Raw genomic sequence first — 56,001 nt, 5'->3', positions numbered from 1 at the left:
TGCCGCTGATGCCGGAGAGCTGATCCTCGATGGGCTTGGTGACCTGGCTCTCCATCACCTCGGGGGCCGCCCCCTCATAGGTGGTGGTGATGGAGACGGACGGAGTCTGCACATCCGGCATCTCCCGCACGGTGAGTTTGCTGAAGGCCACCACGCCGAACACGGTGAGCAGGGAGCTGATGACCACCGCCACCAGGGGACGGCGTACTGAGATATCGGAGAGCCACATCAGCCTTTCACCTCGCCCAGATCACGTACTTGGGCGCCGTCGCGCAGATTGACCAGCCCCTCCACCGCGATGCGATCGCCGACGTTCAACCCCTTGAGCACCCAGACGGCCTCGCCATGGGTGTCGCCAAGCTCCACCGGCACGCGCTTCACCCGTCCGTCCGCCTCCAGGCGATAGACGAAGCGCTGCTCGCCGGCATACTCCACCGACTGGGCGGGGATCAGGGTCATCTTCTGGGGCGGCAGAGAGAGATCCACGTTCATCAGCATGCCGGGCCGCAGCTGGCCACCGGTGTTGGGCAGGATGACACGGGCCTTGATGTTCTGGGTGTCGCTGGAGATCCGGCTGTCGAGGGTCTCCAGCACGCCGGAAAAGGATTGATCCGGCCAGGCCGAGCTGGTTGCCGTCACCGCCATGCCGGGGCGCAGCAGGGAGAGGTAGCGCTCGGGCACCGCCAGATCGAGCCGCAGTTTTGCCAGCTCGTCCAGATGCAAGAGCACGTCGCCGCTGTTGACCAGGGCTCCTTCGCTGAGATCGATGAGGCTGACGGTGCCGTCGAAGGGGGCCGCCAGGGTGCGCAGGGAGAGCTCGTAACGGGCCGCATCGACCCGGGCCTGGGCCTGGGCAACAGTCGCCTCTTGCCCCTCCAGCTCCGAGGTGGTGACGGCGCCTCGCGCCACCAGCTTGCGCATGTCCCGCAGCTTGCGAGCCTCGTCGCGCACGCTGGCGCTCTGCTCGGCCAGCTCTGCCTGCTGCTTGCCCGCATCCAGGGCGATCAGGGTCTGCCCCTGTGTGACCTGCTGGCCGGAGCTCACCGCGATGGTGGCAATGCGGCCGGTCACCTCGGGGCTGATGGCCACGGAGCGATTGGCCGCAAGCTTGCTCACCAGCTTGATGGAGGGCTCGGCCAGACTCTGCCTGACGGTTTCGGCCCTGATGTTGATCTCTCTTGGTGCTGGCTTGCTGGCGGGTTCAGCCTGCCGCAGATGCCAGGCGCCCGCCGCCAGCAATAGAAGAAGAGGGAAAAGCCACAGCCACACGCGCGTTTTCATCACAAGATCCATGCAGTCAAAGAGAGAGGAAGAAGAGATAGCTTCATCAAGGATGGCACCATGTTACCCCCTGACTATGCCGTGACTATGTATAAATGTGACAAAACGTAACAGTCCGGTGAGAAGATCATCAAAAACGCATCTTGTCGGCACGCGCGTCAGGGTTCTGCCTTACACTGATGCCGACTCTCGCCATCTTCCGGTACGCCCATGTCCATTCCCTCCCCCGCCTTTGCCAGATACCGATTGCAGTGGCTGCTGCTGGGCCTCGGCCTGCTGCTGTTGCTGCTCGCCCTGCAACATGCGTTTCGCCAGGTTACCGAGATCAACAAGCGTGACACCATCAACGCCGCGACCCAGCTCAGCAGCCAGCACCAGCGGATGGAGACCTTCCTTGAGGCCATGCGCGGCCAGGCGGAGGAGCGCCTGCGCAGCAATCCCCAGTCCGTGCTCTCTCGCCAGCTCTATCAGGCGCTGCAATCCGACGGGGAGCACGGCATCAATCTGGATCGCATCCCCGTCGATCTGCCCCCCGCCCTCATCGGCAACCTGACCGGGCAGGGCCCGCTGCCCCATGACGGCAGCGAGCGGCAAGCCAGAATACATCTCGCCCTCAGCCTCTCCCCCCTGCTCGCCACGGCCAGCAAGCTGCTGGACAGGGACGTGGCCTGGATCTACTTCACCGGTACGGACAATTTCATCTACCTCTATCCCTGGGTGCCATCCAGCCAGTTTCGCTTCGATCCCGTGATTTACAGCAAGGCCTACTGGCAGGAGGCGATGGCCAGGCATCCCCACCTGGAGCACGCCATGCTCTCGCGCCCCTACCAGGATTTTGCCGGACGGGGGCAGATGATCACCCTCTCCCAGCCCATTACCCAGGGCGGCCAGATCATTGGCCTGCTCAGCATCGACATCCAGACCGTCACGCTGGCGCAGACCCTGCACCGCCTCGCCCCCCGGATTGGCACCCTGTTCCTGCTCAACGCCCATCAGCAGATCCTTGCCAGCAGCCAGTCCGGTACCGCGCCGCCCCCGGTCAGGACGGCGCAGTCAGCGGAATATGAGTGGCAACAGGGCGCCTTGCAGCTCGTCTATCCCATCCCGGAGACACCGCTCTCCCTCATCCATCGCATCCCGCTGCTGCCTCTGCTGCAGACGCTGTTGTGGCAATCGGCGACGGCGCTCATCACCATTCTCTGTCTGGTGGTGGCGACCGTCTCCAGCCTGCGTGCCCAGCGCCTCAACCGGCGCCTCAACTACCTGTCGCGCCACGATGCCCTGACCGGCGCCTTCAACCGCCACTACTTCGATGCCTTCGAACACCGCCAGGCCCTGGCAGGCCGCCAACGCATCGGCGCCATCATGTTTGACTGCGATCACTTCAAACAGGTCAACGACCGTTTCGGCCACGGGGTGGGCGATCAGGTCCTCATCCGTCTGGTGCAGCTCTGCCAGTCCCTGCTGACACGGGAGTGCCACCTGATCCGCTGGGGCGGCGAGGAGTTCCTGCTGCTCGTCGCCGATGAAGCGATCCCTCTGGCCCCCTTGGCCGAGCGGCTTCGCCTGTGCATAGCAGAGCATCCCTGGAGCGCCATCGCGGCCGAGCTGAAGGTGACCGTCAGCCTGGGCCACTGTCGCCAGTCACCGGCCATCTCCTTGCAGGAGGTGATCCGCCGCGCCGATATCGCCCTCTATCAGGCCAAGGCCAACGGCCGCAATCGCAGCGAAGCGTGGCGGGATGACGGACAGGAGAAGCCGGAGTAAGCTGGACTCCCACTTCATGTCAGGAGACGCAACTGTGTCACGAAAACCCCGTCTGGGATTGGCCCTGGGCAGCGGTGCGGCCCGAGGATGGGCCCACATCGGCATCATCCGTGCCCTGGAGCGACTCGGCGTCAAGCCGGATCTGGTGGCTGGCTGCTCCATCGGCAGCTTTGTCGGCGCCGCCTATGCCGCTGGTGAACTGGACAAGCTGGAGAGCTGGGTGCGCGGCTTCAGCCGCCTGCAGGTCATGGGGCTGCTCGATCCTGCCCTCTCCGGCGGCCTGTTTCGCGGTGACAAGGTATTTGGCATCGCCGCCGGCCATCTGGGGGATCCCGTCATCGAAAGCCTGCCGCTGCCCTTTGCCTGCGTCGCCACCGAACTCGATACCGGTCGCGAGATCTGGTTGCAGGAAGGACCGCTTCGCCAGTGTGTGCGCGCCTCCTGCGGTATGCCCGGCCTGCTCACCCCGACCCGGGTGGAGGATCGCTGGCTGGTGGACGGGGCCGTGGTCAACCCGGTCCCCATCTCCCTAGCCCGCGCCATGGGAGCCGAGGTGGTGATCGCCGTCAACCTCAACACCGACATGCACCAGCCCTGGACCGACGAACCGGACGAGCCCGTGCAGGGGGGGCTGCTCAGCCAGTGGTTGAACCGGGGCGAGCGCGAACCCAGTACCCCCGGCATGTGGGGGGTGATGACGGGCTCCATCAACATCATGCAGGAGCGCATCACCCGTGCCCGTATGGCCGGGGATCCCCCCGAGATCCAGCTCTGCCCGCGCCTTGGCAACCTCTCCATCATGGATTTCCACCGCGCGAGCGACGCCATCAACGAGGGGGAAGCCTGTGTCGAGCGCAACCTGGAGCAGCTCAAGGAGGAGCTGTCACGACTCTGCCTGATATGAAGGCATATCGGGGTAAAAGACAAAAAGAGCGCCAATAGGCGCTTTTTTGTTTCGGGCGACGCGGCTCAGAACAGCCCCAGCCCCTTGAGCATCACCACCAGGATCAGCAGCGGCGACACATAGCGGATGATGAAAAACAGGGGGCTAAGGATGGGCAGCGCCAGCTTGCCTCCATTGGTCAGCGCCGTCGTCATCCGCTCGAATCCCCATACCCAGCCCACAAAGAGGCAGAGGAAGATGCCGCCAAGGGGCATCAGCACGTTGGAAGAGACGAAGTCGAACAGATCGAAGAAGGTTTTCCCGCCAACCTGCACATCCGCCAGCGTGCTGCTCGAGAGCGCACAGGTCGAGCCGACCGCCCCCAGCACCAACAGGTTGATCAGGGTCGCCCTTGTGCGGCTCATGTGAAAGCGCTCGGAGAGCACCGAGACCGGCACCTCCAGGATGGAGAGCATGGCCCCGGTGGCTGCGATGGCGGAGAGCACGAAGAAGAGCACCATGAAGAGGTGTCCAAACGGGATGCTGGCAAAGACCGCGGGTATGGTGATGAACAGCAGGGAGGGGCCTGCGCTCGGCTCGAAGCCAAAGGCAAACACCGCTGGGAAGATGGCGATCCCCGCCAGCATGGAGACGAAGAGATCCGCGCACATCACCCGTACCGTGGTGAGAGGGATGTGCTGATCGTCCCGAAAGTAGCTGCCATAGGTCATCATGCAACCCATCCCGATGGAGAGCTTGAAGAACGCCAGCCCCATGGCCGTCAGCACGACGCCTGCGGTCACCTTGGAGAAATCCGGCGAGAACAGGAAATGCAGTCCTTCGCTCGCTCCGGGCAGAGTCAGGCTGCGCACGCCTATCACCAGCAGCAGGATGAAGAGCAGTGGCATCAACCGCTTGGTGACCGCTTCGATCCCCCTGGAGACCCCCATCAGCAAGATCCCCCCCATCAGGGCCAGCACCAGCCACTGCCAGAGCAGACTCTGCAAGGGATCCGTGATGAGCGAATTGAAGGCAGCACCCGTGACGGCGGGATCGGTGGAGAGGATCTCGCCGCTGGCCGCCTTGAAGATGTAGGCAAACACCCAGGCCGCCACCTCGGAGTAGAACGACATAATGAGGAAGGCCGCGCTCACCCCCATGGCGGCGATCAGCCACCAGGGTTGCCCCTTCGGAGCCAGCTTGATGAGCCCGCTGACCGCATCCGTCCTGGCCTCGCGCCCCAGCATGATCTCGGAGATCATCACCGGCAATCCCACCAGCAGGGTGGCGATGACATAAACCAGCAGAAAACCGGCGCCACCGTTCTCACCGGTCAGATAGGGAAACTTCCAGATATTGCCGAGCCCGACGGCAGACCCCAGGGTCGCGGCCAGCACGCCAAAGGTGCTGGTAAACCCATCTCTGGCTTTGGTAATGGATTGGCTCATCGTTGTCTCGCTGTGTGGATCACCGCCTGAATTAAAAGGGTCGGAGTGTTCCGTGGATTAATCCAGCCCGACAAGATGATTTAGTGAAAATCGCCGCTGGCCGCACCCAACGCATTATTTAATTAAATAATTTTCCATTTTGACAAATAAAAAATGCCGCCTCGAGGGCGGCATTTTTATCAAGGTTGAACTGAATCAAGCCTTGGCAATATCGTCCGGACCGATCTGGCCGATTTCGGCGACTTTCTTGTCAGCCAGCAGCCAGAGGGTGAACTTGTGCAGATCGGGGTGGTGGGCCAGGGCAACCAGGAAGGCGCCTCCGACTTCACGGTAACCCAGTTCATAGTTCTTCAGGGTGGTTGGGGGGACGCCCAGCAGATCGGCAAACTTGGGACGGCTCAGGCCTACCGCTTCGCGGATCTGACGGATCTTCTTGCCAACAGTTACGATATTTGAATTCATGTGTTCCATACTCCGTTCGGCGGATTGACTCCACCTTTATTTTTCGCGACGACTCGTAGTCAAGTGTATCAGTTTTGAACGGACTCGTTATGGTCGAGCCTCTATCTATAATCAGCGTCTTTCGACGACAACCCTTCACAAACCTCGGGGATGGTAATCGCTGCGTCGCCTCAGGTAAACAGTCTCGAAAAGAAACCTTTCTTGTTGCCCGGCCATCCCTCGTATAATTCGCCGGTTATTTCCAAGAGAGTCATCAACATGGCATTTCCCGGCATCATTTCCCGTCTTCATTCCGACCCGGACTCCCTCCCCCGTCAGCTCGCCCAGGGTCTGCAGACCCGGGCCGAAGCGTTCTGGCTGCCTATGGCCATGCAGGGGGACGCCGCCACCGTGCTGGCGGCCCTCCCGGACAGCTGCAGCCTCTATCTTGAAGGCCAGACGACGCTTCCCCTGCGCAGCCACGACGGCGTCGTGGCAGAAAACGGCACCCTGGCACTGGGCAATGGTCACACGATGACGCTGGCCAGGGAGAAAGGCGATGGCGGCATCGTGCCGGAAGAAAGCCTCGCCGAGATGGCCCAATGGCTGGAAGCGGGTCATCGGCACTTCATCTGCTCCACTGCCGTCCAGCCCGTGGCGCGGGCCATCCTCAACATCTGGCCTCTCGATCCCTACCTCGCCCGTCACTTCTTGCTCAGTTTCATACCCTTGCTGTGCGAAGCAACCGAGGCGGACTATCTTGCGGTCCTCTCGGTCAGGGCGGGTGACGCCATCCCGCGGCACGCTTGGGCTGAGGCTTATATGAAGCTTGAGAAGAAACTGCATCGCGCCTACTTGGATCACTAATAAATCCCAAGAAACAGCCAGTTATCCCTACGACACAATTTGCCCCATCCCTTATCTGTGAGCTTGATCATGTTTTGAAATGGGCATAAAGTGCGCCACGTCATCGGAATGACGTCGGCTGTTCGTGGCGGAGTATGCATTGTCGACAGTGCAACCCGCACACTTGTGCACCCAGATACGTGCCTCCTGGATGGATCTAGGATCCCTGTTCGCACCAACGTCGTTGGTCGACAGAGCCAGCAGCTTACATAAATTACAAAGTGCGAAGCACGTGAACAACGTGCCATCTCAACGAGGATTATTTTATGATGAAAATGGCTCCTTCCCTGATCGCCATCGCTATGGCCACCATGGGTGCAACTGCAGCTCACGCCGCTGACGACATCTACTTCGGCGCCGGTGTTGGTGCAACTCACTTCAACGGTCTGAACAAGATCGAAGGCGTGAACGTTGGCGAAGAAGATGCGGCTGCTGCCAATGCCTTCGTTGGTTACAACTTCAACGAATACTTCGGTTCCGAGCTGGGCTACCAGTACACCGGCCGTGGCAACACCGACGGCAACCGTTACGAGAGCCAGGGTGCCACCCTGTCCGGTATCGCTCGTCTGCCGCTGGGCAACGATTTCTCCCTGTTCGGTGAAGCTGGCGCCTACTGGGGCCACACCGACGGTCTGGGCACCAGCGATACCAAAGTATCCCCGCTGGCCGGTGCCGGTGTGACCTACAAGGTCAACGACGCGCTGGATCTGCAAGCTCGCTACCGCTACATGTGGGACGTGGCTGACCTGCACGCCGACAACGTACGCTACAAGTCCAACCAGAGCGTTGCGACCCTGGAAGCCGTTTACCACCCGTTCCGTACTTCCTACGTAGCGCCTGCTCCGGCCCCGGTTGTTGAAGAAGCACCGGCCCCGGCTCCGCAAATCGTTGAGAAGAACTTCGCCCTGAACTCCGACGTGCTGTTCGCCTTTGGCAAAGACAGCCTGAAGGCCGAAGGCGTGCAAGCCCTGAACGCTCTGTACCAGCAAATCGTTGAGTTCCAGCCGAAAGACGGCAACGCCGTTGTTGTTGGTTACACCGACCGTATCGGTTCCGACGCTTACAACCAGAAGCTGTCTGAAGCTCGTGCCCGCACCGTTGCCAACTTCCTGGTCAGCAAGGGTATGGCTGCCAGCAAGGTTGCCATCGAAGGTCGCGGCGAAGCCAACCCGGTCACCGGCACCAAGTGTGACGGCGTCAAGGCCAAGGCTCAGCTGATCTCCTGCCTGGCTCCGGACCGTCGCGTAGAAGTTCGCGTATCCGGCGTACAAGAAGTTCAAAAGTAATCTGACTTCGCTCAGGTAACGTAAAAAAGGGGATGCAACGGCATCCCCTTTTGCTGTCTCTCTCCTCCCCCCAGCGACTCTCTCTGTCTCACCTTTTCTCCCCTTTACCCCCGTATTACGGCCCCGCGACACCGGTGTCGGCGCTGCATATCTGTGCAGAAACTTGATCACGCTGATTCAAAAGAATACAGTAGCAACGCTTGTAAGACATTGGATGAACTATTAAAAGTGCTCAGTGCCCGGTTAGTTGTCCATGGAGAAACAGCTTCATGAGAATCCAGGTTTCCATCCATTTTTTATTCAAGCCGTCCGTGATCCGCTCACGGTGTCGCACATGAAGTGTCATCTGCGACCGGTATAACAAAGAGTGCGCAGTACGCCCATAGCACGGCAACTCAACGAGGATAAAACGATGAAAATGAAAATGGCACCAACCCTGATTGCTCTGGCCATTGCAGCCATGGGAACCACCACCGCTCAGGCGGCCGACGACTGGTACACGGGTATGGGTGCAGGTTGGGCCTATGGCCACGACCTGGATACCTTCGGCCAGGATGCTGACAAGGACGCCACCGCGCTCTCCCTGTTCGGCGGTTACAACTTCACCGAGAACTTTGCCGCCGAGCTCGGCTATCTCTATGCCGGCAAGGCTGGCGTCGATGGCGTCGACTTCAAGACCCAGGGTGCCACCCTGTCCGGTATCGCACGCCTGCCCATGAATGACATCTTCTCCGTCTTCGCCGAAGGGGGTGCCTACTTCAACCACGTCAACGGCAATGGCCAGAGCGACAACGGGACCTCGCCGCTGGCGGGTCTGGGTCTGACTGCCAAGCTCTCCGACCTTATCGACCTGCAGGCCCGCTACCGCTACATGTGGGATCTGGGTGACGATCAGAAAACCTGGAAAACCGACATGAGCGTCGCCACCCTGGAACTGGTGATGCACCCGAACCGCACCACCTATGTGGCACCGGCCCCGGCACCGGCTCCCGAGCTGGTTCCCGAACCCGTCATGGTCGACAAGAACTTCTCCCTGAGCTCGGACGTGCTGTTTGCCTTCGGCAAATCCACCCTGAAGCCGGAAGGGGCTGCTGCGCTCAATACCCTGTATCAGCAGATCGTCGACGTCCAGCCGAAAGATGGCAGCGCCGTGGTGGTGGGTTACACCGACCGCATCGGCTCCGATGCCTACAACCTGAAGCTGTCTGAAGCCCGTGCCCGCACCGTGGCCGACTTCCTGGTTGGCAAGGGTCTGCCGGCTGGCAAGGTATCCATCGAAGGTCGTGGTGAAGCCAACCCGGTCACCGGTACCCAGTGTGACGGCATCAAGGCCAAGGCTCAGCTGATCGCCTGCCTGGCACCGGATCGCCGCGTCGAAGTCCGCGTCACCGGCGTACAGGAAGTGCAGCAATAAGAGGTTGACCACCTGTTGCAAAAAGGGGCCATTCCGGCCCCTTTTTTAATGCCCGCACGGCACCACCAACGCGGGCCGCCCACCTGCCTGCCCCACCGATTCTCCATACAGATGCGTCACTTAAATGGTTAAAGCGCTCACATCGCCTATACATAATGTTGGCTATACATAGCAAAGGGCTGGGAGCCCTATAACACCCAACATCGACGAGGATACGCGATGAACATAAGACTGAAACCTGTGTGGATTGCATTGGCACTGGCGACGAGTGCCGCCCAGGCGGCACCTGTTCACGACTGGTATGTGGGGGCTGGGGGTGGCTGGGCCTTTGCCCATGACATCGATGATTTCAGCCAGGACGTCGGCAAGGACGCAACCGCCATTAACGCCTTTGTCGGCTACAACTACAACGAGAATCTGGGGGCAGAGCTCGGCTACCTCTCCACCGGTGACTGGGATATTGCCGGCCAGGACTTCAACAGCAAAGGGGCCACCCTGTCGGTCATTGGCCGTTTGCCGCTGGGGGACATCTTCTCTGTCTTTGCCGAAGGGGGCGGTTATCTCTATCACGTCGACTCCGTCAACGGGGGAGATGACAATCTGGCTCCCCTGGCGGGTCTGGGACTGACCGCCAGACTGAGCGACTGGGTAGACATCCAGACCCGCTACCGCTACATGGTGCGAGTCGGGGACGATCCTGACAACGACAAGGTGGGCAGCGGTAGCAAACGCTGGGTCAGCGACATCAGTACCGCCACCATCGAGCTGGTGCTTCACCCCAATCGCACCGTCGCCGCAGTGCCGGTGGCCGCGCCTCTGGTCGTGGCACCGCCGCCCCCGGCTCCCGAGCCGGTGGATCAGACCTTCAACCTGAGTTCGGATGTGCTGTTTGCCTTTGGCAAGGCGGAGCTCAAACCGGAGGGGATGCAGGCACTCGACGCCCTCTACCAGCAGATCGTCGACGTCAAACCCAAAGATGGCAACGCCATGGTGATGGGCTACACCGACCGCATCGGCTCGGATGCCAACAACCAGGCACTGTCGGAGGCCCGTGCAAGCACGGTCGCCAACTTCCTGATTGGCAAGGGGCTGCCCGCCGACAAGGTGAGCATTCAGGGCAACGGCGAGAGCAACCCGGTCACCGGCACCCAGTGTGATGCCATCAAGGCCAGGGCTGCCCTCATCGACTGCCTGGCCCCGGATCGCCGGGTCGAAATCCGGGTCACCGGTGTCAGCAATCCCGCCGAGCCCGCCCCCGCCGAGCAACCGGCACAATAACCTCCTCTTCCTTCACAGCCGTGCACAAAAAAGGGATGCCGAGGCATCCCTTCTGCGTGTCTGTCCCCTTGGGATCAGAAGGAAGTACGACGATAGCGGCGGTACTCGGGGCGCCAGAAGTTCGCCTCGATGGCCTGATCGATCACATCATCGGGGGTCTGCACCGCCTTGCCCTGCAACATGGCGGTCTTGGCCACCATCTTGGCGATGTAGCGGGAGACCTGATGGATGTCCGCCAGATCCGGCAGCAAGGAGCCCTCTTCCCCCTTCACCAGGGGTGAACAATCCGCCAGAGCGCGGCTGGCCGACATCAGCATGGCATCGGTCACCCGGTTGGCACCGGAGGCGATCACCCCAAGGCCGATACCCGGGAAGATGAAGGAGTTGTTGCACTGGGCGATGACGTAGCGCTTGCCCTTGTACTCCACCGGTGCGAACGGGCTGCCGGTGGCGACCAGCACCTGGCCGTCGGTCCAACGAATGAGATCCGCCGGGGTGGCTTCCACCCGGGAAGTGGGGTTGGAGAGCGGGAAGATGATGGGACGGGCACAGTGCTTGTGCATGGTCTTGACCACTTCTTCGGTGAAGAGGCCGGGCTGGCCGGAGACCCCGATCAGGATGTCCGGGCGACCGTGTTCCATCACCTCCAGCAGGGAGATGTTGTCACCCACCGGCCACTCCTTGATCCGCTCGACCGGCTGGGAGAGCTTGCGCTGGAAGTCGAGCTGGTTGGGGATCTTGTCGGTAATGAGACCGAATCGGTCCACCATGAAGACCCGGCCCCGCGCCTCGGCGTCGGTCAGCCCTTCGGCCTTCATCTGCGCCACGATTTGCTCGGCAATGCCGCACCCGGCACTGCCCGCCCCGAGGAAGGCGACCCGCTTCTCGGAGAGCTTGGCACCGGAGGCCTTGCAGGCGGCGATGAGGCTGCCCAGGGTCACCGCGGCAGTCCCCTGAATGTCATCGTTGAAGCAGCACAGCTCATCCTTGTAGCGGTTGAGCAGCGGGGTGGCATTGCCCTGGGCGAAATCCTCGAACTGCAGCAGGATGTCCGGCCAGCGGCGCTTGACCGCCTGGATGAAGGCATCGACGAACTCGTCGTACTCTTCGCCGGAGATGCGCGGATGGCGCCACCCCATGTAGAAGGGGTCGTTCAGCAGCTGCTGGTTGTTGGTGCCCACATCCAGCACCACCGGCAGGCAGTAGGCCGGGGAGATGCCGCCACAGGCGGTGTAGAGGGAGAGCTTGCCGATGGGAATGCCCATGCCGCCGATGCCCTGATCCCCGAGGCCCAGGATGCGTTCGCCGTCGGTGACCACGATCACCTTGACGTTCTGCTTGGTGGCGTTTTGCAGCATGTCATCGATCCTGTCCTTGTCCGGATAGGAGATGAAGAGGCCGCGAGCACGACGATAGATGTTGGAGAACTCCTCGCACGCCTTGCCGACCGTCGGGGTGTAGATGACCGGCAGCATTTCGGTGAGGTGGTTGTTCAGCAGGCGGTAGAAGAGCGTTTCGTTGGTATCCTGGATGTTGCGCAAATAGATGTGCTTATCCATGTCATTGCCAAACGCCATGAACTGGCGATAGGCACGCTCTGCCTGCTCTTCGATGGTTTCGATGTTCTGGGGCAGCAGACCTTCCAGATTGAAGCTGCTGCGTTCTTCGCTGGTGAAGGCGCTGCCCTTGTTGAGCAACGGCGTCTCCAGCAGGGCTGGACCTGCGTAGGGAATGTAGAGGGGACGTTTCTGATTATTATCTTCAAACATGGATCTGTACCTTGACTGTGTGGCCCGTCGATCCTATGGGCTTGAGCCAACAATTTCAAAGGGTTTGCACCTCCCTTGCGAAAGGTTTGCGACCCAGTCGACGAAAGGCCCCCGGAGTCTGACCCGTCAGACGCCGAAAACGGTTGGCAAAGTTGGCGCCGTCGCTGTATCCGACCCGGGCCGCCAGCTCGGCCAGCGGCCAGTTGGTGTAGAGCAGCAACTGGCGCGCCTTGTTCATGCGAAGCCCTGTGAGCCAGGCCATGGGGCCCATGCCGAACACCTGCTGGCAGAGCCGGTGCAGATGGGGCACCGAGCAGGCCATCTGGTCGGCCAGCAGGGCCACGCTCCAGGGCTCGTCCAGACGTGCCTCCACCCGCCGAAACAGCGCCTGTAGCCGCAACTCCGGCGTGCCGCGCACCTCCCCCTGCAGGGTCCGCTCCAAGAGCGCCAGCAGCAGGCTCAGCAGCTGGGGCTGGAGCGGCGAACGTATTCCCTCCCCCTGCATCAGGCTGAGCAGGTGGTAGAGCTGCTCCCCCTCCTCCCCCTGCCAGATGCGATGGCCAAGCCGGTGCAGATGCTGCCAGCGCGGCACGTCGTCCAGCAGGATCCAGCTGGTATGCCAGGCTTCCCCCACCAGCCTGAGGCCCCCCGGCACGGCGGCCGGGAGAAAGACCAGGGCTCCCGCCGGGATGGGCTGCTCCCCGCCATCGGTGAGCAGGGCGCCCCCCTCGTCATGGCTCACCATCAGGATATGAAACTCCGGTCGGTTGCGGCGGATAAGGTAGTGCTCCCGTATCGTCGAGAGGCCGGTCAGGAAGACGCCTGCCTCCCCAAGCAGGGGCAGCCCTTCGCGTCCCAGCATCCGCTCTTCGCAGGCCGGGGCGATTTCCAGACACTCGCTGATAAATGGCATAGCACCTCAACAGGATAGTTTTGCACAAGAAAGCCGAGAGAGGCTCACAGTGAAGCCTCCCGATATCACCCCTATCATACCCACGACAAACCCTGATTTTTACCAACCCGGTTAACATAAATGAATTATTGGCAAGCGATTTTAAAACAAACCACCGATCGCGAGTTCATGACGCGACTGTGGCGACTGGCCCTGCCGGTTTCGCTGCAATCCATGATGTTCTCCCTGCTCGGCCTCATCGACATCATTATGGTGAGCCAGCTCGGCACCACGGCTGTGGCGGCGGTCGGCTTGGGCAACCGGGTCTTCTTCTTCAATCTGCTGGTGATAGCGGGGCTCTCGGGCGGGGTCTCGGTGTTGGCAGCACAATATTTCGGCCGTGGCGAGATGGCCGGGGTGCGCCGCTCCCTAGCCCTGGCCCTGGTGGGCGCCCTGGCGGTGAGCCTGCCCTTTGCCCTCGTCTATGTGTTCTCACCGGGCAGCGTGCTCGGGTTTGCCAGCCAGGAGCCCGCGCTGCGCGAGCTGGCCGACGAGTTCCTGATGATCACCGGCGCCACCATCCTCTGCACCGCCGTGGTGGTGCCCCTGGAGTCGGCCCTGCGCTCGGTGGGCAATGCCGCGGCGCCGACCCGTATCGGCATCATCGCCATCATCGCCAACGTCATCCTCAACTATGCCCTCATCTTCGGCCATTTCGGCGCCGAGGCCATGGGAGTAGCCGGCTCCGCCTGGGGCACCACCCTTTCGCGCCTGCTACAGACCGCGCTGCTGCTTGCCTATGTGTGGCGTGCAGAGCCCCGTCTCATCCCGCGCAAGCAAGACTGGCTCGCCGCCTTCAGGCGCAAGGAGGTGGTGCGCTTCACCCTGATCGCCCTGCCGCTGTTGCTGCACGACGGGCTCTGGGCCTTCGGCATGCTGCTCTACGGCTTCCTCTACGCGCACCTTGGCACCGACGCCCTGGCCATCATGACCACCCTCGGCACGCTGGAGAGCATCCTCATCTCCCTCTTCTTCGGGCTGGCGGTGGCCTGCTCCACCCTGCTCGGTCACCGGCTCGGGGCAGAGGAGTATGACGAGGCCTGGCAGCACTCCCAGCTCTTCCTGCTGCTTGCCCCCGTCGGCGCCCTGCTGGTGGGGACCGCCGTCTGGCTGATGCAGGGCAGCCTGCTGCAATGGGTCGGCAACCTGCCGGGCGAGCTGATGACTGAGGCCGGCCAGGTGCTCGCCATCATGTGTCTGGGCATGCTGCTCAAGGTGTTCAACATGGTGGGGATCGTCGGGGTGCTGCGCTCGGGGGGGGACGTCAACTACAGCATCTTCATCGACATCGTCGGCATGTGGTGCATCGGCCTGCCGCTGGCCTGGGTGGCGGTCAGCCTGCTGGGCTGGCCCCTCTCCTGGGTGGTGGCGGTGGTCCTGCTGGAGGAGCTCTCCAAGGTGCTGCTGGTGCAGCGCCGCATTCGCCAGCGGCGCTGGCTGCGCAATCTGGTGCTGGGATAAGGGAAGAGCGCAAAGCGGGAAAATGCGGGGTCATATCAATGACAGAAAATCCCGCTTTGCAGTATGCTGGCCCCCTCTTCAATCAGAGGCGGGGTGCGCCGGCCATGCCGACCCTTGTGCCCCTGCCCAGTAGTCGTTTAAGGAGACGAGCATGCAACCACAAAAAGAGCGGATCACCGAGACTGCCCTGCTGGAGATGGCCAACAAGATCATTCGTGAACACGAGGACTTCATCCACGGCATGCGCGCCGACTCGGTGGAGCAGAAGGGGGACATTCTGGTGTTCAAGGGGGAGTTCTTCCTGGCAGAGGACGGCACCCCGACCGGCAAGACCATGGCGGTGTTCAACATGTTCAAGCTGCTGGCCCAGCAGCTCTCCGGCAAATACACCCTGGCCTGACGCCAGCCCCGTCATCACCGGATGCCGCCCTCAGGCGGCATCCGTTTTTGTGCGCCCTGCATCGCCCGCGGGTTTCCCTGCCTCGGCCACCACGCAGTTACGACCCGCCATCTTGGCCATGTAGAGGCACTCGTCCGCCCGGTTGAGCAGATCCGCCACCCCCTCGCCACGCTGGGCCAGGGTCAGACCGATGCTCACCGTCACCTCCAGCAGCTCGTCGGAGGTGGGGCTTTTCACCAACCTCGCCTCCACCGCGACCCGCAGCCGCTCCGCCACCCGCTTGGCCTGTGCCAGATCCGTGCAACCGGGCAACAGGATGGCAAACGCCTCCCCGCCGTAACGCCCGAGCACCATGCCGGGCTCCAGCTGCTCCGACAGGGTGGCCGCCACCTCCTTGAGCACCGCATCCCCCGCCAGATGGCCGAAGGTGTCGTTGATGCGCTTGAAGCGGTCCAGATCCAGCAGCAGCACCGCGAAGGGAGCCTGTTTGCGGATCATGGCGGCCCTCGCCTTCTCGAGCTGCTTCATCAGCAGGCGGCGGTTCATCATGCCGGTCAGCTCGTCCGTGGTGGATTCCCGATAGAGTTGCAGCAGCATGTTGAGCTGGCCGCACTGCACCCAGGCGCTGGCGATGGCAAAGAGCCCCAGCAGCCAGACCTGGTTGAGGGTCTGCACGCTCCAGAGAGGCTGGCCCACCAGCAACCAGTTGCCCGCCAGCATGGTGGCCAGGATCCCCCCCGCCAGTTGCAGGCTGAGGGAGAGGGGAATGGGAAAGATGGCGAACAGGCTGATGAGCAGATAGGGGAAGGCCATGTAGCCCGCCTGCATCTCCTGATCCGCGCCGAAGCTGTGCAGGCAGATGAGGGAGAAGAGCATCATCACCGCCATCAGGTAACCGAGCGCCAGCTTCATGCGCTCGCGCTTGAAGTGGATGAGATAGGAGAGGGGGATGAGGGGCGAGAGGGCCAGCAGGCAGAAGATCCTGACCTGGAACAGCGCCTCGAACTGGATGGCTGGCAGGGTCAGCCAGTCCACCAGGGCCCAGCTCGGGAGCCCCGCCATCAGCAGACAGGTGAGCAGCCGCAGCCGCACCGTCATGAAGCCCATCCGGGTCAGGGTAAAATCTTCGGAGTGGGCGCGGGCACTCCAGAACTCCGACAGCTTCAGCATCCAGAGTCTCCATCTTCGAACCGAGGGCTCATTCTACACCGTCCCCATCCTGATGCATCAGCCTCCCTCCCCTTTGTGAGGGATCGGTCTCACACAAACCGGCGGATCTTAATCGCCACAGGAAAACGTTTCAACCCATCAGGAAATAAACGAGTTTGCGCTCAATTAGCGCTGGAAAGCGCGATGCCAATCACTAAAATAGCGCCCAATTTTCTCCCCTCCCCCCACACATTCGAGGTATTTATGGAACAGGCTGCCGCCCCAAGCGCCATCCGAGAGGCCCATCCCCCCAGTCGAGCCCACAGCGAACTGGTCTACGGCATCGAGGATGTCCCCCCCCTGCCCCAGACCCTGTTCGCCGCCCTGCAGCATATGCTCGCCATGTTTGTCGCCATCATCACCCCGCCCCTCATCATCGCCAATGCCCTCGGCCTCCCCGCCGACGACACCCGCTACATCGTCTCCATGTCCCTGGTCATGTCCGGCATCGCCTCCTTCATCCAGACCCGCCGTTTCGGCCCCCTCGGTTCCGGCCTGCTCTCGGTACAGGGCACCAGCTTCAACTTCCTCGGTCCCATCATCGCCTCCGGCCTCGCCCTCAAGCAGGCGGCCATGCCCACCGACGATCTGCTGGGTACCCTGTTCGGCACCATGCTGGCAGCGGCCCTCACCATCGTCGTCATGAGCCGCTTCCTGCACCTGGTCAAACGGATCATCACCCCGCTGGTGACCGGCATCGTGGTATTGCTCATCGGCCTGACTCTCATCAAGGTAGGGCTCATCAGCATGGGGGGCGGCTACGGCGCGCTGGCGGACGGCAGCTTCGCCAGCCACACCAACCTCTTTCTCTCCCTGCTGGTGCTCGGCCTCATCGTGCTGATGCAGCGCAGTCGCAACCCCTGGCTGCGCCTCTCCGCCATCATGATCGCCATGCTGGCGGGCTATGCGGTGGCGCTGCTGCTGGGCAAGGTGGCGGCCCCCACCTTCGACGGCCCGCTGCTGATGGTGCCTGTTCCGCTGCACTACGGGCTCGGCTTTGACTGGCAGCTGTTCGTGCCGCTCGCCATCATCTTCGTGGTGACGGCGCTGGAAGCCATCGGCGACATGACCGCCACCTCCGACATCTCCGGCGAGCCGCTGGAAGGGCCGGTCTACATGGCGCGGATCAAGGGGGGCGTGCTGGCCGACGGCGCCAACTCCATGCTGGCGGCGGTCTTCTCCACCTTCCCCATGTCCACCTTCGCCCAGAACAACGGCGTCATCCAGCTGACCGGGGTGGCCAGCCGCCATGTCGGCCTCTTCATCGCCGCCATGCTGGCCCTGCTCGGCCTGTTCCCGGCGGTGGCGAGCCTTGTGCAACAAATACCTGAACCCGTGCTCGGCGGCGCCACCATCGTCATGTTCGGCACCATCGCCGCCGCCGGGGTGCGCATCATCTCCCGCGAGGAGCTGGACCGCCGCGCCCTGATGATCCTGGCGGTGTCGCTCGCCATGGGTCTCGGAGTGGCCCAAGTGCCCGAGGTGCTGCAACACCTGCCGGAGCTGGCCAGGAGCGTGCTCTCCTACGGCGTCGCCACCGGCGGCCTCACCGCCATCCTGCTCAATCTGCTGCTGCCCAGGCGCGCCGCCGCACAGGCCTGACACTCCGCCATCCTTGCACCAATGCCCCGCCACGCGGGGCTTTACCTTGTTTGCCCCCGCGCGTACTGTGCTTGGCAGCCTCTGCCAAAGGATGCCTTTCATGCCTTATACCCTGCTGCCCCCGCCGCTCGCCCACCAGACACCCGACCAGATCCTGGCCGAGGAGCAGCGCTGGCTACGGGAGTGCGCCGGTGACGGCGAGCCCAGAGCCCTCCTCTGGCAGGGCCCCCAATGCCTCATCGTCACCCGCAAGGACACCCGTTTGCCTCGCTACCAGGCCGCCTGCGAGCAGCTTGCCGCCGAGGGCTGGCCGGTGTTCGTGCGCGACAGCGGCGGCACCGCCGTGCCCCACGGCGCCGGCATCCTCAACCTCTCCCTCATGCTGCCCCGCACCACCACAGATCTGGCCCACTACTACCGGCTGCTGGGGGCCCCCCTGCTCGCCCTGCTGGGGGAATACGGTCTTGCGGGCAGCTACGACTTCGTGCCCGGCTCGTTTTGCGACGGCCAGTACAACCTGGTGATCGGAGGGCGCAAGGTGACCGGCACCGCCCAGCGCTGGCTGGCGCCGGGCCGGGATCACGACGGCGCCGTGCTGGCCCAGGCCATGCTGCTGGTGGCGGGTGATGTGGACGAGGGCACCCGGATGGCAAGCCGCTTCTACGAACTGGCCGGGGGCGAGCTGCGCTTTGCTCGGGGCACCTCCACCACCCTGGCCCACGCCATTGGCTGGCAGGGGGATGAGGCGGCCCTGGTGAGCCGGGTGAGCAGTGCGCTGGCGCAGCGGCTCACCGGAGATATTCCCTCCCCCTGACCCCCTGAGGGCAACAAGCGCCGCCATTCATTGCGTAAAATGCAAAAAAGCCACGATGAGCGTCGTGGCTTTTGCGTATTTCGCACAGATATTGTCAGAGGAGCCGGGATCAAGCCCCGGGTTTTGCCATCCCAGCCCGGATCCCGGTTGACGCCATGGACAGGGGCCCGGTGACAGGGCCGCCCGCAGGCCCGCTTCTCATCAGGCCGTCTGCGGCTCGGGCTCGGCTTCCGTATCCCGGTCCCGACTGAAGTAGGCGCGGGTCTCGGCAATCACCACGTGGCGCAGGCCGATGAGGCCGATGAGGTTGGGCACCGCCATCAGGCCGTTGACGATGTCGGCCAAGAGCCAGATCAGGTCCAGATGGAGGAAGGCACCGCTCGCCACCAGCACCAGATAGATGAGGCGGTAGGGTTTGATCGCCTTCACCCCGAACAGGTACTCGGTGCAGCGCTCGCCGTAGTAGTTCCAGCCAAGGATGGTGGTAAAGGCGAAGAACAGGAGGCCGATGCTCACCAGATACTGGCCCACATGGGCATCCAGCCCCTGGGCAAAGGCCAGACTGGTCATGGCCGCACCGCTTGCATCGCCGCTCCACACCCCGGTCACCACCAGCGTCAGGCCGGTCATGGTGCAGATGATGAGGGTGTCGATGAAGGTGCCGGTCATGGAGACCAGCCCCTGCTCCACGCAGGAATCGGTCTTGGCCGCCGCCGCCGCGATGGGGGCCGAACCCAGCCCCGACTCGTTGGAGAAGACCCCGCGCGCCACCCCGGACTGGATCGCCAGCATGATGCCGGCGCCGACGAAACCGCCGGTGGCCGCATGGCCGGTGAAGGCGCTCCCGATCACCAGCATGACCGCATCGGGCAGGGCGCCTGCATTGTTCACCAGCACCCCGGCACAGGCGACGATGTAGAAGATGGCCATGAAGGGCACCACCTTGCTCGACACACTGGAGATGGACTGGATACCCCCCAGGGTCACCAGCGCCACGATCAGGGTCAGCACCACGGCGGTCACTTCACGGGGTACCGAGAAGGAGAGGCTCATGGCATCACTGATGGCGTTGACCTGGGGGAAGGTACCGATGCCGAAGAAGGCGACGCCGATGCCGAACAGGGCAAACAGCCTGGCTAGCGGCCTGGAGCCGAGCCCCTTCTCCAGATAGTACATGGGGCCGCCCGCCATTTGGCCGTTGGCGTCCTGCTGGCGATATTTGACCGCCAGCAGACACTCGGCGTACTTGGTGGCCATGCCGAACAGGGCGGCCATCCACATCCAGAACAGGGCGCCGGGGCCGCCCAGCTTGATGGCGGTGGCGACCCCGACGATGTTGCCGGTGCCTATGGTGGCGGAGAGGGCGGTGCAGAGCGCGCCGAAGCTGGAGACATCCCCCTGCTTGCCCTGTCCCTGATCGCGACCAAAGACCAGCTTGAGGGCGAGCGGCAAACGCACAATCTGAAGCAGACCCAGACGCAGGGTGAGGTAGATACCGGTCCCGACCAGCAGGATCAGCAGGGGGGGACCCCAGACAAAGCTATCGATGGCGGCGAGCGCCGATTGAATTGATGACATGCATCCTCCTTAAAAAAACAACGATTAAGGAGGAGAAGGATGATCTTCCCATAGGTGTCGCGATCGGCCAGAGGCGATCGGATGCAGGCCAAGAATGTGTTCACACTCTTACTGCGAGGCCGTGATCAAGGCTCATGCGCAGCTCGCTTATGTGGGACCGAGAGGCTCATGTACTCACATACACCCCGGTTCCTGCGCGGCGCTTTACCTTGCTGACGACCTCTCGTGACAGATTGTGAACAGTTCCAAGCTCAGGTACAACCATCCCATCCCCTCTGTCCTTTTGCCTGAGAGTTTCCGGCGCCAGATTGCGATGCAATCGTGGTGCCTTGCTCCTTCGGCGCCCGATCTAACGGGTCTCTCCAGAGTATCGTCCAGTAGCAGTCCACACCGGTTGCCCGGTACCTGAAAGATTCACTTCTTCGGTGGATGGTTGCCCATCGCTCTCCTGCTACCTTCATCCGAACTAGTTTGGATTAGGAAGCGGGCATGGTAATCCAAAAACTGTGAGCTGTCTCGCACTCCCTGGCCCCGGCGCCCCCTTTTTACATGGCCGCAACACCCAGGCCTGATGTTATTAGTTCGTTAACTATCAACAGCTTATCAAGCTCCCTTCGGGGGCGATCCCCATCACGGCCCTGAACGCTCCCCGTATCAAGAGCCTGTTTCGTCTCGACCAGAAAAACTTGCCAACATATCCAATCAAAATGCTTGCACACAAACTCAATAAGCCGATAATCCCGCGCATAACTAAGCACTTCGCAAGGGAGTTATGCATTGTGCCTGGTTGGTCCCTCCGGACCGCTCGCCTGAGCCGGCCGTCGCCGGTTCAATCGCATATGGCTTGGGCATATCACGCCCCCTAAGGATTTTCAAAAGAGAATGAACGAGACCCTGGTCGCACAAGATTACCGTCAGTTGGTTGAACAATTCGGCTCCCCCCTGCTGCTGCTCGACAAGGCAGCCGTCCGCAAACAGTATCGGGCCCTGGCGGCCGCCCTGCCCGATGTGCGCTTGCATTATGCACTCAAGCCCCTGCCCCACGAGGCGGTGGTCTCTGTCTTGAAGGAAGAGGGGGCCTGTTTCGATCTGGCCACCAATGGCGAAGTGGATCTGGTGCGCAGCCAAGGGGTTCGCCCGGGGCGCTGCATCCATACCCATCCCATCAAGCGCGACAGCGACATCCGTTATGCCCTGGAATTCGGCTGCACCGTGTTTGTCTATGACAACCCGCTGGAGCTGGAGAAATTCCTGCCCTACAAGGACGAGGTGAAACTGCTGCTGCGGGTCAGCTTCCCGAACCCCGAGACCAAGGTCGATCTTTCCAAGAAGTTCGGCTGCACCCCGGAGCAGGCACTGCCGTTGCTGCAACTGGCCCAGGCCAAGGGGATCAAGGTGATGGGGCTGTCATTCCACGTCGGCTCCCAGGTGCCCCATGCCCGTCGCCACGTGCAGGCCATCGACGCCTGCCGCGAGATCATGGAGCAGGCCTGGGAGCTAGGGCTCAAGCCCTGGGTGCTGGACATCGGCGGCGGCTTTCCGGTGGACTATGACGGCGGCGAGTTCGACATCGACGGTTTCTGCGCCCCGATCCGCGAGGCCCTGGCCAAGCTGCCCGCCACGGTGCAGAAGATTGCCGAGCCGGGCCGCTTCATCAGCGCGCCGGCCATGACCTCGGTTTCCAGCGTGATGGGCAAGGCCCACCGCGGCGACAAGATCTGGTACTACCTGGATGACGGTCTCTACGGCAGCTACAACGGCCAGCTCTACGACCACGTTACCTACCCGGTGAGCACGCCCTATGCCCACGGCGAACTGCACAATGCGGTGCTCTCCGGCCCCACCTGCGACAGCGTGGACGTCATCCGCGACAGCATCATGCTGCCGGATCTCGAGATCGGCGAGCTGGTGGTGGGTCGGGTGATGGGGGCCTACACCTGGGCCTCCGCCTCCACCTTCAACTTCTTCCCCAAGGCGAGCATCCTGATCCTGGACAGCGCCCAGAAGCAGAAGCTGGTTGCCGTGGCCTGAGACCAGGACCCGCGCACAAAAAAGAGGGGACGCCGCGGCGTCCCCTCTTTCATTTCATCACCAGACTAGATGAACTGGCTCGTCAGCAGCCAGCCGGTGTAGGCGACGAAGCAGGCGAGCAGCACGCCCCCCTCCAGCCGGTTGATGCGCCCCTGCCCCTTGCGGCCCAGACACATCACCAGCAGCAACAGGGTCAGCCCCATCATGATGCTCCAGTCGCGGGAAAGCACTTCGGGCGCCACCTCGAGCGGGTGGATGCCGGCGGCGATGCCCACCACGGCCAGGGTGTTGAACAGGTTGGAACCCAGCACGTTGCCAAGGGCCAGATCGTGCTCGTTCTTGCGAATGGCGATGAGGGACGATGCCAGCTCCGGCAGGGAGGTCCCCACCGCAACTATGGTCAGGCCAATCACCAGATCGCTGATGCCAAAGCCCTGGGCGATGGTCACCGCCCCCCACACCAGCAGACGGGAAGCCCCGATCAGCAGCACCAGGCCGACGATGAGCCAGAGGATGGCGCTCTTGAGAGACATGCCCTCGGAGACGATGTCCTCCTCAGTATCAGTATCCAGCGCATCCCCCTTGCCGTTCATGCCGGCCCAGATGGACCAGCCCATCAGCACTGCGAACACAGCCCCCAGAATGGCGGCATCCATCCGGCCCAGATTGCCATCGATGAGCAGGGCGCCGGAGAGCAGGGTGATGCCGAGCAGGATGGGGATCTCCTTGCGCACCACCTGGGAGGCGACGGCAATGGGGCTGATCAGGGCGGTCAGACCCAGGATCAGGGCAATATTGGTGATGTTGGAGCCATAGGCATTGCCGAGCGCGAGCCCGGGATTGCCCTGGGAGGCCGCCAGCGCGGAGACCACCATCTCGGGGGCCGAGGTACCAAAACCGATGATCACCATGCCGATCAGCAGCGGCGGCATACCGGCGTAACGGGCGGTGGCGGCGGCGCCGTCCACGAACTTGTCGGCACTCCAGACCAGCAACGCCAGTCCGGCAATCAGGGCAACAAAAGCCAGGGTCATATTGTTCTATCTCATCCACGGCAAACACGAGAGCCAGGCAAGTTGCCTGGCTCCATCCAAACGCGGCCTCAGTGTAACGGGGTCGCTTGCTATTTCAAGGTGTAATCAAACGCCGATTAATCTTTCACAGCGCCGCCAGCAGGCTCTGGGCATCCGACACCTCGAACTTGCCTGGCGCCTCCACGAAGAGCCGCTCCACCACACCGTCGTTGGCGATGAGGGCAAAACGCTGGGCCCGCACGCCGCCGAAGGCGCCGGTCTCCTTGGCCAGACCCAGTGCCCGGGTCCAGCTGCCGTCACCGTCCGCCATCATGGTGATGGCAGAGGCGTTCTGGGCCTCTTGCCACGCCTTCATCACGAAGGCGTCGTTGACCGACAGACAGCACAGTTCCACCCCCTTGGCCTTGAACTGATCGGCCAGCACCACGTAGCCCGGCAGGTGAGCGTTGGAGCAGGTGGGGGTGAAGGCGCCGGGCACCGCAAAGAGCACCACCCGCTTGTCGGCAAACAGGGCCTGGGTATCCTTCACCTGCTTGCCCTCGGCGGTGATAAAGGTAAATTCCCCTGCGGGCAGGGATTGACCGACCGTGATCATGATGACGCATCCTTCTGTGGTTCAAAGAGGCCCAGTCTACCCCATTCCACCAGAAGGCGAAGGGGTCCATCGAGCAGCAACCAAGCGATCGGGGAGCGAACGCCTGTCGCCCCTATTTCTGGCCTGATGGCAGGCGCCTTGCCTGCCAGGTGGCGATGGCGAGCAGGGAGTCAGGCGTGAACTCGTCCGCCCGATCGGCTATCTCGCCCAGGCTCATCCAGTGCACCTCGCTCACCTCTTCGGCCTGCAGTTGCAGCGGCCCCTGATAGTGACAACTGAACAGGCCGCCCCAGACCCGGTAGCGGCTGCAGCTCGCCTCCCCTTCGGCATAGAAGGTGCCGTAATCCTGCAGGGGCACGTCGCGGATCCCCAGCTCCTCGGCCAGCTCTCGCCGGGCGGAAAGGGCCATGGCCTCCCCCGTGGTCACCACGCCACCGGCGCAGGCATCCAGCATGCCGGGGCAAAAATCCTTGCTCGGGGTGCGCCGCTGCACCAGGATGCGCTCAGCCTCATCCAGCACCAGGATGTAGCTGGCACGATGGCGCAGGTTTTCCTGACGCACCCTGGCGCGCTCGGCCACCCCGATCACCCTGTCCTGCTCGTCTACTATGTCCACCCACTCCACGTGCGGCACCTTTGTCATGTCTGCAATGGCCGCAGTATATCGGGCCCCGGACCCGGACTCTCACTACTTTTTCAACGCCGGGGCTGCACGCCAGCCGATCACAAGACAGATTCATACAAATCTTTATCAAGTGTCACATCAGTGTCACGGTCCGTCGGCATAGTGTGCCCTGTCCAAACAACAGGGTCTCTTGCCATGAAGGTGTTCAAGCAGTGGTCTCCCCGTCGAATTGCTCGATATATCAAGAGCTTCCATCATGGAAGTTTCATGGTTGAAGCACTGGGGCGGTTTGAGTTTCAAGGGGGGATCATCGATGTGAAGCCGTTGAGCTGTCATCAGGCGCTGAGCCTGGCCCGGCAGATCAACCTGGCCGTGCGCGATCTGCGCACCACCACCCTGTTGCCGGGCTGACATACTCCTTTCTGTCTGTCGTCGACTTCCATGTACACATTTGCCCGCCGCTCATTCGAGCGTGCGGGCTGTTTTTCTGAAGGTTGTGCCCTGCCTCAGTGCTGCAGGATCTGGGAGAGGAAGAGCTTGGTCCGATCGGACTGGGGGTTGTCAAAGAACTGATCCGGCACGTTCTCTTCGATGATTTGCCCCCGGTCCATGAAGATCACCCTGTCCGCCACCTGCTTGGCAAACCCCATCTCGTGGGTGACGCAGAGCATGGTCATCCCCTCGTGGGCCAGCTCCACCATCACATCCAGCACCTCCCGCACCATCTCGGGATCCAGCGCTGACGTCGGCTCGTCAAACAGCATGACCTGGGGATTCATGCACAGACTGCGGGCGATGGCGACCCGCTGCTGCTGGCCACCGGAGAGCTGCCCCGGATACTTGAGCGCCTGTTCGGGGATCCGCACCCGGCGCAGGAAGTTCATGGCGATCTCCTCGGCCTCCTTGCGCGGCAACTGCTTGACCCAGATGGGTGCCAGGCAACAGTTCTCCAGCACGGTCAGATGGGGGAAGAGGTTGAAGTGCTGGAACACCATGCCCACCTCCCGGCGCACCGTCTCGATGTTCTTGAGATCCGAGGTCAGGGCCGTGCCCTTGACCAGGATGTCTCCGCTCTGGTGCTCTTCCAGCCGGTTGATGCAGCGGATCATGGTGGACTTGCCCGAGCCCGATGGTCCGCAGATGACGATCTTCTCCCCTCTGCCCACCTGCAGGTTGATGTTGCGCAGCACGTGAAACTCACCGTACCACTTGTTGACCTCTTTCAGTTCGACAACTGCGTCCGTTTTCATATCAGAACGACTCCTAATGCTTGTGGCCCGTGTTGAGTTTGCGCTCCAGATAGATGGAGTAGCGGGACATGCCAAAACAGAACATCCAGAAGATCATGGCGATAAAGACATAAGCTTCGGTGGAATACCCCAGCCAGGCCGGATCCGCCAGGGCCACCTTGGAGATGGCCAGCAGATCGAACAGCCCGATGATCAGCACCAGGCTGGTGTCCTTGAACAGGGAAATAAAGGTGTTCACCAGGGAAGGAATGGTGATCTTGAGGGCCTGGGGCATGATGATGAGGCCCATCACCTTCCAGTAGGAGAGCCCGAGGGCATCCCCAGCCTCATATTGCCCCTTGGGGATCGCCTGCAGCCCCCCTCTCACCACCTCGGCCACATAGGCCGCCTGGAACAGGATGATGCCGATGAGCGCCCGCAGCAGCTTGTCGAGCTCCACCTCGGTACTCATGAACAGTGGCAGCATGACGGACGCCATGAAGAGCACAGTAATGAGCGGCACCGCCCGCCAGAACTCGATGTAGACGGTACAGAGGCTGGAGATGACCGGCATGTGGGAGCGGCGCCCCAGTGCCAGCAGGATGCCGAACGGCAGTGCGACCACTATGCCCACCACCGCCAGCACCAGGGTGAGCATCAGCCCGCCCCAGCGGTTCGTTTCCACCACCTCCAGCCCCGCTCCCCCATGGATGAGGAAGAAGGCGATGACAGGGAACACCAGCAGGGTGAAGAGCGCCAGCCACCCCTTGCGCGGGGTCTTTGGCCAGATGAGCAAGGCCAGCAGCGCCGCCAGACCGGCGAAGGTCAGGTTGATGCGCCAGTACTGATCGGCCGGGTAGAAGCCATAGAGATACTGCCCCAGCCGGCTCTCGATGAAGATCCAGCAGGCACCGCCCTGGACGCAGGCCTCGCGGCTGCTCCCCTGCCAGGTGGCCGAGAACAGCGCCCAGTCCAGTGCAGACCAGATGAGTGGCAGCAACAGATAGGCCAGCACCAGGGTCAGCAGGCCGTTCCACCAGTTGGGGAAAAGGTTCTGCCTGATCCAGGCGAGCGGCCCCCGACGGTGGTTGGGAGGCGGCAGCGCCTCCTGCAATTCATTCACGAACATGACAGCTCCCTAGCGCTCAACCAGCGTCATTCTGCGGTTGTAGATGTTCATCAGCACCGAGGTGGTGATACTGATGACGAGATAGACCCCCATGGTCATGGCGATGACCTCGATGGCCTGCCCTGTCTGGTTGAGAGTCGTCCCCATGAACACCGAGACCAGATCCGGGTAGCCGATGGCGGTCGCCAGGGAGGAGTTCTTGGTGAGGTTCAGATACTGGCTGGTCAAGGGAGGAATGATGACCCGCATGGCCTGGGGAATGATCACCAGCCGCAGCGTCTTGATGGGCGAGAGCCCGAGGGCGGAAGCCGCCTCCGTCTGCCCCTTGCTGATGGCCAGGATGCCGGATCGCACTATCTCGGCGATGAAGGCCGCCGTATAGATGGTGAGCGCCAGCAAGAGGGCCGCGAGCTCCGGCAACACCGTCAGCCCGCCCCGGAAGTTGAACCCTTGCAGCGCAGGCACGCTCCAGCTGAGCGGGCTGCCCGCCAGCAGGAAGGTGATCCCCGGGAGCAGCATGACCAGGGCGGCCACACAGCGCCAGAACGGGAAGATCCTGCCGGTCAGGGCCTGACGGCGGCGAGCCCAGCGGCCCAGCCCCCAGCTCAGCAGCACCGCGAGCACCAGTGCCCAGATCACGTAGCCGAATCCCTCTTCGAACAGGGGCTTGGGCAGATAGAAGCCCCGCACGTTGAGGAAGGCGAGCCCGCCTATATCCACGCTCTGACGCGGGGAAGGCAGGGTACGCAGCACCGAGAAATACCAGAAGAAGATCTGCAGCAGCAGCGGGATGTTGCGAAACGTCTCTATGTAGACGGCCGCTATCTTGGCCACCAGCCAGTTGCGCGACAGGCGCGCGACCCCGAGTGCGAACCCGAGCAGGGTGGCAAACAGGATGCCGAGCACGGAGACCAGCAGGGTGTTGAGCAAGCCCACCACGAAGGTGCGACCGAAGGTATAGGTCTCGTCGTAAGGGATGAGGCTCTGCAAGATGCCGAAACCGGCCGTGTTGCCCAGAAAATCAAAGCCTGTGGTGATGCCACGGGTGGCCAGATTGGTCAGAGCATTGTTGACGATGTAGAACAGAAACCCGATAACCGCCGCGATGGCCAGGCACTGGAAGAGCAGCGCCCGCACCTTGGCGTCATACCACCAGCGGCCCTGTTCTTTCCTATGGTTTGATGCGTGTAACGCCATGAGGATGACTCCGACAAAGCCAGGGATAACATGGGGGGCCAGGCCCCCCGGTGACTGTCGACTCAGCGGATGGGTGGCGCGTACATCAGACCGCCCTTGTTCCAGAGGGCATTGATGCCGCGATCAATCTTGAGGGGGGAACCGGCACCGACGTTGCGATCGAAGGATTCACCGTAGTTGCCGACCTGTTTGACGATGTTGTAGGCCCATTTGTCATCCAGCCCCAGCACAGTCCCTTTGGGCTCTTCCAGCCCCAGCAGACGACGGATGTCAGGATTGGTGGACTTGAGCATCTCGTCCACGTTGGCAGAGGTGACTCCGGCCTCCTCGGCATTGAGCATGGCGTTGAGGCTCCAGCGCACCACCTTGAACCACTGATCGTCACCCTGACGTACGGCTGGGCCCAGCGGCTCCTTGGAGATGACCTCCGGCAGCACCACGGCTTCCTCTGGCTTGGTGAGCTTGATCTTGAGGGCATAGAGCTGGGACTGATCCGAGGTCAGCACGTCACAGCGGCCAGCTTCGAAGCCCTTGACGGTCTGATCCGAGGTATCGAACACCACTGGGGTGTACTTCATGCCGCCATTGGCGCGGAAATAGTCGGCCAGGTTGAGCTCGGTAGTGGTACCGGACTGGATACAGACGGCGGCACCGTCAAGCTCCTTGGCGCTCTTGACCCCGAGGGACTGCTTGACCAGGAACCCCTGCCCGTCGTAGTAGTTCACCCCGGCGAACGTGAGGCCCAGCGACCCATCCCGGGTCAGGGTCCAGGTGGTATTGCGCGAGAGCAGATCCACTTCCCCGGACTGCAGGGCGGTAAAGCGCTCCTTGGCGGTGAGGGAGACATACTTGACCTTGCTGGCGTCCCCCAGTACCGCGGCGGCCACGGCGCGGCACACATCCACGTCGAGCCCGGTCCAGGTTCCCTTGGCATCCGGGTTGGAGAACCCGGGCAGGCCGTCACCGACCCCGCACTGCACGAATCCCTTCTTCTTGACGGCATCCAGCGTACCGTCCGCCCACGCATTGGCTGCCATCAGCGACAGCGCCATCACCATACCTGCCTTGTGTATCTGCTTCATGTCACTCTTCCCTGTGGTTTGATTCGAACAGGCATCAAAATCTAGCGAGATGCCATCGTTTCCCTGCTTTTTGGCAGCTTATCCAGCCGCAGAAAAACCTGTCAATCGGTGCAATCCGGCCCAACCATGGTGCAACAGAACAAAATATCTAAACGGGGGAATATGCACTCTCAGAATCAAAAGTAGACCCTTATTTGCCAAATAGCCTGCTGCTTAAAACCCTTCTTGGCATGAGGATTATTTTTCGAAAATAAATCGGCTGCACCGCATTGGGGCAGCCATTTCTGCTGACAACTGACTCATCAGATTCAGTTTTATGCCAAAAGCACCAGAGTGAGGCAGCATGAGCCCATATGGAAAAATGGCGATAACAGGCAGGGAAAAGCAACAGAAAAAGAGGTAAAAGGCGGGGAAATGGCGACCTCATCTCCCGCAGGCTGGGCTTCAGAAAACCAGGAGGTCATCCTCCCCGTGGACCATCCGCAATGTCGGTGATGACGCCGTTTTCGACGGTGACAAACTGCATGAATTCCCGCTTGCCAAAGTTGTAGGTCCAGCGCTCGGCATACTTGACCGTCACTCTCGCCCCGAAGCCGTTCTCCTCGAAGCGGGTGAGATCTTCCTTGAGCATCGGCTGGCCGCAGCGAACCAGCAGCTCTGCCGTGGTGTCTCCCTCGGTCAGCAAGGCGTTCTTGCAACGCAGGGTACCTGCCTGCACAGGCAAGGCCGCCACCAGCAACAACCACAGAACAGGTTTCATTTTGCACTCCATTTGAACAGCATGGTTCCCAGCGAGATGCACACCAGGGCGAACACCATGACCTGGCCCAGAGGGCCTGCCACCTCCTGCCATCCCGCCCCTTCCAGCATCACGGCGCGGGCTGCTTCGATGATCTGGCTGAGGGGCAGCCTGGCCGCAAGCTGCTGCAGCCAGGCGGGCGCGCCTTCTAGCGAGAACCAGACACCGGATAAAAACATCATGGGCAAGCTGATGAGATTGAGCAAACCGCTCGCCAGCTCCTCGTTCTGCAGGCGAGCGGCGATGAGCAGGCCAAGGGAGGCCATGGCCGTTCCTCCCGCCAGGGCGATCACCAGCAGCAGCCACCCCGACCCGATGAGGGGCACATCCAGCAACCAGTAGGCCGCGCAGAAGACCAGCAGGCTCACCACCAGGGTGATCAGCACCCGTGACAGCAACTGGGCGAAGAGAAACTCCAGCGCGCCGAGCGGCGTGGCTCGCAGCCGTTTCAGCACCCCGTTCTTGCGATAACGCACGATGACAAACCCGACCCCGAACAGGCCGGAGAACATCAGGTTCATGCCGATCACCCCGGGCAGCAGCCAGTCGCCGTAGCGAATGGCGCGCCCGCTCAGGGTCTCTCTTTGCAAGGGCCCCTGCACCGCCTGGCGCAGCAGATACTCGGCCATGGCCCCCTGAGGGGCGTCCGGGTTTATCCAGTAACGCCCCCCGGCGGGTGAGAGCAGCAGGTCCAGCTGATGGTGACGGACCTTGAGCTGACCTCTCGACGCCTCGTCATAGGGGATGATCTTGAGCAGCGGCACGGCGCGCAGTGGGGCATAGGTTGCAGGCAGTTCCCCCACCACCCCGATCTGTACCAGCGGCTTGGGCGGGCCGGAGAAGATGAGGGAGAAGCCGATGACCAGCAGGAGCGGGAAAAGCAGGTTCCACACCAGGGCCGCGCGATCGCGTACGAACTCGAGGGTGCGGGCATAGAAGAGCGCCCCGATGCGCTTGAGGGATCCCTTCATCGTCCACTCCCGGGATTGCATGTCGGCAAGGCGTACCGCAACACGGGGGCCACGGTCAGACAGAACTCGGTCATCCCTCTCATGCGCCGCTCCGCAGGCTGTGGCCGGTCAGGTTCAGGAAGAGATCTTCTAGATTGGGGGAGCGCACCTGCATGCCGGTGAGCGGCACACCAAGATCCAGCAAGGCTGGCAACAGGGTCGCCACGTCGGGGCAACAGAGCTCCACCTGATCGCCGACCGGACGCAGGGGATAGCCGAGCCCAGCCAGGGCCGGGTGCCCCCCAAGGCGCACCAGCACGCCGTCGAAGTGTTGCGCCAGCAAGGCAGCCGGCGTATCCAGACTGAGCAGGTGGCCGTGATCGACGATGGCAATCAGATCGCACAGCTGCTGCGCTTCGTCCATGTAGTGGGTGGTGAGCACCACCGTCTTGCCCTGGGCCTTGATCGCCTCTATTCGCTGCCAGAAGTGGTGGCGCGCCTGGGGATCCAGTCCTGTGGTGGGCTCATCCAGAAACAGCAGTTCGGGATCCCCGAGCAGGGCCAGAGCCAGCAGCAGGCGCTGACGCTGGCCCCCCGAGAGCTTGCGACTGTCCCTGTCGATGAACTCGCCCAAGGCGCACAGATCGATGAGCAGCTCCCGTGGCAAGGGATTGGGGTAGAGGCTGGCGAACAGGCGCAGGGTATCGCGCACCGTCAGGAAATCCTGCAGCGCCGTGTGCTGGAACTGGATGCCGATGCGGGAGCGATAATCCGGGCCGCGCGGGGCGCCGTGAAACAGGATCTGGCCGCTGTCCGGGGTGAGGAGCCCCTCCAGCAATTCTATGGTCGTGGTCTTGCCCGCCCCGTTCGGGCCGAGCAGGCCGAAGCAGCTGCCGGCGGGAATGGCAAAACTGAGCCCGTCCACCGCCTTGGCGCCGGGGAAGTGCTTGACGAGATCGACGACCTCGATGATGGCTGCCATGGCGTGTCTCCCTCACATGGCCGGAATGGACGACGCTCTGACTATATCCAAATCCCCGCCGTAGGCACATGGCCCGTTTGGGCGGTCCAAAAACAAACGGCGACCTCAGGGTCGCCGTTTGCATCACGCCAGCCGGATCACAGGATGTCCAGCAGCTCCACTTCGAATACCAGAGCGGAGTACGGCGGGATGGAGCCGGCGCCACGGGCACCGTAGGCCAGATCCTGCGGAATGTAGAGCTTCCACTTGGAGCCAACCGGCATCATCTGCAGCGCTTCCACCCAACCGGCGATCACGCCGGTCACTGGGAACTCGGCCGGTTGGCCGCGCGCAACGGAGCTGTCGAACACACCACCGTGGGTGAAGGTACCGTGGTAGTGCACGCGCACGGACTGACCGGCAACCGGCACGGCACCATTGCCTTCGACCATGACTTCATATTGCAGACCAGAGTCGGTGGTCTTCACTTCGGCGCGCTTGGCGTTGTCGGCCAGGAAGGCTTCGCCTTCGGCGGCAGCGGCCTTGGCGGCAGCTTCCTGCTCTTCCTGCATACGGGCGGTGATGACCTGGAAGGCATCGTTGATATCGTCACGGCTGACCGCGAACTCCAGACCGTTCAGGGCATCAGCCAGACCTTGTTGCAGGGCCGGGATATCCAGACCGGCGAAGGCTTGCTGAGCCAGTTGGTCGCCCATGTTGCGGCCGATGCCGTAGCTGGCCTTCTGTTCGATAGAGTCGTATTGGGACATTGAGAGGTTGCTCCGGGTCCTGATGGTAAAAGAGACGGGATGATAACAGACTTTTTTGCACCGTGCTGCCAAGACGCCCCTCAATTGCCCGCCGGTGGGAGACGCCTCACATCGGCCCCCTCATCCCCGCCCCTTCTCCCGCAAGGGGAGAAGGGAGCAAAACAGGGCACCATGCCGCCGCACAGTCTGTATCAGGCCCTGTCCAGCAACGCCCTCACCGCCGCGACCTTGGCCCCATCGGTGATGTTGACCCGGCCATCGTCCGAGGTGCCCATGTTGACGTCACAGAGAGAGGCACCATGGCGCCGCACAGTCTGTATCAGGCCCTGTCCAGCAGAGCCCGCACCGCCGCGACCTTGGCGCCGTCGGTGATGTTGACCCGGCCGTCGTCCGAGGTGCCCATGTTGACGTCACAGATAGAGGCACCATGGCGCCGCACGGTCTGTATCAGGCCCTGTCCAGCAGTGCCCTCACCGCTGCGACCTTGGCGCCGTCGGTGATGTTGACCCGGCCATCGTCCGAAGTGCCCATGTTCACACCATGGGGCACCATGCCGCCGCGCCAGCCCATGCCGGACATGTGCACTTCATTGACGCCGGTGAATTCGATGATGGTGCGCACGTTGTCGGCGTTGACCCCGGCCCCGGGCATCAGGCTGGCGCGACCCGCCAGCGCCTGGTGCATGGCCTGCAGGGTTTCGAGCCCCGCCAGCGCGGTCGGCGCATGGCCGGAGCTCAGAATGCGCTCGCAACCTGCCGCGACGATCGTCTCGAGATCCAGCCGCCAGTCGGAGGAGAGATCGATGGCCCGGTGGAAGGTGACGCCGAGCGGCCCCGCCGCCTCGACCAGTTGCCGGAGCTTGCCTTCGGGTACCCGTCCATCTTCATCCAGCAGACCGACCACCACCCCTTGCAGGCCCGCAGCACGAGCGGCCGCGATATCCAAGAGCATCATCTCGAACTCGCCGTCGTTGAAGCAAAAATCTCCGGCGCGTGGACGGATCATGGCGTAGACGGGGACGGTGGCGTGGCGCGCCACCTGCTGCATGAAACCATAGGAGGGAGTGAGACCGCCCAGCCCCAGCGCAGAGCAGAGCTCGATGCGATCGGCGCCGGCCGCCTGGGCGGTGAACAGGGATTCGAGGTTGTCGATACAGATTTCAAGACGGGTCATGATGACTCCTTGTTCGGGGAGATCAGACCCTCTGTCCGATCTCACAGATTGAGCAGGGCTGCACCGCGCACACCGCCGGCTCCACCGAAGCGGGCCTCGCGGATCGCCGGCAGGGCGACACCGGGCAGCAGGTGGCCGGGCAGACGTTTGGGCAACTCCTCATAGAGGGCTGGCAGGGCGCTCAGGCCGCCCCCCAGCACCACCACATCGGGATCAATCACCGAGATGGCGGTGGCGAGGCCAGCGGCGATGATCTCGAGCCAGCAGTCGATGGTCGAGAGGGCCGCCGCCTCACGGGCATCGGCACGGGCGACGATCTGGTGGCCGCTCACCCGTTCTCCATGAACATGGTGGTATAGCCGCTCCAGGCCCGTGCCCGACGCATAGGTTTCGAAACAGACCAGGCGCCCGCAGCCACAGCGGGGACGGGGCAAATCCGGGTATTTCATCAGGATGGTGGCGGGCAGCGGGTAGTGACCTATCTCCCCCGCCAGCCAGTTGCGCCCCTGGATGAGCTTGCCCGCCAGGTAGACGGCGCCGCCGATGCCGGTACCTATGGTGACGCCGAGGGCGCTGCCAGCACCGTCTGCGGCCCCCTGATGCACTTCCGACCAGAGGAAACAGTTGGCGTCATTGTCGACCTTGACCGGTCGGCCCAGCAGTTCGGCCAGATCCGCCCCCAGATGGCGGCCATGGATGGCGGGCAGGTTGGCCGCCACTATGCTCCCGTCGAGGCGATTGAGGATCCCCGGAAACCCGATGCCGACGGCCCCTTTCACCCCGAAGCGCGCATCCGCCGCCTCGACCCGCTCGCGCACAAGCTGCTGCAGCGCCGGGTAGTCGTTGCCCGGCGTGCTCACCCGCTCTTCATGGCAGAGGGTCAGGGCGTCGTCATACACCGCGAAGGCAATCTTGGTGCCGCCAATATCAAATCCGTAGTACATGCCACACTCCCTTGCGGTGGACCCGGCCACCTCGGTCTGTCCAGATGGGGCACATTGTATTAATTCGCAAAAAAAATAAAGTGACCAGGGGCGAAAAACGGGAGCCAGCTCAAAGCAAACGGAACATTTGTCGTTGTTGGCAAGGGTGTCCGAGGCTCATCAGGGTGCGCTCCTGACCGTCGAACATGAAGCCGCGGCGCAGGTAGAATCCCTCGCCGATGTGATTGCCATCCAGCAGCCAGAGCCTGACACACTCGCAACCGGCCCGGCGCATCTGCACCGCCACCGCCTGCCACAGCCGTTTGCCATGACCCTGACGCCAGTGATCGGGATGAAGGTAGAGCGCCCGGATCCGCGCCGTCATCAAGCCTTCCTCCAAAGAGGGCTGCCAGTAGAGCAGGCCTATGACCACGTCGTCCTGACAGACCAGCATGGGAACGGGGCCGGGCTCGGCGAGCCGGTGTCGCCAGATCTGCAGGTGGTCGGTCACCGCCAGCTGGGCCAGCATGTCGGCCCCCAGCACCTCCCCGTAGGCCGCCAGCCAGCTCGCCCGCTGCATCACCGTCATGGCGGCGGCATCGGCGGGACGCGCCAGGCGCAGGCTTACGCCTTGCACTGGGGAACCAGCCCTGATGCTTTCGCCTGCTGGTACAGTGGCTGCACTTCGGCCTGCTGGGCCTGCAGGTTGGCGATCCGGCTCTGGTCGCTGGGGTGGGTGGAGAGCAGCTGGGGCGGTGCCTTGCCACCGGAGGCGGCGCTCATGTTCTGCCACAGGGTGACGGCTTCGGCCGGGTTGAACCCGGCGCGGGCCATCAGCTCGAGGCCGAGCCGGTCCGCCTCGCTCTCCTGGGTTCTGCCATAAGGCAGGGCTATCCCCACCTGGACCCCGAGGCCCAGGGCGGCCATGGTGGCAGCGCCCCCGAGGCTGTCGCTGCTGCCGATGGCGGCGTCCGCCACCGCCAGCCCGATACCAGTCAGCTGATCCCGGGAGAGGCGCTCGTTGGAGTGCTGGGCCAGCACGTGGGTCAGCTCGTGACCGATGACGGTGGCGAGCTGGTCCTGATTCTTGGCGACTTTCAGCAGGCCGCTGTACACGCCTATCTTGCCGCCGGGCAGGGCGAAGGCGTTGATCTCCTTGGAGTCGAACACCACCACCTCCCAGCTGGTGATGCCATAGCTGGCAGGCACCTGGGCGGTCACCGCCTTGGCCACGCAGCCCACATAGGCATTCATCCTGGCATCCGTGCTCACCTTCTCCTGCTGCTTCATCTGGGTGAAGGAGTCGGCGCCCAGCTGGTTCATCTGCTGGGGGGAGAAGAGCAGCATCTGGTTGCGACCGGTCGGTGACTGGGCGCAGCCGGCCAGCAGGGCGCTGCACAAGGCCGTCAGGGCCAGTCTGGAGAGGGAAGATGCGCGCATGAGAGGGTCCTTTGCCGTGAAGTTGCCCTATTCTCGGAAATGCCGCCGCCCGGCGCAAGCCGGGCGCTGCGCCATGCGACCAAAAAGATCCTGGGGCGCACCAATGAAAACGAGCCCGCATGGGGCTCGTTTTTCTGCAAGGGCATGTTCTGTTACATGATGCCCAGCTTCTTCAGGTCGGCCTGAACCACCTTGGCCGGGACCGGCACATAGCCGTCCTTGGCAACGATGGTCTGGCCCGCCTTGGAGAGCATCATCTTCACAAACTCCTGCTCCATCGGGGAGAGCGGCTTGTTCGGATGCTTGTTCACGTAGACGTACAGGAAGCGCGACAGCGGGTACTTGCCGGTGATGGCGTTGTCGGAGCTCGCCTCGATGAAGGTCTTGCCATCCTTGGAGAGCGGAACGGCGCGCACGCCGGAGGTGACGTAGCCGATACCGGAGTAGCCGATGCCGTTCAGGGAGGAGGAGACGGACTGTACCACGGAGGCGGAGCCCGGCTGCTCGTTCACGCCGCTCTTGAAGTCACCGTTGCACAGGGCGTGTTCCTTGAAGTAACCGTAGGTACCGGACACGGAGTTGCGACCGAACAGTTGCAGATCCTTGCCGGACCAGCTGCCGTCCAGACCCAGATCAGACCACTTGGTGGCCGCCTTGGCTTCGCCGCACTTGAGGGTGCTGGAGAAGATGGCGTCGATCTGCGACATGGTCAGCCCCTTGATGGGGTTGTCCTTGTTGACGAACACGGCCAGGGCATCGACGGCGACGCGGATGGCGGTCGGCTTGTAGCCGTAGCGCTTCTCGAATGCCTCCTCTTCACCGGCCTTCATGGCACGGCTCATGGGGCCAAACTGGGCGACGCCCTCGGTCAGGGCAGTCGGTGCGGTGGAAGAACCGGCGGCCTGGATCTGCACGTTGACGTTGGGATACATGCGCTTAAATTCTTCGGCCCACAGGGTCATCATGTTGGCCAGGGTGTCCGAGCCGACAGAGGACAGGTTGCCCGAGATGCCGCTGGTCGGTGTGTATTCCGGCAGGTCTTTATCCACACCGGCAGCCAGAGCGCTGACAGAAAACAGGGTTGCTGCGGTGAATCCGATGACACCAGCCAGTTTGTTGAGTTTCATCCAATCTCTCCAAGTCCAAGGTTGCAGAAGGCAATCGTCAGGTTGACGTCTAAACGTGGTTGACACCCGATCGCAATGATCCGTGGGCCAGCACCACTCCTTCTCCAGTGTTACAGAAGGTCCGTTCTTTAAGACGGCGCCAGTATCTGGCCTGGCAGTGACAAATTTATGGAATTTATATGACACTTTGATGACATGGGCCGAGAGTGGCCCGGATGAAAAAAGGGCTGCGATGCAGCCCTTCTCTCGTTGCTAACACATTGACACAAAATATTATTTCACCAGCACCATGCGGGCGGGAATGAGAAAGCTGAAGCGGCTGCCCGCACCGACCCGGCTCTCGATATCGAGATGGGCATCGTGATGACTCAGGGCGTGCTTGACGATGGCAAGGCCGAGCCCGGACCCTCCGGTGTGGCGCGAGCGGGCCTTGTCGACCCGATAGAACCGCTCGGTGAGCCGCGCCAGATGCTCGGGGGGGATCCCCTCCCCCTCATCCTGCACCGCAAACAGCGCCATGCTCCCCTGCTTGCGCCACTCCACGGTGATCTTGCGCCCCGCCGGGGTGTAGTGGATGGCGTTGTAGACCAGGTTGGAGACGGCGCTGCGCAGTTGATCCTGATCCCCGCGCACCAGCAGATTGGGCTGAACCATGAAGACGATCTCGTGGGCCCGCTCGCCGGAGAGTGCCCGCGCCTCCTGCTCCAGCAGCCCCAGCATGGCGGGCATGTCCACCAGATGGGAGAGATCCACGGTGGGCGCCGCCTCGATGCGCGACAGGGTGAGCAGCTGGTTAACCAGATTGTCCATGCGGATCGTCTGCTCCATCATCACCTTGTGCGCCTTGGCCCACATGGCGGGGGGCGGCGGCTCCTCGGTCATCTCCAGATACCCCTTGAGCACGGTGAGCGGGGTACGCAACTCGTGGGAGACGTTGGAGACGAAGTGCTTGCGGGTCTTCTCCAGGCTGCGCAGCCGGGTCACGTCCCGCACCACCAGCATGGCCTGGTCCTCCGCATAGGGCATGATGCGAAATTCGAGGAACTTCTCCTCGTTGATGGGGGAGTGCATCTCGAACGGCTCGTCATACTGCCCCTTGCCCAGATAGGCGACGAAGGCGGGGTGACGGATCAGGTTGCCGATGTGCTGGCCGGCATCCTCGGGCCAGCGAAAGCCGAGCAGTTGCTCCGCCAGCCGGTTGCACCAGAGGATGCTGCCGTCGGTACGAAACACCACGGCCGCATCGGGCAGCGCCTCCGCCCCTTCCCGAAAGCGGCGGATGAGGCCCGCCAGCTCCCGGCGCCGGGCCCGGTGACGCTGCTGCAACTTGTAGATGCCGTTGAAGATGTGCTCCCAACTGCCGCTGCCGTGGGGCGGCACCAGGCTGCGATCGTGCCACAGCCAGTCCGACAGCCGCTTCTGGAAGCGGTAGTGCCAGACCAGGTGCACCACAGTGGCCACCAGCAGGCAGAGAACGAGATGATCGATTAACCAACCTACCAAGACGAAGGGGCTGTAGAAGAACGCCATTCGCCACAACTGTCGCCGCCAGGCGTAAGGTTGCAACATTAAGATCTCCTAGAGACAGCAAAGAGCCGGGTCCAATGCCCGCCGGCAGGCGCTGGCGGCACTGGCCCTGACCTAGAGACGGGTCGAGAAGCGGTAGCCAGCCCCGCGCACCGTCTGGATCAATCTGTCGTGCCCCGTCTCTTCGATGGCCTTGCGCAGGCGGCGAATGTGTACGTCTACCGTCCTGTCCTCGACATACACGTTGGTACCCCAGACGTTGTTGAGCAACTGCTCGCGGCTGTAGACCCGCTCGGGGTGGGTCATGAAGAAGTGCAGCAGCTTGAATTCGGTCGGCCCCATGTCGAGGGCCTTCTCCTCGGCACTGACCCGGTGGGAAACGGGATCCAGCTTGAGCCCCTGCACCTCGATCACCTCGTCCACCGAGGTGGGAGAGACACGGCGCATCACGGCGTGCAGGCGGGCGGTGAGCTCCTTGGGGGAGAAGGGTTTGGTGATGTAGTCGTCGGCACCGGCCTCGAGCCCGCGCACCTTGTCCTCTTCCTCGCCCCGGGCGGTCAGCATCACCACCGGGATCTGGCGAGTCATCTCATCCTGCTTGAGCTGCTTGAGGAACTGGATACCGCTGCCGCCTGGCATCATCCAGTCCAGCACGATGAGTTCGGGGTAGGGTTCGCGCACCTTTGCCAGTCCATCGGCGTAATCTTCTGCTTCTACTGTTTCATATCCCTTCTGCTCAAGCACGAAGCAGAGCATTTCGCGGATCGGTGCCTCGTCCTCGACCACCAGAATTCGCTTAGCCATATCCCTTCTCTCTCCTCTGTGAAGATGGGTGCGCCAATTATTAGAACTTTCTGTGACACTTTTATGACTTTATGACGGGCGGGATGATAAACGTTTTCAGATTCAGTTGGCAGCAGCGAGTTGCAGCAGGTCCCAGCGATTGCCACTGATGTCCTCGAACACCACCACGGTGCCGTAAGGTTCGAGGCGCGGCTGTTCACAAAAACGAACGCCATAGGCCTGCATCCGCTCGTAATCGCCCCAGAAGTCGTCGGTCTCGAGAAACAGGAAGACCCGACCGCCCCCCTGGCGACAGATGGCGGCGCGCTGCTCCTCGTTGGCCGCGCGGGCCAGCAGCAGGGCGGAGCCGGGAGCCCCCTTGGGAGCGACCCGCACCCAGCGTTTGCCCGGTTTGCCCGGCTCGTCGAGGGGGGTGTCTTCCAGTAGCTCGAAGCCCATTCCCCGGGTGAAGAAGGCGATGGCCTCGTCGTAATCCGCCACCAGCAGCGTCAGGGCGCCAATGTGTTGTGCCATGGCATCTCTCCTCGGATAAATGATGGGGCGCATGATAGCCCCGCCCGGCCATGGGCTCCAGCGCCGGATCAGTCGGGCGCCACCTCCACCCGGTTGCGACCATTCTGCTTGGCCTGATAGAGCGCCTCGTCGGCCCGCTTGAGCGCCTGCTCCAGGCTATCCTTGCGCCGCTCGGCCACCCCGAAGGAGGCGGTGATACCGAGCCCCAGCGGCCAGTGCCTGTACCCCTCCAGCGCCCCTCTCAGCCGCTCCGCCAGGGCGGCGGCTCGTCCCTCGTCGTAATGGAGGCAGACCAGCACGAACTCCTCCCCGCCCCAGCGCACCAGTCGGCACAGGCTGTCACAATGGCGCAGCAGCTCGCTCACCATGTGTTTGAGCACCTCGTCCCCCACCGGGTGGCCGTGACCGTCGTTGACCCCCTTGAAGTGATCGATGTCGATATAGATGAAGGAGAGCGGCATCTCGCCGAGCTCCCCGAGCAGCTTTTCGCCGCCGAGCCGGTTGAGGGCCCCGGTCAGGGGATCGTAGCGGGCCTCCTCCTCGGTACGCCGGTTCTGCTCGCACAGGCTCGCACTCAGGGCTTCAGCCGCGAGGCGCGCCTCCCTGGCCTTGCGCAGCCGATCGCCAAACATCAGATTCTGGACCAGGAAGAGCAGCACGCCGTAGACAAGCCACCCCAGCAGCAGATAGCGATAGAAGTCCCCCGGCTTGCACCAGCGGCCATAGAACTCCAGCCGCTCGAGCCGCAACCGGTACTCCCCCGGCAGCATCTTGTCATCGGAGGCGATCTCGATGGCATAGACATGGTGCAGATCCGGCCCCTGCTGGACCAGCGGAATGTCGTACTGCTGCACCCACCAGGAGCTGGGGGCGAAGACGTTCAGGGGGACATCCTGCTCGCGGCCAAAATCCCTGGCGGTGAAGAGCACTTCGTTGAACTTGTGGGAACTCTCGTCTTCCCGCGTCGAATAGACGGGATCGTAGTTGCGCAGATAAAGGCGCCAGGCCTGTACCCCCTGCCCTTCTACATCCAGCCTCACCCGCACCCCGGTGAAGCCGGAGAGATCCAGCCCCCGCTCGGGGTCGGTCAGGGTCAGAACCAGCTCGCAGAAAGGATAGGCATATTGGCTTCGCAGGGTGCACTGGATGGCGGGTCTGTCGCCCCCCTGACTCAGGGTGGCGACGGAGGAGCCCTTGTGGGCCCTGTCATCCTGGGCACGCACGGACAAACCGGCCTGGCTCAGGATGTCGAGCCGCCGCTCGGGTCCGAATTCGAATAACACCATGGCCAGCAGGCTCGCCGCCAGCAGGCACCAGAACAACAGCGTCGTCATGCGGGAATAGGAAGGGATCATCGGCATCACACCTGAAAAAGGGCTTTTACCCTACACCTTGAAGCGCCGGACCGCGCTGATCCAGATCCAAGGTTATTACACGCGCCGCACCGGGCGCAGACGGGTGCCGACTAACCGGCACGGGCCCCATGGGGCGCAAGCGGCATCGGCCAGCTGGCGGGAGAGAGGCGGGGAGCCTCGTCGGTCGTAAGATGGATCATTGCGCACTCCCTGCGATGGAAACATAACGAAAAAACGTCCTTGCCTTCGCAGTCTACACAAGCGCTGGATGGCGCGACACCCTTCACCCCTCCTCCCGCAGTGCCCGATAGAGGGTAGTGCGACTGATGCCAAGACGGCGCGCCGCCTCGCTCACGTTGCCGCCGCACTCTGCCAGGGTCTGCTGCACCCGCTGCCGACTCTGCTCGCGCAGGGTACTCCCTCCCAAAGGTGAGCTCTGCCCCCCCTCCACGGCGGGCAGATGCAGATGGGCAGGTTCAATCCAGCCCTGCCCCTCTGCCAGTACACAGGCCACCTCCAGCGCCTGTTTGAGCTGGCGCACGTTGCCGGGCAGAGGGTGAGCCAGCAACCGCTGCTCCGCCTCCCGGCTCAGTTGTAGCGCCGGGTCCATCTGGGCGAGCAGGTTCAGGATCAACCCCTGACGCTCGGGCACCGACCAGGCCCGCAGGGGTGCCAGTTGCTGGCGCCAGCCGCAGATGCGGTAGTAGAGATCTTCGCGAAAGGTGCCGGCCGCCACCATGGCCGCCAGATCCCGATGGCTGGCGCTGACCAGCCAGAAATCCACCGCCTCGGGTCTGTGGCTGCCTACCGGGGTGACGACGCGCTCCTGCAACACCCGCAGCAGCCGGGTCTGGGCCTGGAGCGGCAGCTCGCCAATTTCATCCAGCATCAGGATGCCGCCGTGGGCGGCGCGCAGATAGCCCTGGCTGCCCTGGCTGCGGGCACCGCTGAAGGCCCCCCCCACGTAGCCGAACAGCTCGGCCTCCACCAACTCCGCCGGCAGGGCGCCGCAGTTGACGCACACCAGAGGCCGCTCCCGACGGCTCGATCTGGCGTGCAGGGTGCGCACCAGGTGCTCCTTGCCGCTGCCGGTCTCCCCCTCGATGAGCAATGAGATGCCCCGCTCCAGCATCTTGAGCGGCACCTGCTGCGCCTGCGATCTCCCCTCCTCAACCGCGCTCGGCAGGGGAAGCCTGGCGGCGCGCTCCCCCGCCTCCGGCACCAGCCGCAGGCCGCGGCGCTCGCGCAGCAACTGCTGACCGTCGAAGGGGTGCTGGCCGAGCCAGAGCCGACCGGCCCGGTTGGCCCCGAGCAGCTCGCCCCCCTCCCCCAGCAGCAGGCGGGCAGACCAGAGACTCTGGGGATCGAGATCCACCAGCCAGCCCGGCTGGCGGGCCAGCAGGGCGTTTTCCAGGGTCATGGCCAGGAGGCGCACGGTGCCCAGCATGTCGCCGCCGTGGTGGGCCGCATTGGTGGAGATGTCGAGCACGCCGAGCAGTTGCCCGTCCGGCCCGAGCAGGGGGCAGGCGCTGCAACTGAGAAAGCTGTGCTGGGCGAAGAAGTGCTGCGCCCCCAGCACCTGCACCTCGCTCTGCTCGGCCAGCGCGGTGCCGATGGCGTTGGTGCCCTTGCTCGCCTCCCCCCAGCGGGCGCCGCTGCGCAAAAAAATGCGCTCGGCATGGCGGGCAAAACGGTCGTCTCCGCTCACCGCAAGAATGGCCCCCTCGCCGTCACACAGCAGAAGACGACAGGGTCTGCCCGCCAGCAACTGGCCAAAGAGCGGCAGCACGAAGCGCTGGAAGCAGGCGATGAGCGTCCTGTGCTGCTCCTGGCGAGCCGACAGCTCCCCCTGGGGCAGCAAGTCCAGCTCGGCGCTCTGCTGGCGGCTCAGCCCCTGATGCAGGCAGCGCTCCCAGGAGCGCTGGATTGGGCTGGCACCGGATTGAGGCAACTCGCTCATCACACCTCCTTCTACACACTCGCGAATAGGGCCGCCTTGGGGGAGCGCCTTCATCACGTCTCCTGTTCACAAACGGCACAGTGTCACACCCGATGTTCAGAAACGGCACAGTTTGGGGGCCGCCCTGGGGGGCACTGGTTAACCAAGATACCCCTTGGCACCCCGTTTGATAACGTTTTTGCAACCTTTTTGTGTAGAGCGCCGCCCGCTGGCACGCCCCTTGCGATGACAGGAAGCAACCGGACTGCCCACCAGGCCGGTCAGGACCACACACACATAAGGATGATGAGATGATTTATACCGCTCCCGGTCAGGCAGGTGCCCTGGTCAGCTTCAAATCCCGTTATGACAACTTCATCGGTGGCGACTGGGTGGCGCCGCGCGCCGGCCGCTATTTCGAGAACATCTCGCCGGTGGATGGCCGGGTGTTCTGCGAGGTGGCCCGCTCCGACGCCGCCGACATCGAGCTCGCCCTGGACGCGGCCCACAAGGCGTTCGCCAGCTGGAGCAAGACCAGCGTCACCGAGCGCAGCAACCTGCTGCTGCGCATCGCCGATCGCATCGAACAGAACATTGAAGTGCTCGCCGTCGCCGAGACCTGGGAGAACGGCAAGGCGGTGCGCGAGACCCTGGCCGCCGACCTGCCCCTGGTGGTAGATCACTTCCGCTACTTCGCCGGCTGCATCCGCGCCCAGGAGGGCTCCGCCGCCGAGCTGGACCAGAACACCGTCAGCTACCACTTCAAGGAGCCCATCGGCGTGGTCGGCCAGATCATCCCGTGGAACTTCCCCCTGCTGATGGCCGCCTGGAAGCTGGCCCCGGTACTGGCGGCCGGCTGCTGCAGCGTGCTCAAGCCCGCCGAGCAGACCCCGGTCACCATCATGCTGATGATGGATCTCATCAAGGACATCCTGCCCCCTGGCGTAGTCAACGTGGTCAACGGCTTTGGTGCCGAGGCGGGCCAGGCGCTCGCCACCAGCAACCGGATCCAGAAGCTGGCGTTTACCGGCTCCACCGAGGTGGGCGCCCATATCCTGCGCTGCGCCGCCGACAAGCTGATCCCCTCCACCGTGGAGCTCGGTGGCAAGTCCCCCAACATCTACTTCGCCGACGTGATGCAGCACGAGAGCAGCTACATCGACAAGGCGGTGGAAGGGATGCTGATGACCTTCTTCAACCAGGGCGAGGTGTGTACCTGCCCCTCCCGCGCCCTGGTGCAGGCCAGCATCTATGACGACTTCATGGACCGGGTGCTGGCCCGCGCCCGCACCATAGTGCAGGGCAACCCCCTCGACACCACGACCCAGGTGGGGGCCCAGGCGTCCCGCGAGCAGTTCGACAAGATCCTGAGCTACATGGAGATCGGCCGCGGCGAAGGGGCCAAGATGCTGCTGGGCGGCGGCCCGGCCAAGGTGAGCGGGCTGGAGGGGGGCTTCTACATCCAGCCCACCATCTTCTCGGGCCAGAACAAGATGCGGGTGTTCCAGGAGGAGATCTTCGGGCCGGCGCTCGGGGTCACTACCTTCAAGGACGAGGCGGATGCCCTGGCCATTGCCAACGACACCCAGTACGGGCTGGGGGCGGGCCTGTGGACCCGGGACAGCAATCTGGCCTGGCGCATGGGGCGCGGCATCCAGGCCGGCCGGGTCTGGGTCAACTGCTACCACGCCTACCCGGCCCATGCGGCCTTTGGCGGCTACAAGAAGTCGGGGATCGGTCGCGAGACCCACAAGATGATGCTGGACCACTACCAGAACACCAAGAACCTGCTGGTGAGCCACGACATCAACCCCCTCGGCTTCTTCTAAGCCCATCCCGTGATCCACAAGGGCGCCTGCGGGCGCCCTTTTTCATGCGGTTCAGGCCACGGGTTGGCCCAGCTGCTGGCGATAGCGCTGGGGGGCGCAGCCCTGTTCGCGCTGGAACATGGCGATGAAAGCCGAGGTGGAGGCGTAACCGAGGCGCCAGGCGATCTCCTGCACCGGCATCTCGCCCCGCAGCCAGTCCAGCGCCTTCACCAGCCGCAGCCGGGTGCGCCACTGGCCCAGGCTCATGCCAAGCTCCTTCTGGCAACGCCGCGCCAGGGTGCGCTCCGTGGTGTGCAGCGCCCTGGCCCACTCCACCAGCGTGCGGTTGTCCTCCGGCGCCGCCTGCAATGCCGCCAGCAAGGGTGCCAGCAGGCGATCCCGGCTCTGGGGCAGGTAGCTCGGCTGGCAACGGGTGCGGGCCAGCTTCTCGATGAAGAGCTCACCCTGACGGGCATCCCACTCATCCTCCATGTGCCCGACCCGGCGCTGGGTGAAGTCCTCCAGCAGGGCCCGCAGCAAGGGGGTGAGGGCCAGCAGCTGGGGTTCCCGTGGCAGGCGCGGTGCCAGCGCGTGGCTCACGTAGATGGAGGTGTAATCCAGGGTCTGCTCGTTGAAGGCGGTGTGGGGCAGGTCCGCCGGCACCCAGATGAGGTAGTCCGGGGGCGCCACCAGCCGCTCTCCCCCCACCTCCACCACCATGACCCCCAGGCTGATGAGGCTGAGCTGACCCCAGGGGTGGGCGTGTTCGGCGCAGGCTTTGCCCCCCTGGATCTGGCTGTAGCGAAAGTAGAGGGGGTTGGGGTCGGCCAGCAGGCGATCCTGCTCGGCCAGGGTGAGGGTGCCCATGCAGATTGTCCCAAAGCGGTTATGACATGTCTTATTTACGCTACTTACCTCGTTCAAGACAAGGCTAGACTCTCCCCATCGTACCAAGGAGTGCTTATGCCTTTTCTCTTCCCCCTGCTCGCCATCTTGATCTGGGCCGCCAATACCGTGGTCTCCAAGGCCGCCGCCGGCGTGCTGGATCCCGCCGCCATCTCCTTCTATCGCTGGGTGATCGCCGCCCTCGCGCTCTCCCCCTTCTGCCTGCCGCAGCTCTGGCGCCGCCGGGCCGACATCCGCCTCTGGCTCGGCAAGCTGCTGGTGCTCTCCCTGCTCGGCATGGTGCTCTACCAGTGCCTCGCCTACTACGCCGCCCACAGCACCTCGGCCACCAACATGGGGGTCATCGGCTCCCTGCTGCCCCTGCTCACCCTGCTCATCGGGGCCTGCTGCTTTGGCCAGAAGCCGGGCAAGCAGGCGCTGCTCGGCATGAGCCTCTCCCTGTTCGGGGTGCTCTGGCTGCTGGGTCAGGGCAATCCCCTGGCACTGCTGCACAGCGGCATCAACCCCGGCGACGGCATGATGCTGCTGGGGGCGGCCAGCTATGCCCTCTATGGCCTGCTGATCCGCCGCTGGCAACTGCCGTTCGGCCCCTTGCTCAACCTCTACCTGCAGATCCTGCTGGCGGTGATGCTGCTCATCCCGGTGGCCCTCTCTGCCGACTCCCTGGCCATTCCCGCCCAGGGCTGGAGCATGGTGCTGTTCGCCGGCCTCGCCTCCTCCATCTTCGCCGCCTACTGCTGGATGCGCGGCCTCGCCACCCTGGGGGCGGAGCGCACCTCGGTCTTCATGAACCTGATGCCCCTGTGCACGGCCCTCATCGCCGTCATCACCCTGGGGGAGCCCATCCACGGCTATCACCTGCTGGGGGGCGGCCTCATCCTGACCGGGGTCATGCTCTCCCAGCTCAAGCCGAGGGTACGCCGTCCTCTGCCAGAAGGGGCTTGAGCCGGCCAGCACCATGAAAGAAGGGAGCCTCGGCTCCCTTCTTGCTGCCCTCGTCAGGGCACACCTGACCTTTTCGCCAGGGTGACGTCTCCACCTTAATCCCTGCCCCCCCGCCCCTTGTCATGGGCGGCGAAGGCGCTGCGGGCCGCACGGATGCCATTCATGCAGGCGGGCACTCCGGCATAGACGGCGACCTGGAGCAGGATCTCGATGATGGTCTCCCGGCTGACCCCCACATTGAGGGCGGCCCGGATATGGAACTCGAGCTGTCCGGGCGCCGTGCCCATTCCCATCAGGGTCGCCACCGTGAGTATCTCGCGGGTGCAGAGATCGATGCCGGGACGGGCGAGCACATCGGCAAAGGCAAACCCCAGCACCAGCTCGGCAAGTTCCGGTGGCAGGGCATCCAGGCTGGCGGCGACTCGCGTGGGTGCCTGGGGATCGAGCCGGGCCAGCAGCGCGAACGCCCGTTCATGGCGATCCGTGTGCGAGCCGCTCATGCGTTCACCCCCTTCATCCCCTCGGCAGTATAGCGCTCCCCCGCCACCGGCAGGGTCCGGATGGCCTGGCCCAGGGCCCCGAGCTCCGCTGGGGAGAGGCGCACCGAGAGGGCGCCGAGGTTATCCTCAAGGTGGGTCAGGCGCCGGGTGCCGGGGATGGGCACTATCCCCTCCCATTGCGCCAGCAGCCAGGCCAGGGCTATCTGCGCCGCCGTGCACCCCTTCTGCCGGGCCAGGGCCATGACCGCCTGCACCAGGGTGCGGTTGGTGGCGAGGTTCTCCCCCTGAAAGCGCGGCAGACTGGCCCGAAAATCCCCTTCCTCGAACACCGCCTCCTGCTGGTAACGCCCGGTCAGAAACCCGCGCCCCAGGGGGGAGTAGGCCACCAGACCAATCCCCAGCTCCCGGCAGGCGGGCAGCACCGCCGCCTCCACCTCCCGGGTCCAGAGGGAGTATTCGGTCTGCACCGCCGCCACCGGGTGCACGGCATGGGCGCGCCTCAGGGTGGCCTCGCTCACCTCGCACAGACCGATGCGGGCTATCTTGCCCTCCTGTACCAGCTGCGCCAGCCCGGCCATGGTCTCATCGACGGGATGGGCCGGATCGAGGCGGTGCACATAGTAGAGATCGATCTGCTCGATGCCGAGGCGGCGCAGGGAGCCCTCGCAGCTCTGGCGCGCATAGCGGGCGCTGTTGTCGAGGGTACGCCTGTACTCCCCGTGCTGGCGCACGATGCCAAACTTGGTGGCGACCTTCACCTGCCCCCGCCGGGTCGCGAGAAAACGCCCGATCAGCGCCTCGTTGTGGTGGGGGCCGTACATGTCGGCGGTGTCGAGCAGGTCGATGCCCCGCTCCACCGCCTCCGCCAGCACTCGCAAGGACATCTCATCGTCCCGCGGCCCGTAGAATTCGCTCATCCCCATGCAGCCCAGCACCAGGGCAGAGACCTGCAGGTTGGCTCCCAGTGTTCGTCGTTGCATCGCATTTTCTCCCTGACAAGTTGCAGGGGAGTATGGTCTTCCGAAAATTAATGAGATATAGAGATAACTGGCAACCCATTTTCCGATTATGGAAACACTATGCACGATCCCCTGCTCTGGGACGACGCCCGCGTCTTCCTGGCCATCGCCCGCAGCGGCACCCTGAGCGGTGCCGCCCACGCCCTTCGCATGGGGGTGGCCACCGTCTCCCGGCGCCTGGACAGGCTGGAGGCGGCCCTCGGCCTCCCCCTGTTCAGCCGCCACCAGCAGGGCTATCGCCTGACCGACGACGGGGAGGCCCTGCTTGAGCGAGCCGAGGCGCTGGAACATGCGGGACTGGCCTTTGGCGAGGCGGGGCAGTTGCAGGGACAGGTGGCCGGCACCGTGCGCCTCGCCACTGCCGAGAACCTGGCCAATCCCCTCATCATCCCCTCCCTGCCGACGCTCTTTGCCCAGCACCCCGAGCTGAGGGTGGAGCTGGTCACCGGGGTGCAGACGGTGAACCTGCACCGGCGCGATGCCGATCTCGCGGTGCGCATGGTCAAGCCCGATGCCGGCCACCTCACCCTGCGGCGCCTGGGCACCCTGGGCTTTGGCCTCTACGGGACCGGCGCCTACCTGGATGCCCGCAGCCCCGGGCTGGATGCCGCCAGCTTCGATCAGGATGACTTCATCGGATGGAACGAAACCCAGAGCCACCTGCCCGCCGCCAGATGGATGACCCGCATGCTGCGCGGCCGCCCCTGCCGGGTGGAGACCAGCACCCTGGCGGCCCAGCTCGCCGCCGCCCAGGCCGGTCTGGGGCTCGCGGTGCTGCCCCACTACCTGGCCCGCCAGACGGATCTGGTCTGCCTGCTGCCGGAGCTCGGAGTGGATCAGCCCATCTGGCTGGTGCTCCACAGCGATCTCGCCCACTCCCGGCGGGTGAGAGCCGTGGCGGATCATCTCATCGCCCTGTTCGAGCGCGCCCGCACCGCCCTGCACCCCTTCTCGGGCGATCCCAGATAGAAGGGCCGGGTCGCATCGGGGCAAAACAAAAGGGAGCTCAAAGGCTCCCTTTTATCTGCGCGGCCTGCGCAGCATGGTGTGCGCGGCCTCTTCGGCGTTGTGCCCGCGGCGGGGTCACGACTCCCGGCGCCAGTGGTAGCGCCGCTCCGGGCGGCCACGCTGGCCGTAGTTGAGCTCCACGTCCAGCCGATCTTCTGACTCCAGAAACTCCAGGTAGCGGCGGGCCGTGGTGCGACTCAGGGAGAGGCGCAGGGCCACGGTGTCGGTGGAGAAGGTGTTGTCCGGCTCCCCCGCCAGCAGATCCAGCACCTGTCGCAGGGTGATGGCGTCGATCCCCTTGGGGGTCTCCCGCGCCTCCCGACCCTGGTTGCGCGCCTTGCCCATCAGGCGGTCCAGGTCGCTCTGGGCCAGCTCCCCCGGCTCGCACAGGCGGCGATGCAGGACCAGGATCTCCTCCAGGCTCTGCTGGATGCGAAACAGCCGCAGCGGCTTGATGACGTAGTCCTGCACGCCCAGGTTGAGGGCCTGCTGTATGGTCTCCACGTCGCAGGAGGCGGTCACCATCATCACCATCACCTCCCGGTTGTAGCTGCGCAGCCGGCTCACCCACTCCAGGCCCGAGCCATCGGGCAGGGAGATGTCGACCATCAGCAAGCGGGGCTCGCTCCCCGCCATCAGGCGATCCGCCTCGGCCAGGGTGCCGGCCCGCCCCATCAGGGAGAACCCGGCCGTGGAGGAGACCAGCTCCCCCAACATGGCGCCTATCCGCTCGTCATCCTCGATAATCAGCGTGAAAATTGGCTTCATGACTTACACCAATTGGTTTTTATTCAAATAGATACCAAACAGGGTCGTCTGCTCGGCGGTGCGACGCCATTCTATCACGCCCCCCCGCCTGGCCACCGTCTTCTTGACCAGGAAGAGGCCGACCCCGTGATCCCCGGTCTGGCGGCTGACACCGTAGTCGAACAGGTGATCCGCCAGCGCCTCGTCCACCCCCTCGCCACTGTCCTCCACCTCGATCACCAGCCGCCGCCCCAGATCATAGAGGGAGAGCAGCACCCTGGGCGCGGCGTGCTCGCGGTTCCCCCAGGCGGCGCGAATGCCGTTGTCCAGCAGGTTGCCGATGCAGGTGATGAGATCCGCCGACACCTCGGCCGGATACTCCCCGAGGGCCGACCCCGCATCCAGCACCAGCTCCACCCCCAGCTCCCGCGCCCGGCTGAACTTGCCGAGGATGAGCCCGGCCACCGGCTTGTTCTCGATGACCCGCAGCAGATCCTGCAACATGTTCTGGCAGGCTTCGTTCTCCTGCTGGATGAGGTCTACCGCCTGATCCACGTGGCCGAGCTGGAGCAGACCGGAGAGGCTGCTGAGCTTGTTGGCGAATTCATGGGTCTGGATGCGCAGCATCTCGCCGTACTGGCGCAGGTGGGTCACCTGCATGCCCAGGCTGCCGGTGCCGTCTGGCCGGCTGAAGATGAGCATGCGCCCCGGCTCGCGACCGCTGAGCTCCTGCCAGTGGCCGACGAAGTCATCCCCCTGCACGGTGAACCTGACCGCCCCCCCTTGCTGCAACGTGGGCACGAGGCCGGGGGCCAGCTCCGCCAGGGAGCGGCCCAGCAGGGCGTGGCGCCCGGTGCCGGGCAGTCGCAACTGATAGAAGGCGGCGCTGTTGAGCATGGTGATCCTGTGCTGGTTGTCCAGGGCCACTATCCCCTCCGAGATCCCCTCCAGCACCAGATCCTGCTGGGCGAAGCGATTGGCGATGGTCTCCGGCTCCAGATCCAGCAGGGTGCGGCGCAGCAGGTGCTGCACCCAGAGCGCCAGCAGCAGGCCGCACCCCAGCACCGCTGCGATGGCGCCGACCAGCAGGGCGATCCGCTCCTGATAGGTGCCCTCCACGGTGCGCATCAGATAACCCACCGCCACTGCACCGATGGCCTGGCCATCGGGCCCCACTACGGGAGCGAAGCAGCGGATGGCGGGACCCAGGGTGCCCACGTCCCGGGAGCAGTAGCTCTCGCGCGACTGGAGTGCAGGCCAGATGTCCTCCCCCCGGAAGGTCTGGCCCACCAGCTCGGGCGAGGGGTGGCTCAGGCGCCTGGCATGTTCGTCGGTCACCACCATGTAGGCGGCGTCGGTGCGGCTGCAGATCCCCTGCACATAATCCCGCAGCCCGGGATCGCTCCCCTTCTCCAGGGCCCGGACCACCCGGCTGTCCGCCGCCAGCACCCGGGCCAGATCGCTCCCCTTCTCCTTCAGGTTGTTCTCCAGCAGGTGGCGCATGAAGAGGGCGAGCAGACAGCCCAGGATCAGGATCAGCAGCAGTGACAAGCCAAGCGAGAGGGTGACTAGCTGGTGGCGCAGTTTCATCGTTCAACCTTGCAGCGGACAGGAAAGCCCAGGGTGAGGGTGTCCCCCGGCCGGGTCAGTGGCCAGCCTGGCGCACCTCAAAGGTGGCCACTCTAGCGCCTCCCCCGGCCGTTGTCGGTTAGCTGGCCCGCAAAGCCATATAAAAACTTAAACACCACGGCCCGGGCAAAAAACCTGAACGTGAGCTGTATCACACTATTTACTTAGCCTGCGAAATAAATATAATGCTTCGCAAGCTAAGTAATTGAGGTGCCCGTCATGAAAAAGGATCTGGAGATGTTGCGAGAACTCTCCCTCGCCGAGCAGCTGGGGCGATTGCACCGGCTCTGGCGCACCGTGGCCGATCTCGAGCTGGCACCTCTAGGGCTCACCCATCCCCGCTGGACCGCCCTGTGGAAACTCAGCCGCCTCGGCGGCCACCTCAGCCAGAAGACCCTGGCCGAGGCCCTGGAGATAGAGCTCCCCTCCCTGATGCGGACCCTGGGTCAGCTCGAGGAGCAGGGGCTGATCGAGCGCCATTGCTGCAGCCAGGACAAGCGGGCCCGCATCGTCACCCTGACCCCGGCGGGCAAGGCGCTGCTCGATCAGATCGAGGGCCGCATCATCGCCGTGCGCCGGGAGCTGCTCACCGGCATCAGCCAGCAGGAGCTGGCCCAGTTTGAAGACATTGTGCACCGCATCTCCGCCAACGCCCTCGGCAAGATAGCCGCACAGCACGAAGAGAGAGAATAAGATGACACCGGATCAACAATTCAAGCGCTGGATAAAGTGGGCCATCATCTGCTTCGTCCTGGTGTTTGGCTACTTTCTGCTGGCCGACATCAAGATGCCCCTGACCCCCCAGGCCATGGCCACCCGGGTCGTCACCCGGATGGCCCCCCAGGTCAGCGGCAAGGTGGTCGAAGTCGCCGTCGCCAACAACCAGCACGTCAAGCAGGGGGATCTGCTGTTCGCCCTCGACCCGGAACCCTTCCAGCTCGCCGTGGATCAGGCCAGGCTCGCCCTGGATCAGGCCAGGCAGCAGAACCGCCAGCTGGACGCGACCCTGACCGCCTACGAGGCGGAGTACAGCTCGCTGCGCACCCAGGCCGACCAGAAACAGCGGGAAGCGGCGCGCATCGACGCCCTCTACCGCCGTCACATGGTCTCTGAACAGCAGAAAGATGACGCCGACAGCGCCGCCCGCACCGCCCGTGCCAACCTGCTCGGCAGCCAGGCCCGGGTAGAGCAGGCCCGCGTCAACCGCGGCTTGCCAGGGGAAGACAACCTGCTGCTGCGCCAGGCCCGCAACCGCCTCGCCCAGGCCGAGCTCAACCTCGCCTACAGCCGGGTTCATGCGAGCCAGGACGGCATCATCACCAACCTGCAGCTCAAGCCTGGCAGCGTGGCCAATGCAGGCTCCCCCCTGCTGGCCCTGGTCTCCGAGCAGGTGGACGTGATCGCCGATTTTCGCGAGAAGAGCCTGCGCCACGTCAGCGCCGGCAGTCAGGCCCTCGTCGCCTTCGACGGCGAGCCCGGTCGTCTCTATCCTGCCCGCGTCGCCAGCCTGGATGCCGGGGTCAGCGCCGGTCAGTTTGACGCCAACGGCCAGCTTGCGAACCCCGTCGAGTCCGATCGCTGGGTGCGCGATGCCCAGCGCCTGCGCCTGCACCTGACCCTGGAGCAACTGCCCGCCCACCTGCCGGCCGGGGCCCGCGCCACGGTGCAGTTGCTGCCGGACAACACCCTGACCGGGCTGCTGGCCCGCGGCCAGATCCGTCTGCTCAGCCTGCTGCACTACATCTATTGAGATGACGACCATGAACCTGTGGCACAGACCCCTCACCCCCAACGAACTGCGCCAGTGTCTGCGCATCGCCTTTGGCTGTACCCTGGGGTTTGTGCTGTGCAAGATCTTCGGCTGGAGCAACGGGGTCTTCTTCACCGTCACCCCGGTGCTGCTGCTCGGCCTGGTGCCGGTGATGAACGGTCACGCCGCCCGCCAGCTCATCGCCTCCGCCGCCATGTGCGGTCTGGAAGTGGGGCTGCTCGGCGGCCTGTTTGGCGGCCACCCGGGGCTCATGACCCCCCTGGTCTTTTTGCTCTTCCTCTACCGTTTCGCCGCCATGTCCCGGGGCAGCCTGTTCCTGTTCGGTGCCAACGGGGTGCTCAGCCTCAGCATCATGCTGCACTTTGCCAGCTACCCCGGGATTGATCTGAACGACCTCATCTTCAGCAACCTCTGGGCCAGCGTCCTGTCGGTGCTCATCGCCTATCTGATGACGGCCCTCATTCCGGACGTGGAGGAGTGCCCCAGGCCGGCCCCCTCCCCCAAGGCGCCGCACCGGATGCGCCACGAAGCCCTGCTGGGGGCGTCCATCGCGACCCTCTCGTTCCTGGTGTTCCAGATCTTCGACCTGCGCGACTCCATGTCTGCCCAGGCCACCACCCTGCTGCTGCTCTTCCCCATGCACTGGAACGGCGCCCTGGACTATGCCCGCAAGCGGGCCATGGGCACCCTGCTGGGGGTGAGTTTCGGCATCCTGGGGCAGCTGGTGCTCTATGACTGGTCCGGCTTGCTGCTGCTGGTGACCCCGGTGCTCTGGCTCGGCGCCATGCTGTTCAGCTATGCCCATGTGAAGGAGGCAAGCGGCTCCGGAGTCGGCTTCGGTGCCCTCACCACCCTCGGCATCCTGTTCGGCCAGTACCTGACCCCGGGCAACGACCTGGTGTTCAGCGCCCTCTATCGGGTGAGCAGCATCCTCTTTGCCATCGTGGTCACCCTGCTCGCCTGCTACCTCATCCACCGGCTGCTCAATCGCTTCGAGGCGACACGGTTCGGCCACTGACCCTTTTCTGCAGCCATTGGATGGCTCCCTTTCGCCCCGCTTGCCTGCCGGGGCGTTTTTTTGCCTGCCCCACGGACCAGAGGGAGACGGACGCATCCCGACGCAGGGCTCCTGCCACGAGGTTGCAGTTGTGCCTCATCCTGTTAGGCTCAAGGCCATATGACACCGTTGTGAGGATCAAACATGAAACACGCCAAGCTCTTTCTACTGGGGGCGGGCGCCATCACCCTGCTCGGCGGCTGCGATCTGGGCAGCGGCAAGCTGGGAGTGACCGGCGGCGATCCCGTCACCTATCTGTGTGAACAGAACCAGAAAGTGCAGGTTCGCTACTTCTCCCTCTCGGACGAGAGCCTGAACTTCGTCAAGCTCTCCCTCCCCGATGGCAAGGATTACACCCTGCCACAGGCGGTTTCCGCCTCCGGCGCCCGCTATACCGACGATCACGAGGTGGTCTGGTGGAACAAGGGCAAGGAGGGGTTCGTCGAGATGCGCGATGACGCCGGGGAGTGGCAGAGCCGCTACAACGACTGCAAGGAGCAGTGATCCGCGCCGTCATGGCACAGAGCCCACACGAAACACCCCGGCCTGGCCGCAATGCTGATCAGTTAAGGATCCATTGACCGATCCTTCTGCTGTAGGACAATCCGGAACCAATCACTGGTTCCGGATTTTTTATGTCTATTGCAAACGATCTGAACGATGTTGTTGAGGCATCTGGCGACATGCTGGCTCGGCTGGCCATTTTTGCCGACCATATTCCCGACGAATGGATTACTGCCGCTGCCGCCTTGTCTGAAAAGGCCACTATCCGCCGACGCCGCTTACCTTCTGATATGGTCTTGTGGCTCGTCGTGGGGATGGCCTTTTTCCGCAATGAGCCCATCTCCGAGGTCGCTCGGCGCCTCAACATCTGTGCAGAAGGGTTGGCCAATGATGCCTTGCTCGCGGACAGTGCCCT

At 63.6% G+C, this 56,001-nt stretch carries 55 protein-coding genes, 1 pseudogene and 1 riboswitch (1 of these 57 only partly in view); of the genes and pseudogenes, 20 read left to right on the top strand and 36 right to left on the bottom strand.

Translation table 11 applies throughout. The annotated features are described in order from the left end of the window. Both PG879_RS15590 and PG879_RS15585 read right to left on the bottom strand, forming a co-directional pair. A protein-coding gene (locus PG879_RS15590) for an efflux RND transporter permease subunit (RefSeq protein ID WP_270830383.1) crosses the window boundary here: on the bottom strand, positions 1–229 show its start. The gene continues 2,924 nt to the left of window position 1, outside the view; the window shows 229 of its 3,153 coding nt (coding positions 1–229); the start codon lies at positions 227–229; its stop codon lies off the left edge, out of view. Beyond that, complete coding sequence (locus PG879_RS15585) at positions 229–1,281, bottom strand: efflux RND transporter periplasmic adaptor subunit (protein WP_052815157.1); 1,053 nt, start codon at positions 1,279–1,281, stop codon at positions 229–231. The genes PG879_RS15590 and PG879_RS15585 overlap by 1 nt, the downstream gene beginning before the upstream one ends. A gap of 210 nt (positions 1,282–1,491) precedes the next feature. Between PG879_RS15585 and PG879_RS15580 the strand changes: the two genes are divergently transcribed. Both PG879_RS15580 and rssA read left to right on the top strand, forming a co-directional pair. After that, complete coding sequence (locus PG879_RS15580; RefSeq protein ID WP_041201458.1) at positions 1,492–3,048, top strand: sensor domain-containing diguanylate cyclase; 1,557 nt, start codon at positions 1,492–1,494, stop codon at positions 3,046–3,048. Positions 3,049–3,082: 34 nt separating this feature from the next. After that, entirely contained in the window at positions 3,083–3,952 is an 870-nt protein-coding gene (rssA, locus tag PG879_RS15575) for a patatin-like phospholipase RssA (RefSeq protein ID WP_270830382.1), read from the top strand. 65 nt (positions 3,953–4,017) lie between these two features. Here rssA and PG879_RS15570 read toward each other — a convergent pair whose 3' ends face one another. Together PG879_RS15570 and PG879_RS15565 are read right to left on the bottom strand one after the other, a co-directional pair. Continuing rightward, entirely contained in the window at positions 4,018–5,379 is a 1,362-nt protein-coding gene (locus PG879_RS15570; RefSeq protein WP_102948779.1) for a sodium-dependent transporter, read from the bottom strand. 195 nt (positions 5,380–5,574) lie between these two features. Further along, positions 5,575–5,841: a helix-turn-helix domain-containing protein gene (locus PG879_RS15565; protein WP_010673503.1), complete on the bottom strand. Its 267-nt coding sequence runs from the start codon at positions 5,839–5,841 to the stop codon at positions 5,575–5,577. A 258-nt stretch (positions 5,842–6,099) separates the two neighbouring features. Here PG879_RS15565 and PG879_RS15560 point away from each other — a divergent pair, with 258 nt between their 5' ends. The 4 genes from PG879_RS15560 (at position 6,100) to PG879_RS15545 (ending at position 10,704) form a co-directional block, all read left to right on the top strand. Next, positions 6,100–6,687, top strand: coding sequence for a hypothetical protein (locus tag PG879_RS15560; protein WP_111896972.1), 588 nt, complete (start codon positions 6,100–6,102; stop codon positions 6,685–6,687). 305 nt (positions 6,688–6,992) lie between these two features. Next, a complete protein-coding gene (ompA, locus tag PG879_RS15555; protein WP_010673501.1) occupies positions 6,993–8,012 on the top strand; it encodes a porin OmpA in 1,020 nt (339 codons plus the stop codon). A 412-nt stretch (positions 8,013–8,424) separates the two neighbouring features. Further along, positions 8,425–9,426: a porin OmpA gene (ompA, locus tag PG879_RS15550; RefSeq protein WP_210601655.1), complete on the top strand. Its 1,002-nt coding sequence runs from the start codon at positions 8,425–8,427 to the stop codon at positions 9,424–9,426. A 219-nt stretch (positions 9,427–9,645) separates the two neighbouring features. Then, positions 9,646–10,704: an OmpA family protein gene (locus tag PG879_RS15545; RefSeq protein WP_201934837.1), complete on the top strand. Its 1,059-nt coding sequence runs from the start codon at positions 9,646–9,648 to the stop codon at positions 10,702–10,704. Between the two features lie 74 nt (positions 10,705–10,778). Here the strand turns inward: PG879_RS15545 and PG879_RS15540 are convergent, their stop codons facing one another. Continuing rightward, on the bottom strand, positions 10,779–12,473 hold the full coding sequence (locus PG879_RS15540; RefSeq protein WP_039039301.1) for an NAD-dependent malic enzyme: 1,695 nt from the start codon (positions 12,471–12,473) through the stop codon (positions 10,779–10,781). A 55-nt stretch (positions 12,474–12,528) separates the two neighbouring features. Beyond that, the gene (locus tag PG879_RS15535) at positions 12,529–13,386 is read right to left on the bottom strand and encodes a helix-turn-helix transcriptional regulator (RefSeq protein WP_041213342.1); all 858 of its coding nucleotides are present in this window, start codon (positions 13,384–13,386) and stop codon (positions 12,529–12,531) included. 120 nt (positions 13,387–13,506) lie between these two features. On the opposite strand from PG879_RS15535, the gene PG879_RS15530 reads away from it, so the two are divergent. Next, positions 13,507–14,886 carry an MATE family efflux transporter gene (locus tag PG879_RS15530; protein ID WP_210601656.1) on the top strand — a complete coding sequence of 460 codons (1,380 nt, stop codon included), beginning with the start codon at positions 13,507–13,509 and terminating at the stop codon, positions 14,884–14,886. 151 nt (positions 14,887–15,037) lie between these two features. Further along, positions 15,038–15,286 (top strand): YciN family protein, encoded by a 249-nt coding sequence (locus PG879_RS15525; RefSeq protein ID WP_010673495.1) that lies wholly within the window; start codon positions 15,038–15,040, stop codon positions 15,284–15,286. Between the two features lie 30 nt (positions 15,287–15,316). Here PG879_RS15525 and PG879_RS15520 read toward each other — a convergent pair whose 3' ends face one another. Further along, positions 15,317–16,456, bottom strand: coding sequence for a GGDEF domain-containing protein (locus tag PG879_RS15520; protein ID WP_270830381.1), 1,140 nt, complete (start codon positions 16,454–16,456; stop codon positions 15,317–15,319). A 243-nt stretch (positions 16,457–16,699) separates the two neighbouring features. On the opposite strand from PG879_RS15520, the gene PG879_RS15515 reads away from it, so the two are divergent. Both PG879_RS15515 and PG879_RS15510 read left to right on the top strand, forming a co-directional pair. Beyond that, the gene (locus PG879_RS15515) at positions 16,700–18,097 is read left to right on the top strand and encodes a nucleobase:cation symporter-2 family protein (protein WP_210601658.1); all 1,398 of its coding nucleotides are present in this window, start codon (positions 16,700–16,702) and stop codon (positions 18,095–18,097) included. A gap of 100 nt (positions 18,098–18,197) precedes the next feature. After that, a complete protein-coding gene (locus PG879_RS15510) occupies positions 18,198–18,911 on the top strand; it encodes a lipoyl protein ligase domain-containing protein (RefSeq protein WP_210601659.1) in 714 nt (237 codons plus the stop codon). Positions 18,912–19,112: 201 nt separating this feature from the next. On the opposite strand, the gene PG879_RS15505 is transcribed toward PG879_RS15510, so the two are convergent. Beyond that, positions 19,113–20,489 (bottom strand): alanine/glycine:cation symporter family protein, encoded by a 1,377-nt coding sequence (locus tag PG879_RS15505; protein WP_210601660.1) that lies wholly within the window; start codon positions 20,487–20,489, stop codon positions 19,113–19,115. A 265-nt stretch (positions 20,490–20,754) separates the two neighbouring features. Then, positions 20,755–20,865: riboswitch (glycine riboswitch) on the bottom strand. 506 nt (positions 20,866–21,371) lie between these two features. Here PG879_RS15505 and PG879_RS15500 point away from each other — a divergent pair. Beyond that, positions 21,372–22,520 (top strand): type III PLP-dependent enzyme, encoded by a 1,149-nt coding sequence (locus PG879_RS15500; RefSeq protein WP_010673490.1) that lies wholly within the window; start codon positions 21,372–21,374, stop codon positions 22,518–22,520. A 65-nt stretch (positions 22,521–22,585) separates the two neighbouring features. Here PG879_RS15500 and PG879_RS15495 read toward each other — a convergent pair whose 3' ends face one another. The 3 genes from PG879_RS15495 to yfcD form a co-directional block, all read right to left on the bottom strand. After that, positions 22,586–23,554: a calcium/sodium antiporter gene (locus PG879_RS15495; RefSeq protein WP_010673489.1), complete on the bottom strand. Its 969-nt coding sequence runs from the start codon at positions 23,552–23,554 to the stop codon at positions 22,586–22,588. Positions 23,555–23,678: 124 nt separating this feature from the next. Further along, positions 23,679–24,149, bottom strand: coding sequence for a peroxiredoxin (locus PG879_RS15490; RefSeq protein WP_052816154.1), 471 nt, complete (start codon positions 24,147–24,149; stop codon positions 23,679–23,681). Between the two features lie 112 nt (positions 24,150–24,261). Further along, positions 24,262–24,792 (bottom strand): NUDIX hydrolase YfcD, encoded by a 531-nt coding sequence (yfcD, locus tag PG879_RS15485; protein WP_080990053.1) that lies wholly within the window; start codon positions 24,790–24,792, stop codon positions 24,262–24,264. A 177-nt stretch (positions 24,793–24,969) separates the two neighbouring features. Between yfcD and PG879_RS15480 the strand changes: the two genes are divergently transcribed. Then, positions 24,970–25,185 carry a DUF1107 family protein gene (locus PG879_RS15480; RefSeq protein ID WP_010673486.1) on the top strand — a complete coding sequence of 72 codons (216 nt, stop codon included), beginning with the start codon at positions 24,970–24,972 and terminating at the stop codon, positions 25,183–25,185. Between the two features lie 95 nt (positions 25,186–25,280). Here the strand turns inward: PG879_RS15480 and PG879_RS15475 are convergent, their stop codons facing one another. The 20 genes and pseudogenes from PG879_RS15475 to PG879_RS15380 all read right to left on the bottom strand — a co-directional run bounded on the left by PG879_RS15475 (position 25,281) and on the right by PG879_RS15380 (position 43,713). Next, positions 25,281–26,024, bottom strand: coding sequence for an amino acid ABC transporter ATP-binding protein (locus PG879_RS15475; RefSeq protein WP_010673485.1), 744 nt, complete (start codon positions 26,022–26,024; stop codon positions 25,281–25,283). 13 nt (positions 26,025–26,037) lie between these two features. Next, positions 26,038–27,132: an amino acid ABC transporter permease gene (locus PG879_RS15470; RefSeq protein ID WP_010673484.1), complete on the bottom strand. Its 1,095-nt coding sequence runs from the start codon at positions 27,130–27,132 to the stop codon at positions 26,038–26,040. A gap of 9 nt (positions 27,133–27,141) precedes the next feature. Continuing rightward, complete coding sequence (locus tag PG879_RS15465; RefSeq protein ID WP_236729495.1) at positions 27,142–28,329, bottom strand: amino acid ABC transporter permease; 1,188 nt, start codon at positions 28,327–28,329, stop codon at positions 27,142–27,144. 62 nt (positions 28,330–28,391) lie between these two features. Beyond that, a complete protein-coding gene (locus PG879_RS15460; protein ID WP_010673482.1) occupies positions 28,392–29,411 on the bottom strand; it encodes an amino acid ABC transporter substrate-binding protein in 1,020 nt (339 codons plus the stop codon). 460 nt (positions 29,412–29,871) lie between these two features. Further along, entirely contained in the window at positions 29,872–30,183 is a 312-nt protein-coding gene (locus tag PG879_RS15455; protein WP_029313965.1) for a DUF2845 domain-containing protein, read from the bottom strand. Then, the gene (locus tag PG879_RS15450) at positions 30,168–31,181 is read right to left on the bottom strand and encodes an ABC transporter permease (RefSeq protein ID WP_210538121.1); all 1,014 of its coding nucleotides are present in this window, start codon (positions 31,179–31,181) and stop codon (positions 30,168–30,170) included. Before PG879_RS15450 ends, PG879_RS15455 begins: the two co-directional genes overlap by 16 nt. A 79-nt stretch (positions 31,182–31,260) precedes the next feature. Next, positions 31,261–32,142 carry an ABC transporter ATP-binding protein gene (locus PG879_RS15445; RefSeq protein ID WP_270830380.1) on the bottom strand — a complete coding sequence of 294 codons (882 nt, stop codon included), beginning with the start codon at positions 32,140–32,142 and terminating at the stop codon, positions 31,261–31,263. Between the two features lie 137 nt (positions 32,143–32,279). Beyond that, positions 32,280–32,891, bottom strand: coding sequence for an FKBP-type peptidyl-prolyl cis-trans isomerase (locus PG879_RS15440; protein WP_010673478.1), 612 nt, complete (start codon positions 32,889–32,891; stop codon positions 32,280–32,282). A 191-nt stretch (positions 32,892–33,082) separates the two neighbouring features. Then, a complete protein-coding gene (locus tag PG879_RS15435) occupies positions 33,083–33,202 on the bottom strand; it encodes a copper homeostasis protein CutC (protein ID WP_080990052.1) in 120 nt (39 codons plus the stop codon). Between the two features lie 8 nt (positions 33,203–33,210). Then, positions 33,211–33,300, bottom strand: a pseudogene (locus PG879_RS15430) (copper homeostasis protein CutC); the annotation flags it as partial. 38 nt (positions 33,301–33,338) lie between these two features. Further along, positions 33,339–34,064 carry a copper homeostasis protein CutC gene (locus PG879_RS15425; RefSeq protein WP_052816142.1) on the bottom strand — a complete coding sequence of 242 codons (726 nt, stop codon included), beginning with the start codon at positions 34,062–34,064 and terminating at the stop codon, positions 33,339–33,341. 41 nt (positions 34,065–34,105) lie between these two features. Further along, the gene (locus PG879_RS15420) at positions 34,106–35,008 is read right to left on the bottom strand and encodes an ROK family protein (RefSeq protein ID WP_010673476.1); all 903 of its coding nucleotides are present in this window, start codon (positions 35,006–35,008) and stop codon (positions 34,106–34,108) included. Positions 35,009–35,117: 109 nt separating this feature from the next. After that, positions 35,118–35,624, bottom strand: coding sequence for a GNAT family N-acetyltransferase (locus tag PG879_RS15415; RefSeq protein ID WP_052816140.1), 507 nt, complete (start codon positions 35,622–35,624; stop codon positions 35,118–35,120). Beyond that, positions 35,612–36,427 (bottom strand): M48 family metallopeptidase, encoded by an 816-nt coding sequence (locus PG879_RS15410; RefSeq protein ID WP_010673474.1) that lies wholly within the window; start codon positions 36,425–36,427, stop codon positions 35,612–35,614. Before PG879_RS15410 ends, PG879_RS15415 begins: the two co-directional genes overlap by 13 nt. 152 nt (positions 36,428–36,579) lie before the next feature. After that, positions 36,580–37,554, bottom strand: a complete 975-nt coding sequence (locus PG879_RS15405) for a PstS family phosphate ABC transporter substrate-binding protein (RefSeq protein ID WP_039039286.1) — start codon at positions 37,552–37,554, stop codon at positions 36,580–36,582. 273 nt (positions 37,555–37,827) lie between these two features. Continuing rightward, positions 37,828–39,123 carry a phosphate regulon sensor histidine kinase PhoR gene (gene phoR / locus PG879_RS15400; RefSeq protein WP_010673472.1) on the bottom strand — a complete coding sequence of 432 codons (1,296 nt, stop codon included), beginning with the start codon at positions 39,121–39,123 and terminating at the stop codon, positions 37,828–37,830. Positions 39,124–39,195: 72 nt separating this feature from the next. Further along, positions 39,196–39,885, bottom strand: a complete 690-nt coding sequence (phoB, locus tag PG879_RS15395; protein ID WP_010673471.1) for a phosphate regulon transcriptional regulator PhoB — start codon at positions 39,883–39,885, stop codon at positions 39,196–39,198. Positions 39,886–39,987: 102 nt separating this feature from the next. Next, positions 39,988–40,398: a VOC family protein gene (locus tag PG879_RS15390; RefSeq protein WP_181023053.1), complete on the bottom strand. Its 411-nt coding sequence runs from the start codon at positions 40,396–40,398 to the stop codon at positions 39,988–39,990. A 68-nt stretch (positions 40,399–40,466) separates the two neighbouring features. Further along, positions 40,467–41,753, bottom strand: a complete 1,287-nt coding sequence (locus PG879_RS15385) for a GGDEF domain-containing protein (protein ID WP_042864240.1) — start codon at positions 41,751–41,753, stop codon at positions 40,467–40,469. A 283-nt stretch (positions 41,754–42,036) separates the two neighbouring features. Continuing rightward, a complete protein-coding gene (locus tag PG879_RS15380; protein ID WP_052816131.1) occupies positions 42,037–43,713 on the bottom strand; it encodes a sigma-54-dependent Fis family transcriptional regulator in 1,677 nt (558 codons plus the stop codon). A gap of 290 nt (positions 43,714–44,003) precedes the next feature. On the opposite strand from PG879_RS15380, the gene exaC reads away from it, so the two are divergent. Next, a complete protein-coding gene (gene exaC / locus PG879_RS15375; protein WP_139700619.1) occupies positions 44,004–45,521 on the top strand; it encodes an acetaldehyde dehydrogenase ExaC in 1,518 nt (505 codons plus the stop codon). A gap of 51 nt (positions 45,522–45,572) precedes the next feature. On the opposite strand, the gene PG879_RS15370 is transcribed toward exaC, so the two are convergent. Next, positions 45,573–46,367: an AraC family transcriptional regulator gene (locus tag PG879_RS15370; RefSeq protein WP_210601663.1), complete on the bottom strand. Its 795-nt coding sequence runs from the start codon at positions 46,365–46,367 to the stop codon at positions 45,573–45,575. A gap of 96 nt (positions 46,368–46,463) precedes the next feature. Here PG879_RS15370 and PG879_RS15365 point away from each other — a divergent pair, with 96 nt between their 5' ends. Beyond that, positions 46,464–47,351, top strand: a complete 888-nt coding sequence (locus PG879_RS15365; RefSeq protein ID WP_210601664.1) for a DMT family transporter — start codon at positions 46,464–46,466, stop codon at positions 47,349–47,351. A gap of 95 nt (positions 47,352–47,446) precedes the next feature. Here the strand turns inward: PG879_RS15365 and PG879_RS15360 are convergent, their stop codons facing one another. Further along, entirely contained in the window at positions 47,447–47,851 is a 405-nt protein-coding gene (locus PG879_RS15360; RefSeq protein ID WP_161470781.1) for a carboxymuconolactone decarboxylase family protein, read from the bottom strand. Then, positions 47,848–48,831: an aldo/keto reductase gene (locus tag PG879_RS15355; RefSeq protein ID WP_210601665.1), complete on the bottom strand. Its 984-nt coding sequence runs from the start codon at positions 48,829–48,831 to the stop codon at positions 47,848–47,850. Before PG879_RS15355 ends, PG879_RS15360 begins: the two co-directional genes overlap by 4 nt. A gap of 99 nt (positions 48,832–48,930) precedes the next feature. Between PG879_RS15355 and PG879_RS15350 the strand changes: the two genes are divergently transcribed. Further along, a complete protein-coding gene (locus tag PG879_RS15350) occupies positions 48,931–49,839 on the top strand; it encodes a LysR family transcriptional regulator (RefSeq protein ID WP_069785606.1) in 909 nt (302 codons plus the stop codon). A gap of 114 nt (positions 49,840–49,953) precedes the next feature. On the opposite strand, the gene PG879_RS15345 is transcribed toward PG879_RS15350, so the two are convergent. Together PG879_RS15345 and PG879_RS15340 are read right to left on the bottom strand one after the other, a co-directional pair. Then, on the bottom strand, positions 49,954–50,646 hold the full coding sequence (locus PG879_RS15345) for a response regulator (protein ID WP_010673461.1): 693 nt from the start codon (positions 50,644–50,646) through the stop codon (positions 49,954–49,956). A 3-nt stretch (positions 50,647–50,649) separates the two neighbouring features. Further along, complete coding sequence (locus tag PG879_RS15340) at positions 50,650–52,215, bottom strand: ATP-binding protein (protein WP_210601666.1); 1,566 nt, start codon at positions 52,213–52,215, stop codon at positions 50,650–50,652. 258 nt (positions 52,216–52,473) lie between these two features. On the opposite strand from PG879_RS15340, the gene slyA reads away from it, so the two are divergent. The 5 genes from slyA to PG879_RS15315 form a co-directional block, all read left to right on the top strand. Further along, positions 52,474–52,947, top strand: a complete 474-nt coding sequence (gene slyA / locus PG879_RS15335; RefSeq protein ID WP_010673459.1) for a transcriptional regulator SlyA — start codon at positions 52,474–52,476, stop codon at positions 52,945–52,947. A 1-nt stretch (position 52,948) separates the two neighbouring features. Beyond that, positions 52,949–54,004: an HlyD family secretion protein gene (locus PG879_RS15330; RefSeq protein WP_210601667.1), complete on the top strand. Its 1,056-nt coding sequence runs from the start codon at positions 52,949–52,951 to the stop codon at positions 54,002–54,004. A gap of 10 nt (positions 54,005–54,014) precedes the next feature. Further along, on the top strand, positions 54,015–55,043 hold the full coding sequence (locus PG879_RS15325; RefSeq protein WP_210601668.1) for a DUF2955 domain-containing protein: 1,029 nt from the start codon (positions 54,015–54,017) through the stop codon (positions 55,041–55,043). A gap of 183 nt (positions 55,044–55,226) precedes the next feature. Beyond that, entirely contained in the window at positions 55,227–55,586 is a 360-nt protein-coding gene (locus PG879_RS15320) for an MliC family protein (RefSeq protein ID WP_010673456.1), read from the top strand. A gap of 131 nt (positions 55,587–55,717) precedes the next feature. After that, positions 55,718–56,001 (top strand): transposase domain-containing protein (locus tag PG879_RS15315; protein WP_257712194.1); only part of this gene is annotated, 284 nt, incomplete at its 3' end.

It is taken from the genome of Aeromonas sp. QDB63, assembly GCF_027707425.1.
Lineage (GTDB): Bacteria > Pseudomonadota > Gammaproteobacteria > Enterobacterales > Aeromonadaceae > Aeromonas > Aeromonas caviae.
This window is presented reverse-complemented; position numbering and strand designations above follow the sequence as displayed.

Excerpts from the sequence above, each read along its gene's own strand:
- PG879_RS15540 (WP_039039301.1), bottom strand. The coding sequence starts at position 12,473 with ATGTTTGAAGATAATAATCAGAAACGTCCCCTCTACATTCCCTACGCA.
- PG879_RS15420 (WP_010673476.1), bottom strand. The coding sequence starts at position 35,008 with ATGTACTACGGATTTGATATTGGCGGCACCAAGATTGCCTTCGCGGTG.
- PG879_RS15525 (WP_010673495.1), top strand. The coding sequence starts at position 15,038 with ATGCAACCACAAAAAGAGCGGATCACCGAGACTGCCCTGCTGGAGATG.
- PG879_RS15355 (WP_210601665.1), bottom strand. The coding sequence starts at position 48,831 with ATGCAACGACGAACACTGGGAGCCAACCTGCAGGTCTCTGCCCTGGTG.
- PG879_RS15545 (WP_201934837.1), top strand. The coding sequence starts at position 9,646 with ATGAACATAAGACTGAAACCTGTGTGGATTGCATTGGCACTGGCGACG.
- PG879_RS15470 (WP_010673484.1), bottom strand. The coding sequence starts at position 27,132 with ATGTTCGTGAATGAATTGCAGGAGGCGCTGCCGCCTCCCAACCACCGT.
- PG879_RS15495 (WP_010673489.1), bottom strand. The coding sequence starts at position 23,554 with ATGACCCTGGCTTTTGTTGCCCTGATTGCCGGACTGGCGTTGCTGGTC.
- PG879_RS15325 (WP_210601668.1), top strand. The coding sequence starts at position 54,015 with ATGAACCTGTGGCACAGACCCCTCACCCCCAACGAACTGCGCCAGTGT.
- phoR (WP_010673472.1), bottom strand. The coding sequence starts at position 39,123 with ATGTTGCAACCTTACGCCTGGCGGCGACAGTTGTGGCGAATGGCGTTC.
- PG879_RS15510 (WP_210601659.1), top strand. The coding sequence starts at position 18,198 with ATGCCTTATACCCTGCTGCCCCCGCCGCTCGCCCACCAGACACCCGAC.
- PG879_RS15535 (WP_041213342.1), bottom strand. The coding sequence starts at position 13,386 with ATGCCATTTATCAGCGAGTGTCTGGAAATCGCCCCGGCCTGCGAAGAG.
- PG879_RS15345 (WP_010673461.1), bottom strand. The coding sequence starts at position 50,646 with ATGAAGCCAATTTTCACGCTGATTATCGAGGATGACGAGCGGATAGGC.
- PG879_RS15560 (WP_111896972.1), top strand. The coding sequence starts at position 6,100 with ATGGCATTTCCCGGCATCATTTCCCGTCTTCATTCCGACCCGGACTCC.
- PG879_RS15450 (WP_210538121.1), bottom strand. The coding sequence starts at position 31,181 with ATGAAGGGATCCCTCAAGCGCATCGGGGCGCTCTTCTATGCCCGCACC.
- PG879_RS15530 (WP_210601656.1), top strand. The coding sequence starts at position 13,507 with ATGAATTATTGGCAAGCGATTTTAAAACAAACCACCGATCGCGAGTTC.
- PG879_RS15365 (WP_210601664.1), top strand. The coding sequence starts at position 46,464 with ATGCCTTTTCTCTTCCCCCTGCTCGCCATCTTGATCTGGGCCGCCAAT.
- exaC (WP_139700619.1), top strand. The coding sequence starts at position 44,004 with ATGATTTATACCGCTCCCGGTCAGGCAGGTGCCCTGGTCAGCTTCAAA.
- yfcD (WP_080990053.1), bottom strand. The coding sequence starts at position 24,792 with ATGACAAAGGTGCCGCACGTGGAGTGGGTGGACATAGTAGACGAGCAG.
- PG879_RS15425 (WP_052816142.1), bottom strand. The coding sequence starts at position 34,064 with ATGACCCGTCTTGAAATCTGTATCGACAACCTCGAATCCCTGTTCACC.
- PG879_RS15580 (WP_041201458.1), top strand. The coding sequence starts at position 1,492 with ATGTCCATTCCCTCCCCCGCCTTTGCCAGATACCGATTGCAGTGGCTG.
- PG879_RS15340 (WP_210601666.1), bottom strand. The coding sequence starts at position 52,215 with ATGAAACTGCGCCACCAGCTAGTCACCCTCTCGCTTGGCTTGTCACTG.
- phoB (WP_010673471.1), bottom strand. The coding sequence starts at position 39,885 with ATGGCTAAGCGAATTCTGGTGGTCGAGGACGAGGCACCGATCCGCGAA.
- PG879_RS15490 (WP_052816154.1), bottom strand. The coding sequence starts at position 24,149 with ATGATCACGGTCGGTCAATCCCTGCCCGCAGGGGAATTTACCTTTATC.
- PG879_RS15405 (WP_039039286.1), bottom strand. The coding sequence starts at position 37,554 with ATGAAACTCAACAAACTGGCTGGTGTCATCGGATTCACCGCAGCAACC.
- PG879_RS15390 (WP_181023053.1), bottom strand. The coding sequence starts at position 40,398 with ATGGCACAACACATTGGCGCCCTGACGCTGCTGGTGGCGGATTACGAC.
- PG879_RS15465 (WP_236729495.1), bottom strand. The coding sequence starts at position 28,329 with ATGGCGTTACACGCATCAAACCATAGGAAAGAACAGGGCCGCTGGTGG.
- PG879_RS15585 (WP_052815157.1), bottom strand. The coding sequence starts at position 1,281 with ATGAAAACGCGCGTGTGGCTGTGGCTTTTCCCTCTTCTTCTATTGCTG.
- PG879_RS15440 (WP_010673478.1), bottom strand. The coding sequence starts at position 32,891 with ATGTCCCAATACGACTCTATCGAACAGAAGGCCAGCTACGGCATCGGC.
- PG879_RS15380 (WP_052816131.1), bottom strand. The coding sequence starts at position 43,713 with ATGAGCGAGTTGCCTCAATCCGGTGCCAGCCCAATCCAGCGCTCCTGG.
- PG879_RS15500 (WP_010673490.1), top strand. The coding sequence starts at position 21,372 with ATGAACGAGACCCTGGTCGCACAAGATTACCGTCAGTTGGTTGAACAA.
- PG879_RS15515 (WP_210601658.1), top strand. The coding sequence starts at position 16,700 with ATGGAACAGGCTGCCGCCCCAAGCGCCATCCGAGAGGCCCATCCCCCC.
- PG879_RS15385 (WP_042864240.1), bottom strand. The coding sequence starts at position 41,753 with ATGATCCCTTCCTATTCCCGCATGACGACGCTGTTGTTCTGGTGCCTG.
- PG879_RS15320 (WP_010673456.1), top strand. The coding sequence starts at position 55,227 with ATGAAACACGCCAAGCTCTTTCTACTGGGGGCGGGCGCCATCACCCTG.
- PG879_RS15330 (WP_210601667.1), top strand. The coding sequence starts at position 52,949 with ATGACACCGGATCAACAATTCAAGCGCTGGATAAAGTGGGCCATCATC.
- PG879_RS15505 (WP_210601660.1), bottom strand. The coding sequence starts at position 20,489 with ATGTCATCAATTCAATCGGCGCTCGCCGCCATCGATAGCTTTGTCTGG.
- PG879_RS15570 (WP_102948779.1), bottom strand. The coding sequence starts at position 5,379 with ATGAGCCAATCCATTACCAAAGCCAGAGATGGGTTTACCAGCACCTTT.
- PG879_RS15350 (WP_069785606.1), top strand. The coding sequence starts at position 48,931 with ATGCACGATCCCCTGCTCTGGGACGACGCCCGCGTCTTCCTGGCCATC.
- PG879_RS15460 (WP_010673482.1), bottom strand. The coding sequence starts at position 29,411 with ATGAAGCAGATACACAAGGCAGGTATGGTGATGGCGCTGTCGCTGATG.
- ompA (WP_210601655.1), top strand. The coding sequence starts at position 8,425 with ATGAAAATGAAAATGGCACCAACCCTGATTGCTCTGGCCATTGCAGCC.
- PG879_RS15480 (WP_010673486.1), top strand. The coding sequence starts at position 24,970 with ATGAAGGTGTTCAAGCAGTGGTCTCCCCGTCGAATTGCTCGATATATC.
- PG879_RS15370 (WP_210601663.1), bottom strand. The coding sequence starts at position 46,367 with ATGGGCACCCTCACCCTGGCCGAGCAGGATCGCCTGCTGGCCGACCCC.
- slyA (WP_010673459.1), top strand. The coding sequence starts at position 52,474 with ATGAAAAAGGATCTGGAGATGTTGCGAGAACTCTCCCTCGCCGAGCAG.
- PG879_RS15445 (WP_270830380.1), bottom strand. The coding sequence starts at position 32,142 with ATGGCAGCCATCATCGAGGTCGTCGATCTCGTCAAGCACTTCCCCGGC.
- PG879_RS15410 (WP_010673474.1), bottom strand. The coding sequence starts at position 36,427 with ATGCGCGCATCTTCCCTCTCCAGACTGGCCCTGACGGCCTTGTGCAGC.
- PG879_RS15520 (WP_270830381.1), bottom strand. The coding sequence starts at position 16,456 with ATGCTGAAGCTGTCGGAGTTCTGGAGTGCCCGCGCCCACTCCGAAGAT.
- ompA (WP_010673501.1), top strand. The coding sequence starts at position 6,993 with ATGATGAAAATGGCTCCTTCCCTGATCGCCATCGCTATGGCCACCATG.
- PG879_RS15360 (WP_161470781.1), bottom strand. The coding sequence starts at position 47,851 with ATGAGCGGCTCGCACACGGATCGCCATGAACGGGCGTTCGCGCTGCTG.
- PG879_RS15565 (WP_010673503.1), bottom strand. The coding sequence starts at position 5,841 with ATGAATTCAAATATCGTAACTGTTGGCAAGAAGATCCGTCAGATCCGC.
- PG879_RS15455 (WP_029313965.1), bottom strand. The coding sequence starts at position 30,183 with ATGGAGTGCAAAATGAAACCTGTTCTGTGGTTGTTGCTGGTGGCGGCC.
- PG879_RS15475 (WP_010673485.1), bottom strand. The coding sequence starts at position 26,024 with ATGAAAACGGACGCAGTTGTCGAACTGAAAGAGGTCAACAAGTGGTAC.